This window comes from Variovorax xiamenensis (genome assembly GCF_050916385.1).
Taxonomy (GTDB): domain Bacteria; phylum Pseudomonadota; class Gammaproteobacteria; order Burkholderiales; family Burkholderiaceae_C; genus Variovorax.
In genome coordinates, this window is record NZ_CP139038.1 from 6,081,593 (window position 1) to 6,135,350 (window position 53,758).

At 67.2% G+C, this 53,758-nt stretch carries 58 protein-coding genes and 1 pseudogene (2 of these 59 cut by a window edge); 23 read left to right on the forward strand and 36 right to left on the reverse strand.

Features of this window, described 5'->3' with window-relative positions; all coding sequences use genetic code 11:
• From SFB74_RS27880 to SFB74_RS27895, 4 genes are all read left to right on the forward strand, one after another.
• Positions 1–103 carry the final stretch of an SRPBCC family protein gene (locus tag SFB74_RS27880; protein WP_432727661.1) on the forward strand. 425 nt of this gene lie to the left of the window's left edge, so 103 of the gene's 528 nt are visible here — the last part of the coding sequence; its start codon lies off the left edge, out of view; its stop codon occupies positions 101–103.
• Positions 104–137: 34 nt separating this feature from the next.
• On the forward strand, positions 138–557 hold the full coding sequence (locus SFB74_RS27885) for a VOC family protein (protein ID WP_432727662.1): 420 nt from the start codon (positions 138–140) through the stop codon (positions 555–557).
• A gap of 36 nt (positions 558–593) precedes the next feature.
• Complete coding sequence (locus tag SFB74_RS27890) at positions 594–2,060, forward strand: DHA2 family efflux MFS transporter permease subunit (RefSeq protein ID WP_432727663.1); 1,467 nt, start codon at positions 594–596, stop codon at positions 2,058–2,060.
• Between the two features lie 70 nt (positions 2,061–2,130).
• Positions 2,131–2,490 (forward strand): DUF1428 domain-containing protein, encoded by a 360-nt coding sequence (locus SFB74_RS27895; RefSeq protein WP_432727664.1) that lies wholly within the window; start codon positions 2,131–2,133, stop codon positions 2,488–2,490.
• Positions 2,491–2,589: 99 nt separating this feature from the next.
• On the opposite strand, the gene SFB74_RS27900 is transcribed toward SFB74_RS27895, so the two are convergent.
• The 4 genes from SFB74_RS27900 to SFB74_RS27915 form a co-directional block, all read right to left on the reverse strand.
• Positions 2,590–3,348, reverse strand: a complete 759-nt coding sequence (locus SFB74_RS27900) for a sulfite exporter TauE/SafE family protein (protein ID WP_432727666.1) — start codon at positions 3,346–3,348, stop codon at positions 2,590–2,592.
• A 99-nt stretch (positions 3,349–3,447) separates the two neighbouring features.
• A complete protein-coding gene (locus SFB74_RS27905) occupies positions 3,448–4,053 on the reverse strand; it encodes a nuclear transport factor 2 family protein (RefSeq protein WP_432727668.1) in 606 nt (201 codons plus the stop codon).
• A gap of 31 nt (positions 4,054–4,084) precedes the next feature.
• Entirely contained in the window at positions 4,085–4,924 is an 840-nt protein-coding gene (locus SFB74_RS27910; protein ID WP_432727669.1) for an intradiol ring-cleavage dioxygenase, read from the reverse strand.
• Between the two features lie 142 nt (positions 4,925–5,066).
• Positions 5,067–6,683, reverse strand: coding sequence for an ArnT family glycosyltransferase (locus SFB74_RS27915; protein WP_432727671.1), 1,617 nt, complete (start codon positions 6,681–6,683; stop codon positions 5,067–5,069).
• Positions 6,684–6,855: 172 nt separating this feature from the next.
• Here SFB74_RS27915 and SFB74_RS27920 point away from each other — a divergent pair, with 172 nt between their 5' ends.
• A complete protein-coding gene (locus tag SFB74_RS27920) occupies positions 6,856–7,785 on the forward strand; it encodes a LysR family transcriptional regulator (RefSeq protein ID WP_432727672.1) in 930 nt (309 codons plus the stop codon).
• A gap of 135 nt (positions 7,786–7,920) precedes the next feature.
• Positions 7,921–8,394 (forward strand): DoxX family protein, encoded by a 474-nt coding sequence (locus tag SFB74_RS27925; protein WP_432727674.1) that lies wholly within the window; start codon positions 7,921–7,923, stop codon positions 8,392–8,394.
• Positions 8,395–8,410: 16 nt separating this feature from the next.
• Here SFB74_RS27925 and SFB74_RS27930 read toward each other — a convergent pair whose 3' ends face one another.
• Positions 8,411–9,130 (reverse strand): Crp/Fnr family transcriptional regulator, encoded by a 720-nt coding sequence (locus SFB74_RS27930; protein ID WP_432727675.1) that lies wholly within the window; start codon positions 9,128–9,130, stop codon positions 8,411–8,413.
• 66 nt (positions 9,131–9,196) lie between these two features.
• Here SFB74_RS27930 and SFB74_RS27935 point away from each other — a divergent pair, with 66 nt between their 5' ends.
• From SFB74_RS27935 to SFB74_RS27945, 3 genes are all read left to right on the forward strand, one after another.
• Entirely contained in the window at positions 9,197–10,879 is a 1,683-nt protein-coding gene (locus SFB74_RS27935; protein WP_432727677.1) for an adenylate/guanylate cyclase domain-containing protein, read from the forward strand.
• Positions 10,880–10,989: 110 nt separating this feature from the next.
• A complete protein-coding gene (locus SFB74_RS27940; protein ID WP_432727679.1) occupies positions 10,990–11,379 on the forward strand; it encodes a helicase SNF2 in 390 nt (129 codons plus the stop codon).
• 226 nt (positions 11,380–11,605) lie between these two features.
• Complete coding sequence (locus SFB74_RS27945; RefSeq protein WP_432727681.1) at positions 11,606–11,998, forward strand: alpha/beta hydrolase; 393 nt, start codon at positions 11,606–11,608, stop codon at positions 11,996–11,998.
• A 9-nt stretch (positions 11,999–12,007) separates the two neighbouring features.
• On the opposite strand, the gene SFB74_RS27950 is transcribed toward SFB74_RS27945, so the two are convergent.
• The 7 genes from SFB74_RS27950 to SFB74_RS27980 form a co-directional block, all read right to left on the reverse strand.
• Complete coding sequence (locus SFB74_RS27950; protein WP_432727682.1) at positions 12,008–13,072, reverse strand: maleylacetate reductase; 1,065 nt, start codon at positions 13,070–13,072, stop codon at positions 12,008–12,010.
• A gap of 22 nt (positions 13,073–13,094) precedes the next feature.
• Complete coding sequence (locus SFB74_RS27955; protein WP_432727684.1) at positions 13,095–14,453, reverse strand: MFS transporter; 1,359 nt, start codon at positions 14,451–14,453, stop codon at positions 13,095–13,097.
• A gap of 96 nt (positions 14,454–14,549) precedes the next feature.
• On the reverse strand, positions 14,550–14,963 hold the full coding sequence (locus tag SFB74_RS27960) for a DoxX family protein (RefSeq protein ID WP_432727685.1): 414 nt from the start codon (positions 14,961–14,963) through the stop codon (positions 14,550–14,552).
• Entirely contained in the window at positions 14,960–16,357 is a 1,398-nt protein-coding gene (locus SFB74_RS27965) for an MFS transporter (RefSeq protein WP_432727686.1), read from the reverse strand. The genes SFB74_RS27960 and SFB74_RS27965 overlap by 4 nt, the downstream gene beginning before the upstream one ends.
• Positions 16,354–17,568, reverse strand: a complete 1,215-nt coding sequence (locus tag SFB74_RS27970; RefSeq protein WP_432727687.1) for a 3-hydroxybenzoate 6-monooxygenase — start codon at positions 17,566–17,568, stop codon at positions 16,354–16,356. The genes SFB74_RS27965 and SFB74_RS27970 overlap by 4 nt, the downstream gene beginning before the upstream one ends.
• Before the next feature lies 1 nt (position 17,569).
• The gene (locus SFB74_RS27975; RefSeq protein WP_432727688.1) at positions 17,570–18,541 is read right to left on the reverse strand and encodes an amidohydrolase family protein; all 972 of its coding nucleotides are present in this window, start codon (positions 18,539–18,541) and stop codon (positions 17,570–17,572) included.
• 7 nt (positions 18,542–18,548) lie between these two features.
• Positions 18,549–19,544, reverse strand: coding sequence for a Bug family tripartite tricarboxylate transporter substrate binding protein (locus tag SFB74_RS27980; RefSeq protein ID WP_432727689.1), 996 nt, complete (start codon positions 19,542–19,544; stop codon positions 18,549–18,551).
• A 74-nt stretch (positions 19,545–19,618) separates the two neighbouring features.
• Between SFB74_RS27980 and SFB74_RS27985 the strand changes: the two genes are divergently transcribed.
• Complete coding sequence (locus SFB74_RS27985) at positions 19,619–20,068, forward strand: MarR family winged helix-turn-helix transcriptional regulator (protein ID WP_432727691.1); 450 nt, start codon at positions 19,619–19,621, stop codon at positions 20,066–20,068.
• 33 nt (positions 20,069–20,101) lie between these two features.
• Here the strand turns inward: SFB74_RS27985 and rtcA are convergent, their stop codons facing one another.
• The 9 genes from rtcA to SFB74_RS28030 form a co-directional block, all read right to left on the reverse strand.
• Positions 20,102–21,160, reverse strand: coding sequence for an RNA 3'-terminal phosphate cyclase (rtcA, locus tag SFB74_RS27990; protein ID WP_432732008.1), 1,059 nt, complete (start codon positions 21,158–21,160; stop codon positions 20,102–20,104).
• Positions 21,161–21,198: 38 nt separating this feature from the next.
• Entirely contained in the window at positions 21,199–23,274 is a 2,076-nt protein-coding gene (locus tag SFB74_RS27995) for a TerD family protein (RefSeq protein ID WP_432727692.1), read from the reverse strand.
• Positions 23,275–23,392: 118 nt separating this feature from the next.
• On the reverse strand, positions 23,393–24,268 hold the full coding sequence (locus SFB74_RS28000) for a nucleotidyltransferase domain-containing protein (protein WP_432727693.1): 876 nt from the start codon (positions 24,266–24,268) through the stop codon (positions 23,393–23,395).
• A gap of 30 nt (positions 24,269–24,298) precedes the next feature.
• Positions 24,299–25,273 carry a ribonuclease Z gene (locus SFB74_RS28005; protein WP_432727694.1) on the reverse strand — a complete coding sequence of 325 codons (975 nt, stop codon included), beginning with the start codon at positions 25,271–25,273 and terminating at the stop codon, positions 24,299–24,301.
• A complete protein-coding gene (locus SFB74_RS28010; RefSeq protein WP_432727695.1) occupies positions 25,270–25,911 on the reverse strand; it encodes a zinc-ribbon domain-containing protein in 642 nt (213 codons plus the stop codon). Before SFB74_RS28010 ends, SFB74_RS28005 begins: the two co-directional genes overlap by 4 nt.
• Before the next feature lie 61 nt (positions 25,912–25,972).
• Positions 25,973–26,236 carry a hypothetical protein gene (locus SFB74_RS28015; protein ID WP_432727696.1) on the reverse strand — a complete coding sequence of 88 codons (264 nt, stop codon included), beginning with the start codon at positions 26,234–26,236 and terminating at the stop codon, positions 25,973–25,975.
• Positions 26,237–26,267: 31 nt separating this feature from the next.
• A complete protein-coding gene (locus SFB74_RS28020; protein WP_432732009.1) occupies positions 26,268–27,503 on the reverse strand; it encodes an RtcB family protein in 1,236 nt (411 codons plus the stop codon).
• A gap of 24 nt (positions 27,504–27,527) precedes the next feature.
• Positions 27,528–28,055, reverse strand: coding sequence for a hypothetical protein (locus SFB74_RS28025; protein ID WP_432727698.1), 528 nt, complete (start codon positions 28,053–28,055; stop codon positions 27,528–27,530).
• A 742-nt stretch (positions 28,056–28,797) separates the two neighbouring features.
• Positions 28,798–30,351 carry a vWA domain-containing protein gene (locus tag SFB74_RS28030; protein ID WP_432727699.1) on the reverse strand — a complete coding sequence of 518 codons (1,554 nt, stop codon included), beginning with the start codon at positions 30,349–30,351 and terminating at the stop codon, positions 28,798–28,800.
• A 215-nt stretch (positions 30,352–30,566) separates the two neighbouring features.
• On the opposite strand from SFB74_RS28030, the gene rtcR reads away from it, so the two are divergent.
• The 7 genes and pseudogenes from rtcR to SFB74_RS28065 all read left to right on the forward strand — a co-directional run bounded on the left by rtcR (position 30,567) and on the right by SFB74_RS28065 (position 35,795).
• Positions 30,567–32,174, forward strand: coding sequence for an RNA repair transcriptional activator RtcR (gene rtcR / locus SFB74_RS28035; protein WP_432727700.1), 1,608 nt, complete (start codon positions 30,567–30,569; stop codon positions 32,172–32,174).
• Between the two features lie 16 nt (positions 32,175–32,190).
• Positions 32,191–32,607, forward strand: a pseudogene (locus tag SFB74_RS28040) (2'-5' RNA ligase family protein); the annotation flags it as partial.
• Between the two features lie 114 nt (positions 32,608–32,721).
• The gene (locus SFB74_RS28045) at positions 32,722–33,051 is read left to right on the forward strand and encodes a low molecular weight protein tyrosine phosphatase family protein (protein ID WP_177213745.1); all 330 of its coding nucleotides are present in this window, start codon (positions 32,722–32,724) and stop codon (positions 33,049–33,051) included.
• Positions 33,052–33,055: 4 nt separating this feature from the next.
• Entirely contained in the window at positions 33,056–33,634 is a 579-nt protein-coding gene (locus SFB74_RS28050) for an exonuclease (protein WP_432727701.1), read from the forward strand.
• 38 nt (positions 33,635–33,672) lie between these two features.
• Complete coding sequence (locus SFB74_RS28055) at positions 33,673–34,491, forward strand: alpha/beta hydrolase (protein WP_432727702.1); 819 nt, start codon at positions 33,673–33,675, stop codon at positions 34,489–34,491.
• A gap of 5 nt (positions 34,492–34,496) precedes the next feature.
• Positions 34,497–35,447 (forward strand): ornithine cyclodeaminase family protein, encoded by a 951-nt coding sequence (locus SFB74_RS28060; RefSeq protein WP_432727703.1) that lies wholly within the window; start codon positions 34,497–34,499, stop codon positions 35,445–35,447.
• A gap of 117 nt (positions 35,448–35,564) precedes the next feature.
• Complete coding sequence (locus SFB74_RS28065; RefSeq protein WP_432727704.1) at positions 35,565–35,795, forward strand: hypothetical protein; 231 nt, start codon at positions 35,565–35,567, stop codon at positions 35,793–35,795.
• Between the two features lie 46 nt (positions 35,796–35,841).
• On the opposite strand, the gene SFB74_RS28070 is transcribed toward SFB74_RS28065, so the two are convergent.
• Together SFB74_RS28070 and SFB74_RS28075 are read right to left on the reverse strand one after the other, a co-directional pair.
• Entirely contained in the window at positions 35,842–36,204 is a 363-nt protein-coding gene (locus SFB74_RS28070) for a hypothetical protein (RefSeq protein ID WP_432727705.1), read from the reverse strand.
• 97 nt (positions 36,205–36,301) lie between these two features.
• Entirely contained in the window at positions 36,302–36,922 is a 621-nt protein-coding gene (locus tag SFB74_RS28075; protein ID WP_432727706.1) for a TetR/AcrR family transcriptional regulator, read from the reverse strand.
• Positions 36,923–37,028: 106 nt separating this feature from the next.
• Here SFB74_RS28075 and SFB74_RS28080 point away from each other — a divergent pair, with 106 nt between their 5' ends.
• On the forward strand, positions 37,029–37,541 hold the full coding sequence (locus SFB74_RS28080) for a DinB family protein (protein WP_432727708.1): 513 nt from the start codon (positions 37,029–37,031) through the stop codon (positions 37,539–37,541).
• A gap of 24 nt (positions 37,542–37,565) precedes the next feature.
• Here SFB74_RS28080 and SFB74_RS28085 read toward each other — a convergent pair whose 3' ends face one another.
• Positions 37,566–37,988, reverse strand: coding sequence for a hypothetical protein (locus tag SFB74_RS28085; RefSeq protein ID WP_432727710.1), 423 nt, complete (start codon positions 37,986–37,988; stop codon positions 37,566–37,568).
• A 289-nt stretch (positions 37,989–38,277) separates the two neighbouring features.
• Here SFB74_RS28085 and SFB74_RS28090 point away from each other — a divergent pair, with 289 nt between their 5' ends.
• The 3 genes from SFB74_RS28090 (at position 38,278) to SFB74_RS28100 (ending at position 39,925) form a co-directional block, all read left to right on the forward strand.
• The gene (locus tag SFB74_RS28090) at positions 38,278–38,736 is read left to right on the forward strand and encodes a hypothetical protein (RefSeq protein WP_432727712.1); all 459 of its coding nucleotides are present in this window, start codon (positions 38,278–38,280) and stop codon (positions 38,734–38,736) included.
• A gap of 127 nt (positions 38,737–38,863) precedes the next feature.
• Entirely contained in the window at positions 38,864–39,442 is a 579-nt protein-coding gene (locus SFB74_RS28095; protein ID WP_432727713.1) for a DJ-1/PfpI family protein, read from the forward strand.
• A 72-nt stretch (positions 39,443–39,514) separates the two neighbouring features.
• Positions 39,515–39,925: a ribbon-helix-helix domain-containing protein gene (locus tag SFB74_RS28100; RefSeq protein WP_432727714.1), complete on the forward strand. Its 411-nt coding sequence runs from the start codon at positions 39,515–39,517 to the stop codon at positions 39,923–39,925.
• A 19-nt stretch (positions 39,926–39,944) separates the two neighbouring features.
• Here the strand turns inward: SFB74_RS28100 and SFB74_RS28105 are convergent, their stop codons facing one another.
• From SFB74_RS28105 to SFB74_RS28120, 4 genes are all read right to left on the reverse strand, one after another.
• Entirely contained in the window at positions 39,945–40,949 is a 1,005-nt protein-coding gene (locus SFB74_RS28105; RefSeq protein ID WP_432727715.1) for a Bug family tripartite tricarboxylate transporter substrate binding protein, read from the reverse strand.
• Positions 40,950–41,074: 125 nt separating this feature from the next.
• Positions 41,075–42,280 carry a 3-oxoadipyl-CoA thiolase gene (gene pcaF / locus SFB74_RS28110; protein ID WP_093304343.1) on the reverse strand — a complete coding sequence of 402 codons (1,206 nt, stop codon included), beginning with the start codon at positions 42,278–42,280 and terminating at the stop codon, positions 41,075–41,077.
• 29 nt (positions 42,281–42,309) lie between these two features.
• Positions 42,310–42,963 (reverse strand): 3-oxoacid CoA-transferase subunit B, encoded by a 654-nt coding sequence (locus tag SFB74_RS28115; RefSeq protein WP_432727716.1) that lies wholly within the window; start codon positions 42,961–42,963, stop codon positions 42,310–42,312.
• Positions 42,960–43,661 carry a 3-oxoacid CoA-transferase subunit A gene (locus SFB74_RS28120; protein ID WP_432727717.1) on the reverse strand — a complete coding sequence of 234 codons (702 nt, stop codon included), beginning with the start codon at positions 43,659–43,661 and terminating at the stop codon, positions 42,960–42,962. Before SFB74_RS28120 ends, SFB74_RS28115 begins: the two co-directional genes overlap by 4 nt.
• 139 nt (positions 43,662–43,800) lie before the next feature.
• On the opposite strand from SFB74_RS28120, the gene SFB74_RS28125 reads away from it, so the two are divergent.
• The gene (locus SFB74_RS28125) at positions 43,801–44,586 is read left to right on the forward strand and encodes an IclR family transcriptional regulator domain-containing protein (protein ID WP_432727718.1); all 786 of its coding nucleotides are present in this window, start codon (positions 43,801–43,803) and stop codon (positions 44,584–44,586) included.
• Between the two features lie 96 nt (positions 44,587–44,682).
• On the forward strand, positions 44,683–46,149 hold the full coding sequence (locus SFB74_RS28130) for an esterase-like activity of phytase family protein (RefSeq protein WP_432727719.1): 1,467 nt from the start codon (positions 44,683–44,685) through the stop codon (positions 46,147–46,149).
• 34 nt (positions 46,150–46,183) lie between these two features.
• Here SFB74_RS28130 and SFB74_RS28135 read toward each other — a convergent pair whose 3' ends face one another.
• From SFB74_RS28135 to SFB74_RS28170, 8 genes are all read right to left on the reverse strand, one after another.
• Entirely contained in the window at positions 46,184–47,197 is a 1,014-nt protein-coding gene (locus SFB74_RS28135) for a Bug family tripartite tricarboxylate transporter substrate binding protein (RefSeq protein ID WP_432727720.1), read from the reverse strand.
• A gap of 103 nt (positions 47,198–47,300) precedes the next feature.
• Complete coding sequence (locus SFB74_RS28140; RefSeq protein ID WP_432727721.1) at positions 47,301–48,341, reverse strand: branched-chain amino acid ABC transporter permease; 1,041 nt, start codon at positions 48,339–48,341, stop codon at positions 47,301–47,303.
• A gap of 5 nt (positions 48,342–48,346) precedes the next feature.
• Positions 48,347–49,210 (reverse strand): branched-chain amino acid ABC transporter permease, encoded by an 864-nt coding sequence (locus SFB74_RS28145; RefSeq protein ID WP_432727722.1) that lies wholly within the window; start codon positions 49,208–49,210, stop codon positions 48,347–48,349.
• Positions 49,203–49,922 carry an ABC transporter ATP-binding protein gene (locus tag SFB74_RS28150; RefSeq protein WP_432727723.1) on the reverse strand — a complete coding sequence of 240 codons (720 nt, stop codon included), beginning with the start codon at positions 49,920–49,922 and terminating at the stop codon, positions 49,203–49,205. Before SFB74_RS28150 ends, SFB74_RS28145 begins: the two co-directional genes overlap by 8 nt.
• Positions 49,919–50,638 carry an ABC transporter ATP-binding protein gene (locus tag SFB74_RS28155; RefSeq protein ID WP_432727724.1) on the reverse strand — a complete coding sequence of 240 codons (720 nt, stop codon included), beginning with the start codon at positions 50,636–50,638 and terminating at the stop codon, positions 49,919–49,921. Before SFB74_RS28155 ends, SFB74_RS28150 begins: the two co-directional genes overlap by 4 nt.
• A 13-nt stretch (positions 50,639–50,651) precedes the next feature.
• Positions 50,652–51,905: an ABC transporter substrate-binding protein gene (locus SFB74_RS28160; RefSeq protein WP_432727725.1), complete on the reverse strand. Its 1,254-nt coding sequence runs from the start codon at positions 51,903–51,905 to the stop codon at positions 50,652–50,654.
• Between the two features lie 48 nt (positions 51,906–51,953).
• Positions 51,954–53,417, reverse strand: a complete 1,464-nt coding sequence (locus tag SFB74_RS28165) for an aldehyde dehydrogenase family protein (RefSeq protein WP_432732010.1) — start codon at positions 53,415–53,417, stop codon at positions 51,954–51,956.
• A 94-nt stretch (positions 53,418–53,511) separates the two neighbouring features.
• On the reverse strand, positions 53,512–53,758 hold the 3' portion of the coding sequence (locus SFB74_RS28170) for a hydroxyquinol 1,2-dioxygenase (protein WP_432727726.1). It continues 761 nt past the right edge of the window; only the last 247 of its 1,008 coding nucleotides appear in the window; the start codon falls outside the window, past its right edge; its stop codon occupies positions 53,512–53,514.

The window sequence follows — 53,758 nt, forward strand, 5'->3', positions numbered from 1 at the left end:
CTACGTCGCCAAGCTCATGGGCATCTTCTTCAACATGGACCAGATGATCGGCAAGGACTTCGAAACGGGCCTGGCCAATCTCAAGGCGGCTACCGAAAAGTAGTCATCGAACACAACCACTCATCCAAGGAATACACATGTCTCAGATCCACGCCTATCTCACCTTCGACGGCAACGCGGCCGAGGCCATGCGCTTCTACGAGAAGACGCTCGGCGGCAAGATGCAGATGATGATGACCGTCGGCGAAGCGCCCGACACCGAGCAGTTCCCGCCCGAGGCGAAGAAGCGCATCATGCATGCCTCGCTCGCCTACGGCGGCGGCACGCTGATGGCCTCCGACTCCATGCCCGGCCAGCCGTACGAAGGCATGAAGGGCTTCGGCGTCGCCCTGACGATCGAGACCGTGGCCGAAGCCCGCCGCGTGTTCGATGCCTTCGCCGAAGGCGGCCATATCGGAATGCCCTTCGAGAAGACCTTCTGGGTCGAAGGCTTCGGCATGGTGACCGACCGCTTCGGCACTCCGTGGCTCATCAACGGCGGCAAGCCGCTGGTCTGAGCCGTCCCTTTCCGTTCCAAAGGAATTTCGCTTCCCATGACCAACCAACTCGACAGCCGCAAGCGCTGGCTCGCATTGATGGTGCTGTGCCTCGGCGTCCTGATGATCGTGCTCGACACCACCATCGTGAACGTGGCGCTGCCCTCGATCCGTACCGACCTGGGCTTCACCGAGACCTCGCTGGTCTGGGTGGTGAATGCCTACATGCTGACCTTCGGCGGCTTCCTGCTGCTCGGAGGCCGGCTCGGCGACCTGTACGGCCACCGCCGCGTGTTCCTCGCGGGCCTGGTGCTGTTCACGCTGGCATCGCTGGCCTGCGGGGTCTCGACCTCGCAGGGCCTGCTGGTGGCGGCGCGCGCGGTGCAGGGCCTGGGCGGCGCGGTGGTCTCCGCCGTGTCGCTCTCGCTCATCATGAATCTCTTCACCGAACCGGCCGACCGCGCCAAGGCGATGGGCGTGTACGGCTTCGTGTGCGCCGGCGGCGGCAGCATCGGCGTGCTGCTGGGCGGCCTGCTCACGAGCACGCTGAGCTGGCACTGGATCTTCCTGGTGAACCTGCCTATCGGCATCGCGGTGTACGCGCTGTGCGTGGCGCTGCTGCCCAGCGCGCGCGGCCATGCGCACGGCGAGAAGCTCGACGTGGCCGGCGCCATCACCGTCACGCTGTCACTGATGCTCGCGGTGTACGGCGTGGTCAACGGCAACGAGGCCGGCTGGGGCTCCACGCAGACGCTCGGCCTGCTGGGCGCGGCGGTGGTGCTTCTGGCAATCTTCATCGCCATCGAGTCGCGCGTGCAGCATCCGCTGATGCCGCTGGGCCTCTTCAAGCTGCGCAGTGTGTCGGTGGCCAACGTGGTCGGCGTGCTGTGGGCCGCGGCCATGTTCGCGTGGTTCTTCATCTCGGCGCTCTACATGCAACTGGTGCTGAACTACACGCCGATGCAGATCGGCCTGGCCTTCCTGCCGGCCAACATCATCATGGCCGTGTTCTCGTTGGGCCTCTCCGCGAAGATCGTGATGCGCTTCGGTATCCGCAAGCCGCTGGCGGCCGGGCTCTGGCTCGCGGCCATCGGGCTGGCGCTGTTCGCGCGCGCGCCAGTCAACGGCAACTTCGTGGTCGACGTGCTGCCCGGCATGATGCTGCTGGGCCTGGGCGCGGGCATGGCCTTCAACCCGGTGCTGCTCGCCGCGATGAGCGAGGTGAGCCCGTCCGACTCGGGCTTGGCCTCGGGCGTGGTCAACACCTCTTTCATGATGGGCGGAGCGCTGGGCTTGGCCGTGCTGGCCAGCGCGGCTGCCGCGCGCTCCGCGTCGATGGAAGCGGCCGGCGCGCAGATGCCGCTGGCGCTCACCGGCGGCTACAACCTCGCGTTTCTCGTCGGTGCCGTGTTCGCGGCGGCGGCGGGTCTGCTGGGTGCCCTGCTGCTTCGCTCCACCATGCCGGGGCAGATGCACAACAACGAAGAAACAGCGGCACCCCAAGGGACGGCGGCATCGCAATGAGCGGCACCACGCCATGCAACCGCCGGTCTTCTTTCTTCAACGGTTCCACAAACTATTCAGGAGAACAACCATGGCTCGCTATGTAGACGGCTTCATCGTCGCCATTCCCACCGCCAACGTCGAGGCCTACCGCAAGCTGGCGCGCAAGGCCGGCAAGGTCTGGATGGAATACGGCGCGATCGAATACGTGGAGTGCATCGCCGACGACGTGAAGCCCGGCAAGCTCACGTCCTTTCCCCAGAGCGTGAAGCTGAAGTCCGACGAGACCGTGGCCTTCTCGTGGATCGTCTACAAGTCGCGCAAGCACCGCGACACGGTCAACGCGAAGGTGATGGCCGACCCGCGCATCGCGGCGATGGACCCGAAGACCATGCCCTTCGATGCGAAGCGGATGATCTTCGGCGGCTTCAAATCCATCGTCGAGTTCTGACCCCTTTCGGGAACACCGCGGAACCGGCTTTGCCGGGCCGCAGGTGTTGCCCCTGCAAGGGGGTTGGCGAAGCGACACGAAGTGCGCGAAGCCTGGGGGCTAGCCAATGAACCCGTCGTAGACGAGCTTGAGGCCCGTGAGGAACATCCCGAGATAGACGAAGCGATAGAACCACGTCGCATCGATGCGCCTCGCGATGCGGATGCCGACCCACACGCCCAGCGGCGCGATCGGCATCAGCACCAGCGAGGTGGCCAGCGTGCGAAAGTCGAGCAGGCCGAGCCACGCGTAGGGAATCCACTTGCTGAGATTCACCACGAAGAAGAAGTACGCCATGGTGGCCGTGAAGATCACCGGCGACAGCCGCAGCGGGATGACGTAGGCATTGATGGGCGGCCCGCCCGCATGCGCGATGAAGCTGGTGAAGCCCGACACCGTCGTCAGCACCGCGCCGACGCCGCGCGAGGGCAGCGGATCATTTGGCTTGGGCGGGAACAGCAGGCGCTGCGCCAGGAAGAGCAGCGTGAACACGCCGACGATGCCCGCCACCGTGTGCGCCGAGAGCATGCGAAACAGCAGCGTGCCGATCACCGTGCCCAACAGCCCGAACGGAATCAGGAACTTCAGCAGCGAGCGGTCGAAGTCGCGCCGGAACGCCGCGAGGCCCAGCAGGTCCATCAGCAGCAACAGCGGCATCAGGATGGCCGCAGCCTGCGGCACGGTGACGGCCAGCGCCATCATCGGCACCGCGAGCGAACCGAAGCCCGCGCCGAAGCCGCTCTTGCTGATGCCGAGCAGGAGCACGGCGGGAATGGCGACCGCGTAGAAATACGGGTCGGTGATCAGGGGAAAAGCCATGGGAAGGAAGAGCGCAGAAAAAAGCCTGCCGTGGGGCAGGCTCGGCGAGCGTAGCAGGATGGGGCGTTCCCTGCTGGCGCGCTTCCCGTGGCCGCGTCGTCAGCGCTCGAGCGCGCCGCCGGCGAGCCAGCGGGCACCGCGCCGGTAGAGCTCCTCCACTGCGGGCCCCTTGAGCATCGGCATGTCGAGCTTCACCGTGTAGCCGATGCGCTGCTGGATGTAGGTCAGGTGGCGATAGCCTTCGGGCAGGCCGGCCAGCACGTCCTCGTCCAGCTTCACCGTGGCGGCCGGGTCCACCGGGTCGATGCGGTCCTTTTCGTAGATCGGCTGGCGGTGCAGCAGCTTCCATTCGCCCTCGTGCTTTTCCACGAAGTCGTAGAAGCGGCCGATGCACACCACGTCGCACAGTACGCCCTCGACCATGCCGCGCTGCGAAATGGTCATCTTGGTCTGCGCGACGGCGCGCTCGCCGGCCACCTCGATGGCCGAGCCGCCGAGGAAGTGCAGGATGCTCACGCCCTTGGCCCAGCCTTCCTTCGTGACACGGATGAACTCGGTGTACGGCCCCTGGAACCAGGTGGCCATCATCACGCCCTCGGGATGCCACACGGTGGCGAAGCGCTCCCAGTCGCCGGCATCGCGCCACACGGCCCAGCGCTCGATCATCCGGCGGATCAGCAGTTCCTGCTGCAGGGTTTCGTTCATTTGCGTTGTTTCCTTGGTTGGTCTTGCTGGATCAGGCGGGCTGCGTCAGCGGGTTCAGCACGAAATCGAAATCGAGGCGCCAGCGGCCGTTGTCCTGCTTCTTCCACGGCGCGACCAGCGACTGGCGCACCGCGAACACCGCGTCCGAATCCAGGTACTCGTCGCCCTCGCGGAACACATGCGTGATGAGCCGCTCGTAGCCCGGCGCCTCGATCTTGAAATGCAGGTGCGCGGGCCGCCACGGATGGCGCTTCGTCGCGCGCAGCAGGTCGCCCACGGGCCCGTCGACCGGGATCGGGTACGCCACCGCCACCACGCTTCGGAAGTGCAGCGAGCCGTCGGGCCCGGTGCGTAACGTGCCGCGATTCTCCGCGTGGTCGAGCCCGGCGTGCTGCACGTCGTAGTGGCCACCGGCGTCGGCCTGCCACACGTCGACGACGGCATTGGCCACAGGCTCGCCGTCGAGTCCGCGCACCGTCGCATGCACGTCGCAGGGCTCGCCCTCGGCGCCGTTGGCCACGTCGTCGCCGTGCTCGTACTCTGGCGCGCCGTCGAAGTAGAAGGGACCGAAGACGGTGGCCTCGGTGCAGCCGGCAGGCTTGTCGTTGTTCATCGCGATGGTGAGCATCGACAGCCCCAGCACGTCCGACAGCAGGATGAACTCCTGCCGCTTGTCGTCGCACTTCTGGCCGGTGGCCGTGAGGTACTGGATGCCCTGGAACCACTCGTCCTCGGTGAGCTTCACCTCGCGCGCGAAGGCATGCAGGTGCTGCACCAGGCTGGTCAGGATCTCGCGCAGCCGCGGGTCGGGCGTGTCGGCGAAGCGCGCGAGCACGGCCTGCGTGATGTTGTCCTGGTTGAGGTTGCGCATCGTGGCTGTCTCCATGTTGTCGTGTCGAACTTCGACTTCGGGAGACTGTAGGCCGGGCGCCGCGCCGGTTGAAGCACCCGGGGCGCAAATGATTTTTCCGCGCAGCGGAATGGTCGCGCGGTAGCAGTCCGGTGGTCGAGGCTCAGGGCGCAGCCGCCGGAAGGCAGCCCCGCGCCCCGTCCTGCGCCTCGCTAGCGGGCAGGATGCCCCAGCGCACGCGCACCGTGCGCGCATCGTCCTCGCCCGCCCAGGGCAGGCGCAGGCTCCCGGTGCAGCTTGCCGTGGCCAGCAACGGCTCCAGCAGCGCGCCCTCGGAGCGGAACTCCGGCGTGTCGAGGATCAGCACCATGCCGCCAGCGCGTGCCAGCGCATCGGGCGGCAGCCATGGCGAGGTGCGCGGATCGCCGTCGATCAGCAGTTCGACCGCCGGGTCCATGTGCAGCACCACCGCGCCGGTGAACCAGGTGTCGCCCACCATCAGCCGCAGCGGACGGTCGCCGGCGCGCTCGCGCCACACGGCTTCGACGGCCTCGGCGATCTGGCGCGAGGGCAGGTTGGCGCGCGTGATGTAGCCATGGCGCGCGCTCCACACGCCGTCGACCCAGGCCTGGCCGAAGGAGCCGGCCACGTGGAGAACGGCGGCTACCACGAGCACGCCCGTCCAGCGGCGGCGCGTCCAGCGCTCGGCCTCGAGGCCCGGCACCACCATCACCGCCCACACGGCGACCGGCAGGAAGAAAGTGCTGAGCCACGAAGCCACCAGGCGCATGTGGAACACGAGCGACATCGCCAGCACCAGGCACAACGGCCCGAAGGTCGCCCAGGCGAGGAAGCGCCGGTCGAAGCCGTTGCGCGTCTCCTGCCCTGCGGCGCCGCGCTCGCGCGCGAACCAGGCCCACGCGACGAACAGCAGCATCGGCGACAGGCGCGCGACCTGCACCAGCAGGATACGAAGCGGCCTCGGGTGCACATGCCTGAGCAGCGGGCCGGACGGATGCACCGAGTGCCGCGCGTAGCCGATGGTCTGGTCGGCGTGCTGCATCAGCCACGCGAGATGCGGCACCATGAGCAGCAGCGCCACGGCGCAGGCGCGCAGCAGGTCGCGGCGCACGCGTGCGTTTCGCAACGATCCCTCGCGGACGATGAAGCCTGCGCCCACCGCGAACTGCACCAGCGCGCTGTACTTGGTGAGCATCGACAGCGCGGCGAACACGCCGAGCCAGAGCCAGTCGCGGCTGCCCTTCCCGGCCTCTTCTTCCACTGCCGCCGCGGGCGTGCGCAGCACCCGCCACAGCATCCACCAGTAGCCCGCCATCGGCAGCAGCTGCACCGTGTTGTGGTTGAAGATGGTGGCGCGCTGCACGTGGTAGGTCACGAGCGAGCCGAGCAGCACCGCCAGCGCCGCCCGCACCGGAGACATCATGCCCAGCGACCAGCGCCACATGATGTAGAGCGCGCCCACGCCGCAGCCCACGCCGGCGGCATAGGTCAGCCAGGGTTGGCGGCCAGCCAGGAACACCGGCAGGCCCATCAGCCAGCTAGGCAGCGGCGGGTGCTTGTAATAGCCCCATTGCATGCTGCCGCCCCAGAAGAGCTCCTCGACGTTGTCCCAGGGCGGCGTCTCGTAGAACGTCGCCATGGGCACGGTCCAGAGTGCCACCAGCGCCAGCAAGGCGATGACGACCACGCCGTTCAGGGAAAGATGCCGCGCGAGCGCGGGCGCCGGACGGGTGCCGGGAGGGATCAGCCAGGAATTCATTGCCGCCCTTTGTAAAGCTGCAGGCCTAACGGCACCTGACCAACCCTGGCTGCCCGCCACATAGAATCGCCAGCCTGCCAGCCCGCAGGCGTCCGGCACTCCGGTTCAGCCCCGGAATCGATCCGAAAAAGACCACGCACGCTGGCAGGCAAGCCCTGGAGACACACCCCCAATGGATCGCTGGACCGAAATCGCCCTGCTCGTGCAGATCGCCGATGCCGGCAGCCTGAGCCGCGCGGCGGAGGCGCTGGGCCTCTCGAACGCGGCCGCGAGCCGGCACCTGAGCGCCCTCGAAGCCCGCCTGGGCGCCCGGCTGGTCGAGCGCAACACGCGCCGGCTCTACCTCACCGACACCGGCCGCGAGTTCTGCGGCCGCGCCCGCACCATCCTGGCCGACCTGTCGGACGCCGAATCGGCAGTGAACGCCACCGCGCTCAACCCGACGGGCACGCTGCGCGTCACGGCCTCGCTTTCGTTCTCGATCCACCACATCGCGCCGCTGCTGCGCGAGTACACCCAGCGCTACCCGGGCGTGACGGTGCACGTGGAGGCGGCCAACCGCTACTTCGACCTGATCGACAACAACATCGACGTGGCGATACGCACGCGCGAGTTCGAGCCCGACTCGAACGTCACCATCCGCCGGCTCGGCGAGACGCGGCGCATCCTGGCGGCCTCGCCGCGCTACTTCGCGCAGCACGGCTTTCCGAAGACGCTGGACGACCTGAAGCAGCACAAGCTGCTGATCTACACCCACGCCAACAACCCGAACGAAATGCGCTTTCGCCGCGGGGAGGAGACGCACACGGTGTCGGTGACGGGCCTGCTGGAATCGAACGACGGCCAGGTGCTGCGCGCCGCCGCGCTCGACGGCATGGGCATCCTGGTGCAGCCGACCTACATCGTCTACGACGACATCGTGGCCGGCCGGCTGGTGCCCACGCTGGACGACTGGGACCTGCCGCACCTGACCATCAACCTGGCCTACCCGAGCCGCAAGCACCTGTCGGCCAAGGTGCGCAGCTTCATCGACTTCATGGCGGCGCACTTCCGCAAGATGGAATACGAGCGCAAGTGGACGGCGCACTTCGGCCCCCACTGATCCGGCCCCGGGGGCTTTTCGCCAAAACATGTGCGTAAACGCACATTCCGCATTTCCGCAGCCCCGCAAACTGGAACCGCAACCGTCGCATTCCGCGGCGGACCCACCGTTTTTCCAGCAAAGCAAGGATCTGCCATGAACACCCAGGCCGCAGCCGCCAACACCCAGCGCGCGCCGATCGCGTCTCCGCTGTCCGCCCTCTCCCCCTCCACGCTGGACGATTCCGGCAAGCTGCTGATCCGCGTGACGGTCGGCTTGCTGGTGCTGCTGCACGGCATCTTCAAGCTGTCGGCCGGCGTGGGCTTCATCGCCGGCATGCTGGCCAAGTCGGGACTGCCGGGCGGCATCGCCTACCTGGTCTACGTCGGCGAGATCGTCGCGCCGCTGCTGATGATCGCGGGCATCTACACTCGCGCCGCCGCGGGCGTGGTCGTCATCAACATGCTGGTTGCCTTCGGCCTCGTGCACATGGCCGACTTCTTCGCGCTGACCAAGCAGGGCGGCTGGGCGCTGGAACTGCAGGGCCTGTACCTGTTCGGCGCGCTGACCGTGGTGCTTCTGGGCGCCGGCCGCTTCTCCATCGCCGGCACCAAGGGCCGCTGGAACTGACTGGACGGCTCGCGGCTCAGCCGGCGTCGCCCCGCACCTGGGAGACCATCGCCTCCAGGCGGGCCACGTCGGCAACGAGAAGAGCCTTGTCGTCCTTGCGCAGCACGCCGCTGCGCGCCAGCACATTGAGTTCGCGGGTCACCTGCTCGCGGTTGGTGCTGATCTGGCTGGCCAGCGCCGCGTGCTTGGGCGCCGGGTCGAGCCGGGCCCGGTTGCCCTCCACGCCGGCGGCGCGGGCCAGGCGCAGCAGCTCGGCATGCAGCCGGTTCTGCACGCCGAGAGTGCTCAGGTCGATCACGCGCTCGGAAAGCTGCCGCACCAGCGAAGCCAGCCGCAGCATCACCCGGCCGGCCACCAGGGGCTCGTCGCGCAGCAGGGCCATGAAGGACGCCCGGTCGAGGCTGGCGACCACGCTGGGCTCCAGCGTGACGACGTCAGCGGAGCGCGGGCCGCCGTCGATGGCGGAGATGTCCCCGAAGTGCTCGCCGGCTTCGGAATCGCGGAAGGTCACCTGCCGGCCGTTGGCTGAATAGGTCGTCACCCGCACCCGGCCCGAGACCAGCAGGAACACTTCGCCCTGCTGTTCGGCGCGCAGCAGCAGGGGCTTGCCGGCCTCCACGCTGTGCCACAGGCATTGCTGGGCCAGCAGGTCCAGCCGCTGGTCTGAAAGGCCTTCGAGCAGCGCGATCTGGCGCAGCGCGAGGCTGGAGCGGGGGGTAGGTTCGGGTCTGGCCATGCCGGGGTTGGTGGTCAACGGGTACGGGCGCGCGGATTATGCTCGGGTGCCGCTTCGAACCCGTTCATGGACAGACGTTCCCTCCGCGCAACCCCTGCCGACCCCGCAGCCACCTTTTCGCTGGGACCGCCCACGAGGCGGAACCTGCGCTGGGCGAGCGGGCTGGTGCTGATGGCCTACGTCACGCTGCACCTGCTGAACCACTCTCTGGGCATCTATTCCTTCGCCGCCGCCGAGACTGTGCTGCGGGGCGTGCAGGCGTTCTGGCACAGCCTGGCGGGCACCGCGCTGCTGTACGGCGCGGCCGGCGTGCACCTGATGCTGGCGGTGGCCGCCCTCTGGGAACGGCGCACCCTGCGCATGCCCCCGCTCGAAGGCCTGCGCGTGGCGCTGGGCTTCGCGCTGCCGCTGCTGCTGGCCACGCACCTCACGGCCATGCGCGGCGCCTACCTGGCCTACGGCATCGAGGGCTCGTACGTTCGCGTGGTCTGGGGGCTGTGGGACTGGCAGGGTGCCGCCGCGCAGCTCCTGATGATGCTGGCGGCCTGGACCCACGGCTGCCTCGGCCTGCACTTCGCGCTGCGGGCCAAGCCGGCCTGGCGGCGCTTCTCGCACCTGCTGCTGGCCGTCGCGGTGGTGCTGCCGCTGGCCGCGGCGATGGGCTTTCTCTCGATGGGCCGCGAGTTCCAGTGGACCGGCGTGCCGCCCACCGCCCTGCCCACGGCCGAACAGGGCAAGTCGCTGGGCGCGGCCGAAAACGCGATCAAGTGGTCGTACGGCCTGGCACTGGCCGCGCTGCTGGCGGCGCGCTGGGGCCGCAACGGCCTTGCGCGCTGGTCGCGCCAGCCCCGGGTCACGCTGCGCTACCCGGGCCGCTCGGTGCAGGTTCCGCACGGCTGGAGCGTGCTGGAAGCCAGCCGCTCCCACGGCATCGACCATGTCTCGATCTGCGGCGGGCGGGCGCGCTGCTCCACCTGCCGCGTGCGCGTGGCCGGCCCGGCCGCGCACATCGGCGAACCCGGGCGCGACGAGCGGCGCACGCTCGACAGGGTGCGCGCGCCAGCCGACGTGCGGCTGGCCTGCCAGCTGCGCCCGCACGGCGACATCGAAGTCACGCCGCTGTTCGCGCCGCTGCCCAACGAGGGGCGGCCCGCGCCAGTGGGCAGCTTCGGGCGCGAGCGCGACGTGGCCATCCTGTTCGTCGACCTGCGGCGCTGGTCGGGCCTGTCGGAGCGGCAATGGCCCTTCGACCTGGCCTATGTGCTCGACCGCTATTTCGCCACCGTGGGCGCGGCCGTGCGCGAAAGCGGCGGCGTGCCCAACCAGTTCATCGGCGACAGCGTGATGGCGATCTTCGGACTCGACTGCGACCTGCCCACGGCCTGCCGGCAGGCGCTGCGCGCCACCGAGCTGATCGGCCAGCGCATGGACGCATGGAGCGAAGGCTTCGAGGCGCAGTTCGGCCAGCGGCTCGAATTCGGCATGGGCCTGCATGCGGGCCGCGCGGCGGTGGGCGAAGTGGGCTACCTGGAGACGACCACCTTCACCGCCATCGGCGAAGTGGTCAACACCGCGAGCCGGCTGCAGGACCATTCGAAGACCGCCGCATCGCGCCTCGTGGTGTCGCTGTTCGCGGCCGAGCAGGCGGGCGTTGCGCACACCATGGGCGAGGCCGAGACGCTCGTCGTGCGCGGCCGCTCCGAACCTCTCGCGGTGCTCTACGCGCCGCGCGCCGCCGCCTCCCTGTAGTTGCCGAAAGCGGTGCGCAAACGCACATCGCGAACCGCGATGCGGTTTCACACTGCATCCCGTGGCAACGACGAATGTCCGCCGCCCACACCAGTAAAGGGACTCGCATCATGAACACGAAGCAACGCATCGCCGCTCTCTCCGCCATCGCATTCGCCATGCTGGGCGCCGCGGGCGCGGTACACGCCGAAACCTATGAAGGCGTGCATCCGATCACCTCCGCCGCCAGCCGCGCCGACGTCCGGGCCGAAGCCGTGGCAGCCGCACGCACCGACAACCCCTACGCCGACGGCGCCGAAGCCGGCCCCGCCGCTGTGGTCGCCTCGTCGACCAGCCGCGCCGCGGTTCGCGCCGAAGCCGTTGCCGCAGCGCACGCCGACAACCCCTATGCCGAAGGCGCTTCGTCGGGCGTGGCCCCGATGGTGGCCAGCACGGTCGACCGTGCCACGGTGCGTGCAGCAGCGCGCGCAGCTGCACGTGGCGACGCGCTGCCGCTGTAATCGGCGCGAAGGATCAGCCTCGCTTCGGCGAGCGTGCGCACCGAAGCCGGCCCTTGCGAAAGCAGGGGCCGGCTTTTTCATTGGGTGTGTGCACAGACAACGACCTGCCTTGTTGCCCGAACCGGTGCGCAAACGCACAGCGCCCATCGCGTTGCGGTTCGACACTGCATGCCGTGGCAACGACGAATGACCGCCGCCCACGCAGTGAACCAAAGGGACTCCCGCAATGAACACCAAGCAACGCATCGCCGCTTCCGCCTTCGCCGCAGCCTTCGCCGCAGCCCTCGCCATGCTGGGCGCCGCCGCAGCGCACGCCGAAGCCTATGACGGCGTGCATGCCATCACATCGTCGGCCAGCCGCGCCGACGTGAACGCCGAAGCCGTGGCCGCCACGCGCGAAGGCAACACCTATTCGGACACCGCCGCGGAAGGCGCCGTGCCCTTCAAGTCCACGCTGGCCCGTTCCGCCGTGCGCGAGCAGGCCGTGGCCGCTGCGAACAACCCGCTGCAGAGCCTGGACCGCCGCGCCTTCTATCGCGACGAAGTGCCTGCCGCCTACAAGAAGCCCAGCGTCTCGTTCACGCAGCAGGCTGGCCTGCCGAGCACGGCACGCCCCTGACGCGCGAGCTCAGGGCCGCACGCCTTCCCAGGCGTTCTGCAGCAATGCGCGGATCGCCGCGCGCTCGAGCGGGCGCGGGTTGGGATACTGGTTCTTGAGCGCATGCTCGCAGGCCAGGTCCAGGTCGGCCTCCTTCATGCCGATGTCGCGCAAGGCGACCGGCGCACCGTTGTCGCGCGCCAGGTCGTACACCGCCTGCGCGGCGCTGCCGCTTCCCTCCAGTGCCTTCACGATGCGCGCCATGGCCTGCGGCGCCGCCGCGGCGTTGTAGGCCAGCGCATGCGGCAGCACGATGGTGTGGGTCTCGGCGTGCGGCAGGTTGAAGCTGCCACCCAGCGTGTGGCACAGCTTGTGGTGCAGCGCCATGCCGACATTGCCCAGCACCGTGCCGCACAGCCAGGCGCCGTAGAGCGCGTCGCCGCGCGCATCCGGGTCCTTGGGTGTGGCGCGGATGGCCGGCAGCGCGCGGCCGAGAGCGGCGATGCCTTCCTGCGCCATCAGGTCCATGATCGGGTTCGAGTCGACCGCGTAGAGCCCTTCGGCCGCGTGCGCGATGGCGTTGATGCCGCTGGTCACGCTCATGCCCACGGGCAGGCCCAGCGAGAGTTCGGGGTCGTAGATCACCGTGCGCGGAAGCACCTTCAAGTCCTTGCCCGTCTTCTTCATCCCGGCCTCGGTGATGCCGTAGATCGGCGTCATCTCGGAGCCCGCGTAGGTCGTCGGAATGGCGAGTATCGGCAGGCCCGAATCGAGCGCGATGGCCTTGCCCAGCCCCGTGGTGGAGCCGCCGCCGATGGCCACGGCGCAGTCGGCGCCCAGCCGCGTGGCCACTTCCCTCGCCTCGCGCGCGGTCTCGATCGGCACGTGCATCACGGCACGGTCGAACACGCCGGCCGCGTGCGCGCCCAGCATGTCGGCCACGCGCTCGGCCTGCGGGCGCTGCTCGGGCGTGGAGAGCACCAGGGCCCGGCGCGCGCCGAGCGCATCGATCTCGCGCGCCAGGTGCTGAAGCGAACCGGCGCCGAAAACCACCCGCTGGGGCGCGCTGTTGTAGACGAACGATGGTGTGGTCATGGCTTTCCTGTCTCTCGAATGTTCATGAAGCGTCTGTGTGGCTGATACGGCCCTTGATGAAAACGCCGGTCATCGCCAGCACCGCGGGCACGATCAGCACCGTCAGCACCTGCTCGAAGTTCCAGCCAAGGCCCAGCAACGCCGCCCCGAGCCAGGCGCCCAGCACCGCGCCGAAGCGCCCGATGCCGAGCATCCACGATACGCCCGTCGCACGCACATGGGTCGGGTAGTAGCGCGCCGCCAACGAGGGCATGGCCGACTGCGCGCCGTTGATGCACATGCCCGCGAACAGCACCAGCAGCACGAGCGCCAGCCCGCTGCCCATGCTGTGGCCCACCGCCACGGCGAGCACCCCGGCCAGCAGGTAGCAGATGCCGATCACCTTGTGCGGGTTGCCGCGGTCCATGGCCCAGCCGACGCCCACGGCGCTCAGCACGCCGCCGAACTGGAACAGCGCTCCCACCACGGCCGACTGCGTCATCGATGCGCCGCTCTCGCGCATCAGCGTCGGCAGCCAGCTCGTGAGCAGGTAGATGATGATGAGCCCCATGAAATTGGTGCCCCACAGCAGCAGCGTGCCCGGGCCCAGGCCGCCGGCGAACATGCGTGCCAGCACCGGGCCGCGCGGCCCCTTGCCTCGGGCCTCCTGGCCCGGAATGGTGAACTGCTCGACGCCCGCCAGCGATTCGCGAGCAACCGGCTGCAGCACCTTGCGGATGCGCTCGACGGGCTGCCCCCGAACCACCATGAAGCGCGCCGACTCCGGCAGCCAGAACAGCAGCACGGGCAGCAGCAGCACCGGCACGATGCCGCCGATCAGCAGCAGGCTGTGCCATCCCCAGTGCGGGATGATCGCGGCCGAGAGAAAACCGCCGCCCGCCATGCCCAGGTTGAAGCCGCAGAACATCGTCGTCACCAGCAACGACTTGACCTTCCCGGGCGTGTACTCCGACAGCAGCGTGGTCGCGTTCGGCATGCCCGCCCCCAGCCCGATCCCGGTCAGGAAGCGCAGCACCACGAGCTGGTCGATGCCGGTCGCGAAGGCCGACCACAGCGAGAAACCTCCGAACACCGCCACCGACATGCACAGCACCGCCTTGCGCCCGAAGCGGTCGGCCAGCGGCCCCGAGCCCAGCGCACCGAAGATCATTCCGGCCAGCGCGGCGCTCATCACCGGGCCCAGCGAGGCACTGGGCACGCCCCAGTCGCGTACAAGCGCCGGTGCGATGAAGCCCATGGCGGCGGTGTCGAGGCCGTCGAGCAGCACGATCAGGAAGCACATCGCCACGATGCCCCACTGGTAGGGCGACAGCGGGCGGTTGTTGATGAGCCACTGCACGTCGACGGTGCGGCGCGTGGCGATTGAACCTGTGTCGGTCATGGGTTTCTTTTGTCTCCATCGCTGGTTTGCGATGGGCGCGAGTGTCCCGCCGGCCCAGGACCGGTTCAACGACAGGAACGGAAAGGAGTTTTCCGCTCAGCCTGCGGGGCCTGCCTTGCGCCCGGCCGCAGAGGCATGGGCGATCAGCACGAGGAAACCGCCGGCCATGGCCACGTTCTTCAGGAAGTTGTTGAGCTGCCCGTTGAACTGCGCCGCATCGGCCGCCCAGAAGGCGTGCGCGACGAAGCCCGTGGCCAGCGTGAACAGGGCCAGCGCGCCGGCCACCCATTGCAGGCGCCAGCCGGCGATCAGCAAAAGGCCGCCGCCGACTTCGAGCGCGATGGTCAGCGGCAGCACCACGTCGAGCAGCGGAATGCCGAGCTTGGCGAAATAGCCGAGCGTTGCGCCGTATGTCAGGAGCTTGCGCACGCCCGCCACCAGGAAGATCACCGCCATCAGCACCCGCCCGATCAGGACCAGGCCGCGCCCGCTATCGTTCGTTCTCGTCATTTGCTTTCTCCGGAAGATGTTGCAGGACGCGCGGTGGCGCCCCTGAATTGGAGCCGCCCCATGCACAGCACCATGGCGCAGGACAGCAGCGCCGGCACGGCCGCCGCAATGAAGAGCGCGCTGTTCGTCCAGTGCAGTCCGATGAGCCAGCCCGCCAGCACCGGCCCCACGATGGAGCCCGCGCGGCCGATGCCCAGGCTCCAGCCCATGCCGGTGGCGCGCACCGTCGTCGGGTAGACGCCCGATGCCAGCGCGATGAGCGCGGGCTGCGCGCCGACCACGCAGAAGCCGCTGACGGCGACCACCGCGAGCATCAGCAGCAAGGGCAGCGCTGGCTGGCCTATGACCGCGATGGCCACCGCCGCCACCGCGAAGACCGGCACCAGCACGCGGTAGAAGCCCACCCGATCGATCAGCGGCCCCATCGCCACCGTGCCGACCACGCCGCCTACCTGCAGCAGCGTGCCCACCAGAACGGCCGTGCCCGCGCTGTAGCCCGCTCCGGCCGCAATGGTGGGCAGCCAGTTCGCTAGGAAGAACAGGTTAAGCAGGTTCATGAAGTTGATGCCCCACAGCAGCAGCGTGGCCGGCGCGCGCCCCGCGCGGAACAGCTCGACCACCGGAGCGCCGTCCTGCTTCGCCTCGTGCACCACGTAGCGCGTGCCGGGGCCGGAGGGCGCACCGGGCGCGATGCGGCCCAGCCATTGCTGCACGCGCTCGGTTCCGCGCTCGCGCAGCACCAGGAACTGCATCGACTCGGGCATGTAGCGCCACATGAGCGCGGCGATCAGCAGGGGCACCACGCCGCCGAAGACGAACACCGACGGCCAGCCGCCCCAGGGAATGAGCACGGCCGAGATCAGCCCACCCAGCACCGCACCGCCGGTGAAGCCGCACGACACCCACATCATGAGCGTGACGCGTCTGCGCTGCGGGCTGTACTCGCTGGCCAGCGCGCTCGCGTTGGCCATGATGCCGCCCAGCCCGATGCCGGTGATGAAGCGCATGGCGAGCAGTTGCTCGAGCGTGTGCGCGAAGGCGGTGGCCAGCATGCACAGCGCGAAAAACACCGTGGCACCCAGCAGCACGGGGCGCCGGCCGATGCGGTCGGCGCAGACACTCAGCACCAGCGAGCCCACCAGCATGCCGAGCAGGCCGGCGCCGAACACCGGGCCCAGCGCGGCCTTCTCGATGCCCCAGGCCTGCACGATGGCGGGCGCGACGAAGCCCATGGCCTGCACGTCGAAGCCGTCCATGACGACCGCGCAGCCGACCAGCAGCAGGATCCACTTCTGGAAGGAGCTGACGGGATGGCTGTCGATGAGCGCCGGGATGTCGACCGTGGCGGCGGCGGTCCCGCCGCTTGCCTCGAGGGAATTCGGCAGAAGCTTCACGCGGCGGCTCCATCGTCGAGGCAACTCGAGGCAGTCCACCCGTACAGCCATTCGAGCGCGTCGTAGAAGCGCTCCTGCGGGCGGCCCTTCCACATGCTGTTTCGCACCAGCCGCTCGACGCCCTTGGCATGGTAGATGCGGCCCATCTCGCGCGCCGAAAGCACCACCCGCGCGGTGCGCGCCACGCGGGAGCGCTCGTACAGCGCGAGCGCGCGCGGCCAGTCGCCCTCCTCGCGTCGCAGCGCGAGGCCCAGCGTCACCGCGTCCTCGCAGGCCATGCAGGCGCCCTGCGCCAGGTACTGCACCATCGGGTGCGCCGCGTCGCCCAGCAGCGTGGCGCGTCCGAAGGTCCATTGCTCGATGGGGTCGCGGTCGGCGGTGGAGTAGCGCTTCCAGGCCTTGGGAATGCGCAGCAGTTGCTGCACCTGCTCGCAGGTCGGGCGGAAATAGCGCTGCACCTCGGCCGGGTCGCCGTCCATCGAACCCCACTCCTCGGGCTGGTCGCTGTGGAAGGTGACGGCGATGTTGAACTTGTCGCCGCCCTTCAGCGGGTAGTGCACCAGGTGGCAGTTGGGGCCGACCCAGATGCAGGGTGCGGTGAAGCGCAGCGCCTCGGGGAAGTCGGCCGTATCGACCACCGCGCGGAACACCACGTGCCCCGACACGCGGATGCCGTCGCCCACGTACTGCTGGCGCACCGCCGAGCGCACGCCGTCGCAGCCGATCACGGCCTCGCCCTCGTGGCGGTTGCCTTGCGCGTCGATGAGCGTCACGCCGCCCTCATCCTGCTCGATGTGCACGACCTTGGTCGAGGTGAGGAACTCGATGCCTTCGGTGGTCGCCTTCACGCCTTCGAGCAGCGCGCCGTGGATGTCGGCGCGATGGATCACAGCGTAAGGATTGCCGAAGCGCTCGCGAAAACGCTCCGACAGCGAGATGCCTGCCACGCGCTTCGCGTCGATGGCATCGAACATCACCATCTCCTCTGTATAGACCGCCTTGGCGCGCAGGTTCGCCCCCACGCCCAGCGCGTCGCAGGCCGCGAAGGCGTTGGGGCTGAGCTGGATGCCGGCGCCGATCTCGCCGATGTGGGCCGCCTGCTCGATCACCTTCACGCGATAGCCCTCGCGCACCAGCGCCAGCGCCGCGGCGAGCCCGCCGATGCCGCCGCCGGACACGAGCACGGGGCGGTTGTCTCTTTGCGCGCTCATGTCACTTCAACCCGAAAAGCTTGACCGCGTTCTCGCGGCCGATCTTGCGGCGGTCGTTCTCGCTGATCTCGCACTTGTCGAACCAGCGCGCCGCGTCCTCGTGCTTCTCGAACGGGTAGTCGACCGAATACATGATGCGGTCCGAACCCACTTCGAGCATGGTCGACAGCAGCGTGGGCGTGCGGAAGTTGCCGCTGGTCGTGATGTGCACGTTCCTGCGCAGGTAGTCGCCGATCTCCTTGTCGCAGGGCATGCCGCGGCGGCCCTTGCGCAGGATGTGGTCCACGCGCCAGATGTTGAACGGAATGCCTTCGCCGAAGTGGCCGAGGATCATCTGCAGATCGGGGTGGCGGTCGAACAGGCCGCTCGACAGCAGGCGCAGGGCATGGATGCCAGTCTCCACCGCAAAGGCCCAGGTTGGGCCTGTGAGCCAGTGCGCGCCTTCGTAGATGGGCTCGCGGCCCAGGAGCGGGTCGCGCGGGTGCATGTAGAAGGGCTTCTTCAACGCAGCCGCGGTCGACCAAAAATCGGCGAAGCGCGGATCGTCGTAGTAGACGACGGTGTTCTCGTCGCCAACCTGCGAGAAGCCGTTGACGAGGAAGCCGTGGAAGCCGAGCTGCTTCACGCAACGCTCCAGTTCGCGCGCGGCCGCCTCGGGGTCTTGCATCGGCAACGCGGCGAATCCACCGAAGCGTGTGGGATGGCGCTTGATTTGCTCGGCCAGCACGTCGTTCGCGCGGCGCGCGACCTCGACGGCGCGCTTCGCGTCGGGAATGCCCTGCACCGCGGGCGAGTTGAGCGAAAGGATCGACAGCTCGGTGCCCCACTCGTCCATCTGTTCGATGCGCTGCTGCTCGAAGTCGAGCAGGTTGTTCTTCAGGCCCTGCCACATCTCGGGGCGGGCGTACACCTGCGAATCGGCAATCGTCAGGTCGATCGCGAAATGCTCTTCGAGCGCAATCTTGTTCTTCATTGGGAAATCACTCCGGTTTGATGTTGAGCTTGTCCAGCACGGACTGCCAGGTCTTGCGGTCCTCGGCGATGTAGTTCGCCAGCTGTTCTGGGGTGCCGGGGCGCGGGTAGGTGCCGAGCTCGCGCGACTTGGCCACCACGTCGGGCAGCAGCAGTGCCTCGTTCATGTCCTTGTTGAGCGTCGCGAGCACCTGCGGGTCGACGCCTTTCTTCGCGATGACGGCAAACCAGCCATGCGCCACCGCGCCAGGCACCGTCTTGCTTGCGAGCGGGAACTGCTCCAGCCCCGCTTCGACGCGATCGCCCATGCTCGCCAGCACGCGCATGCGGCCGCCCTGCACGTTGCCGGCGACCACGTTGTAGGTCTCGACCATCATCTGCGTCTGGCCGCCCAGCGTGGCTTGCATGGCCTGCGCGCCGCCGGGGTAGTGCACCTCGAGGAACTGCGCGCCCGATTGAAGGCCCAGCAGCGCCGAGGCGAGATGCGGCGCCGTGCCGCGTCCGTTGTCGGCCACCTCGATGCCCTGTGGCCTGGCGCGCGCGGCGGCGATGAAGTCGGCCAGCGTCTTGTACGGTGAGCTGGCGGGCACCGCGAGCATGAAGGGCGCGGCGGCCGCGAGCGTGACGGGCACGAAGTCGCGATTGAAGTCGTAGCTCACGCCCCTGATGGTGCTGGGCGCCACCGAGATCGCCGAGCCCTGCACGAAACCGAAGGTGTAGCCGTCGGTCGGCGCCGCGAGGATCGCGTTCATGCCGATCACGCCGCTGCCGCCGGGCTTGTTGTCGACGATCACGCCCTGCCCCCACTTCTCGCCGAGCCTGGCGCCGACATGGCGGATCAGCACATCCGGCGCGGACCCCGCCGGAAACGGCACCACGAAGCGCACGGCCTGTGCCGGCCACCTGGCCGCCGCGCCCTGCGCATGAGCCAGCGGCATCGCCGCCAGCAGGGAAAGCGAAACGGCCCACGCAACGGCACCGCGGCGGGAAGACTTCAGGCTCATGCTCATCTCCGTATTTGCTTGATTATTCAAGTAATTGCGGCGGACTATATACTTGATTCTTCAAGCATGTCTAGATGAAAACCCTTCCCCAAGACCACGACCTCGAGAAGGCCATCCCCTTCCTCCTCGCACGCGCCGGCGCACGCATGGGCAACGCCTTCGCGAAGGCGCTGAAGCCCTACGGACTGAGCCTGAGTGAATGGCGCGTGTGCGCCTCTCTGCAGCACACGCCGCGGCAGACCTTGTCGGAACTGGCCACGCACGCGTCGACCGACCTGTCGGCGCTGTCGCGCATCGTCGACAGGCTGGCTTCGCATGAACTGGTGGCGCGAGAGAAATGCGACACCGACAAGCGCGCGGTGCGCATCGCGCTCACCGAGCGCGGGCTCGCGCTGACGCTGGAGCTGATTCCGCTCGCGCAGCACTACGAGGCCGTTGCGACCTCGGACTTCAGCGCCGCGGAAGTGAAGACGCTGCGCGCGATGCTGCTGCGCCTGTACGCGAACGCGACGCCGCTGGCCTGAGCGGGCAGCGTCGCGTTTCCTGCCTCACGAGCCTCAGGCTGGCTCGACCTGCACCGTGCAGGCCTGGCGGCTTTCGGCGATCGCGAAGCGCACCGGCAGGAAGCGCTCGATCACCGCGCAGTTGGTGCGCGTGTGCTCGGTCACTTCGCTGCAGGTGAAAGCAGCAGCCTTCCTGCTCTGCCACGTGGCGAGCGCCAGCAGCAGTGCCAGCTGGTCCGCCAGATGCGGGCCGACGGCCGCTTCGCTCTTCTGGAACGAACGCAGTTCCTTCACCAGCCCGTGCGCCACCTGCTCGGCGCTCAGCGTCTTTTCGCCGACGGCGGTGAACACCTCGGTCACGTGCTCATACGCCAGCGTGGCCAGCAGCGCATTGCCCGGACCTTCGTTCTGGCGCGCGGAGCCGAAGCGCAGCTGTTCGCCCGACCAGCCCATCGCGCCGCCCAGCGTGTCGAGCTCGCGCGTCGGCACGTGGCGCGGAATACCCGGCGCCAGGCATTCCGCATAGCTCGACAGATGCGCGCCTCGAGTCATCAGGTCGAAAGGCTGCAGCGCGCCCGCCGCGGGCACGATGGTCGCCTCGACCTCGCCGCCGCCGGCCGGATAGAAGCCGCAGCGGCGCAGCGTCAGTTGCAGGTCGGCCCCCAGTCGGCGCACCAGCGGCACGAACGCTCGCTCCAGGAAATGGAATGGCGGCGCCATCGGGTTGTGCGTGCCGCCGCTCAGATGCACGCGGCTCTGCGCGCCGGCCAGCAGCAGCGGAGGCAGCACGGTCTGAAGCACCAGCATGCAGCTGCCCGCGCCGGAGATCGCGAAGCGGTACTCGCCCGCGCGCACCGGCCCGGGCGCGAAACGAAGCGACTGCGAGCCGAGCTCGGCGCCATCGACCTCCGCGCCGCTGATTGCAGCGGCCGCGTTCACGCACGCGAGGTGCTGGCGCATCAGGCCCGGCTTGGCGCGGCCCGCGCGAATCTTCTCGATGGCCATGGGCTCGCCCGTGACCATCGACAGCGCGAGGCTGGTGCGCAGGATCTGGCCGCCGCCCTCGCCCTGGGAGCCGTCGAGTTCGATCGCCTTGGGTTCCATCTCGTTCATCGTCATCTTGTTCTTCTCTTTTTCATCCCTCGCGCCCGCTAAATGAAATCGGCGCGAATCCTGTCCGTGTCGAAAGGCGTGATTCCCTGGTGCACGCCGAACACCGTCTCGGCCTCCTCGGCCTTGTCGACCAACGTGCCTCGCGCACGCGCGTGCAACATGAAGAGCGTGTGCAGGTCCGGCTTGGCCAGCTCCGCCAGCGAACGCAGCATCAGCGACACGCCCGCAAGATTGCTCTGCACGTTGTTCCACAGCGGGTACTGCTTCAGAGCGATGTCCGCCCAGATCACCTCGCGCGCCTGCAGGTCGAAGATCGCTGGCAGGCAGATCGTGGTGTTGGCCGCCACGTCCACCCGATCGACGACTGTCGCAGGCTCGAAGATCTCGCCCGACCCCGCCGCCTGTCGCGCCATCCACCCGGCAAAGCACTCGGGCAGGTCGCAGAAGGCCTGCGAGGTGTAGCTGTTGATCGAACTGACCACGTAGCGCACGCCCTTCTCGCGCAGTCGCGCCACGTCGAGGTCAATGAACTCGGCCGCACCCTTCGGTGCATCGACAACGTCGCCGCTGTGGACACCGCCGTAGCTCTTCAGGTTGTAGTACGCCAGCACGTCGATGTACTTGTACTGCGCGCTAAAAAGCGCGGCCGACAGGTCGACGTCGGTGCGGGTGCGACCGTTCTTCCACCAGAGGAAGAGGCGCACGATGTTCGCGTCGGGCATCGGCAGGCGGCTTCCGCGCACCAGTGTGCGCAGCGCCTTGGATGCCGACCGCTGCGAAAACGGCACAAGATAGCTGCGCAGTGCCGCATCGACATGGCAACGGCCCAGTGGAGGCAATTCCGAAAAACGCGCCAGCAATGCTGCATCGCACAGGGCCGCCGCCGCCTCGGCAATACCTTCCTGCAGCGGCGGGCGCATATCCTTGATAGCGAAAACCTTGGCCGTTTCTCCCTTCGGGAAGAAGCTGCGCAATGCGTGACCGCCACGGCGTCGGAAATGCACCATCGTCTGCAGAAGTACCGCCGTCGACGCCTTGCCAGCCACTTCGCCGAAGCGCGCCAACACCTCGCGTGGCTGCGGCGCAATACGCAACACATGGTCGAGACGGCGCGCGAACTCGCCAGGTCGCGTGGGCAACAGCGCGAGCGCCTCGTCGATGGCCCCCGTTTCCAGCTGTCGTTCGACGTGATGGTTGAAGCCCTTCGGCCGCCTTCCGCTACGCACGCCGTCGAACGCGGCTGCCGCCGCAGGAAATCGCTTCGCATGTTCGCCTGGATGCAACACCTCACCGAGGCGCTTGAACATCTCGGGACGCCGCGCCACATCTTCGGCCACGCTACCGCTCCGATCCATCATCTCAAGCAGCCATCGGCGCAGCGGGCGCTTCATGCGCGGGAACTTCGCCGGTTCAGCCAGCGATACATCACCGTCGCCCAGTGCTGCGGCCAGCCGCAGCACGTCGGTCGCGGTCTGCAGATGCGACTCAAGGAATAGCTGCGCCCCCGGGTCCTCCACCTGCAGCAACGCGGCACCGAGCACTGCCAGGTTTTCCTTCGACACGAAACGCTCAGGCATCCACGCATGTACCTTGCCACGGTAGAAGCGTACAAACCAAACGAGGTCTTCCTTATCCTGCGTCGACAGCGAGCTGCGCGCGCCGGCCAGTTGCGTGAAGACCCTCTCGAAGTCCTCCTGCGTACCCAAGTCGATTTCGCGCAGTGCAGCGCGGCGTTCCGCCTCGGCCAGTGCGGCCCGGGGCTCAACTGCTTCGCCGGGCCGCAGGCTGCCAAAGCTCGCATAGTGGCGAATCGCGTTGAGAAAGAGCGTAGTTGCACTCGCGCCTACCACCTGGTCCGGGAAATTGGGGTACAGCGGCTTCCACTCGCGGTGCGCGCCCTTCAGCGCACGCACGTCGCGCAGCAGCGTCCGGTAGAACTCCACGAAAGGCTCGGCATCCCAAGTACACAGGCAGGCATCGAGTGCAGGCGATAGCGTGCACCCCAGCACCTCGAGTTCCTTGTATAGAGTCGCCAGATACGCGGGAGGCAGCGAGCTGTGTGCAGGCTGGGTCAGCACACGCCAGCGACGGCGCAGATAGAGCCGGGTGTTCATCGTTCGAAACCTCGGCGGGCCCACGCGAAAACGCGGCGGCCTAGAAAAGGAGCGGAAAGCACAGACCCTAGTTTCCAGATGTGAGAGAAGGAAGGACCCACATAGCCGCTCGCAAACATCATACGACCTCCGTGTTCGCACAGGCAACGCCTGCCGCATTGTTGTCCCCGCTGCCGTCGAAGCGAAGCACTGTCTCGTACAAGAATGCATCCAGCTCGGCACTGCCGGACTGCGGCAGCGGCGTCACCGGCTCCGCGGCGTTGGCCGCCAGCTCCGACTCGATGAACGCATGGATGCCGTTCCAGCGCGGGCTGGTCGCGGCTTCACCGGCGCGCATCTTCACCTCGAGCAGCGCGTTGATCTCGTCGATCAGCGCGGCGTCGCGCACCGGGTCGAGCGTGCGCTGCGCGAGGTCGGCGAAGCGCATCGGCGGCACGCCGGGCTGCGAACGGATCCAGCGCGCGGCCAGCAGCGGGCGCAGCACGTAGAGGTACTTCTTGTAGCGCACTTCGTCGGCCTGCAGGTGCTCGCGGAAGTTCTTCTTCGCCATCGAGCTGTAGTGATGCCAGCCGCGCGCGTTGGAGAACACCGCTTCCGACAGCTCCCGAAAGCGCGGCATCGCGGTCGCGTCGTCGCGGTACACGACCGGCGAACGCAGCCATTCGAGCAGCGTGGGGTTCGACTCGCGCATCAGGCCCAGGGCCTTGCGCAGGTCCCATCCGTTGATATCGAGGTCGCCGCTGATCGGCACCTCGATCACGTCGCGGCGCGGTGTCACCGCGAGGTACCACGGCAGGCGGTTGACGTAGATGAAGCGCACGTCGTAGTCGCTGTCGGGAGAGGCGAAGCCCCAGCCACGGCTGCCGGATTCGCAGGCGAAGAGCACGGTCACGTCGTGCTTCGCTTCGATGTCGCGCAGGGCCTCCATGATCTGCGCGCGCATGGCGGGCTCGATCGGATGGGCGGAGCGCAGGAATTCTTCTTCGGTACTCATCTCTCTTCTTTCTTCTCTTCTTCTTTGTTCTCATCGGGCCGGGGTGACGGTCACCTTGCCGGCACTGTCGAGCTCGTAGACATCCAGGTCGTTGGCCAGGAACGCATGGCCGCTGTAATGCGCCTGCGTTTCGGCCATCAGAGCCGCCATGCCTTCCTCGTTCTGGTGGCGCGCGCTGAAGTGCGTGAGGATCAGATTCGGCACTTCGACGGACTGGGCGAACTCGGCCAGCAGGCGCGCGGAGCTGTGCATCGGTCCGGGGCCGACCTTGTCGAGTGCCTCCTGCGTGAACGTGGCTTCATGCACCAGCAGCTGCACGCCTTCGGAGGCATCACGCAGGAGTGCGGGCTCGGCGTTGTCGCCGCCGACAAGCGCACTGGCCGTGTCGACTTGCGTCTCCGTAAAGTCGGCACTGCGCAACACCTCGCCGTTGAAAGGCACATCCTCCCCGCTTTGCAGCGCACGCCATGCGGGACCGGGCGGAAGGCCGACGGCACGCAACGCGTCCGCTTTCAGCCGCACGCGCCGCGTCTCGACATGCACGCGGTATGCGTAGCTGGGCACGCGATGCAGCAACGCGTGGCGCTCGATGCGCACGCCGGGCACTTCGTACACCAGCTGCTGCGCTTCGAGATCCACATGCTCGACTTCGTAAGGCAGATGCAGATCGGTCAACGCGCGCGTGGCCTCGAACCACTGCCACACCGGCAGCGGTGCGATCAGCTTCATCGGCTTCGTGCGCTTGCCCATTCCCGCACTCGCAAGCAGCCCGGGCAATCCGTAGCAATGGTCGCCGTGCACATGCGTGATGCAGACGGCGGCCAGGTCGTTCAGCGACAGCGGGGTCTGCAGCACACGGTGCTGCGTGCCCTCGCCGCAGTCGACCAGAAGCCAGTCGGCACCGAGCACCGTCTGCACGGCGAGGCCGGAGACGTTGCGGTGGCGCGTGGGGGTACCGGAGGAGGTCCCCAGGAAAGTCAGTTTCATCATCATCTTGTCGATCACTCCCTGCGCATCAACGCGCTCCTGGCGGCGTCCGCGGCGACCCGCTCCCATCCGAAGTATCGGCGCCCGCCTTCCGGACGAGCCGCCATGAACGCGTGGAGTCGTGCAACATTCGCTTCGCCACCCCAGCGCCCCATTGCCTGTATCGCCGCGACACGCAAGCTCCACCATTTGCTTTGCAGAGCTGCTTCGACTTCTGCCTTCGCGTGCGCGTTCGGCTTGGCCTCGCCCAGCGCACGCAGACGATCGGAATTTTCGAGCAGGAGGTTGGCGCCAGGAGCTGCGTTTCTGAGGCGCTCACGCCGAACACGCCGGCATGCGAGGCACCGCACGGCACGGCTATCGATATGTCCGTGCATCTTCTCGTACCACCATTTCTGCTGTTTGGCCGTCCACACCTCTTCGGCACCGCAATCGCGGCAGGTGAACGGGCGTGCCGAATAGAAGGCGGGCAGTGGGCTGTAAGTGTTGTTGTACAACCCCAGGACAAGCCGATCTGCCGGCTCCCAGTCGAGCGGATGCGCCCACTCGATCTGCGGTTGACGCACGTCCGGCACGTGCAAACGTGCAGCCAGCGTGGCGGCACGTTCGAGGCGATGCGCCTTGATCTCGGCGCGGCGTTGCTTGTTGCTTTTCATTCTTTTCGAACCTCCGCAATACATTGCTACGAAGGCAGGCCCGTTTCTCCGAACCTCTCCTCTATAGCTCTTCCACTGTCACGACACCTTCGCCCGCAGCTAGTTGAACGATCCGGCCAAACACCTGCCGCGCGAAGTCGCTGTTCGCATGCAGGCAGATGACAAGGCCATCGGCTTCAATGCCCACCGAAGCCTCCGGCCACTTCGTCGGCACGGACACTGCCGACGAATAGAAAGCCCCACCAGTGCCATCCATTTCCAGATGGCAGCCGTGGGCGGCCTTCCTCAGGATGGCCTCCGCGGCGGTTCGTGACGGCGTTGCCATCCTGACGCGGTATTCGACTCCCACAGTGTCCTCAACCCTTCACGCAAACAACCTGCTTGAGCGTGTAGACCACCTCCACCAGATCCTTCTGCGCATCCATCACCGCGTCGATGTCCTTGTAGGCCATCGGAATTTCATCGATGACGTCGGCATCCTTTCGGCACTCGACGCCTTCGGTCGCGGCGATCTGGTCGGCCACCGTGTAGAGCTTCTTCGCCTTGGTACGGCTCATCTTGCGACCGGCGCCGTGGCTGCAGCTCATGAAGCTCTCGGGGTTGCCCTTTCCGCGCACGATGTAGCTCTTGGCGCCCATGCTTCCGGGGATGATCCCCAGCTCGCCGGCCTTCGCGCTCACCGCGCCCTTGCGGGTCACGAGCACGTCTTCGCCGAAGTGCGTTTCGCGGCTCACGTAGTTGTGGTGGCAGTTCACCGCTTCCACGTGCGCCTCGAAGGGCTTGGTGATGACCTTGCGCGCGGCCGCGACCACGCGCTGCATCATCACTTCGCGGTTCGCTCGCGCGAACTTCTGGGCCCAGCCCACCGCGCGCACGTAGTCGCCGAAGTACTTGGCGCCCTCTTCGAAGTACGCCAGGTCCTGGTCGGGCAGGTTGCGCTGGTGCCGCTCGGCGTCCTTCTTCGCGAGTTCGATGAAGTGCGTGCCGATGGCGTTACCCACACCGCGCGAACCCGAGTGCAGCATGAACCACACGGAACCCGCCTCGTCCAGGCACACCTCGATGAAGTGGTTGCCCGTACCCAGCGTTCCCAGGTGCTTGTGGTTGTTGGTGTTCTTCAGGCGCGGGTAGTCTTCGCAGATCGCGTCGAACTCGTCCACCAGTCCGGCCCAGGCCACATCGGTCTCGTTGGGAGGCGTCTCCCACGAGCCCTTGTCGCGGCCTATGCGCTTGGGGTTCGAGCCGTGCGGCACGGCCTTCTCGATCGCGGAGCGCAGCGGGCCCAGGTTGTCGGGCAGATCGTTGGCGTGCAGCGTGGTCTTGCACGCCATCATTCCGCAGCCGATGTCCACGCCCACCGCGGCCGGGATGATGGCCTTGAAGGTCGGGATCACCGATCCCACAGTCGCGCCGATACCGTAGTGCACGTCGGGCATGGCCGCGATGTGCTTGAAGACGATGGGCAGGCGCGCGGCGTTCTCGAGTTGCTTCTGCGCCTCGTCTTCCACGGGCACGCCGCGGGTCCACATCTTCACGGGAACGCCGTTGGCGACTTCGTGCAGGTTGTAGTTCATTTGATTTTCTTCTTTCATCATCGTCTCGTTCGTCAAATTCGTTCAGGCCATCGATCGCTTGTGCAGCGCGATGGAAAGGCTCTCATAGTCCCGCAGCGGGAAATCGTGCTCGACCCACATTTCGCGGTATCGCTTCGGCCCCACTTCCACATGGATGCGCTGCAGCACCGCATGGATGTTGCGCACCAACTCGGCTCGCCGGATCTCGCCTTGCGCGACCACCTCGTGGTCGTCCACCGCGACGATGCCCCAGCTTGCCCAATCGCGGTACTGGCGCAGCTCGTACTGCAAAGTATCCCCGGTGCCGGTGACCACGAGGATCGCTTCGCCGGGCTCGTCCATGAACACCGCCTCCGCATGCGCCGAGCCTTTCTGCAAGGCCAGGCCCATGCGCGCGAGATCGCTCAGCGAGTCGTGCAGATAGGACACTGCGAACTCCAGCCGCTGCCGCTCGGTGCGAAAGCTCATTTCGGCCCAGCCTGCGTCGTGCAGCTCGTAGGCGATCAGATCCTTTGCCTGCAACTCTTCTTCGATCATTTTTCTTTCCCCCTTCGCTTCATTGGTGGACACGGCGGGATTCGAACCCGCATCAATACGGCGACCGTGGTGTTTGAATCCAGCGGCCCAGTCGACGATTGGAAACGCGCGCCAGTGACAGACCCGTCATCGGAGCCAGCACCTGCATCCTCAACCTTGCTCGTCGACCGACTTGCCCGCCGTACCTGGTCTTACCCAGGCTGCCGGCAATATCAACATTTTTGGCAGTGGCGCTCCCTTCTGTGCCTGCGTGCCCGAAAACCAAAAAAGAGATGACCAGGAGCGACGGGTTGTGAACTGAGCTATCTGCCTAGACAGACCGGGACTCGGACCCGGGACCTTCATGGCCAAGACCATGACGCTCTTACCTGTAGACCCGCCTGCATTCACCTCAAAACAAAAAAAGCAGCGACAAGAATCGACGAAACGGCGTGCTCTAACCACTGAGCTACGGTCTTTCGACCGACGGGATTCGAACCCGCGACCACGAGATTAGGAGTCTGTAGTTCCGTCAGCATTCGCTGCAAAAAATAGTGCGACAAGGATGGCAAGACGTAGACCACGCCGGAGAACCGGCGCCGGGATTCGAACCCTGGTCACACCAGATGTAGTCCTGCCTGCATTCGCACTTCAACTCTCTGCCCCCGTCCGGCGACAAACGATCGATGTGAGGGAAACATGGTTGGATGTACTCACATCTGCATTCGCCGGACGACGACATCAATCAATTTCTCGGGTGGTGCCGCGAGCCGAGCTCGCGGCACCACCCTGTCTTTCAGATCGAGGTTTCCTCGATCACACCCACCCAGTGGTCGGCGCCCAGGCCACCCGCGGCATACACCGCCAGCAGCTTGAACACTTCGTCGCTGAAGCCTCCGATGTTCAGCACATCGTCGCGCTCCTGCGCCTGGGTGGTCGCATAGGGCTGGATGTCGATACACACCATCCGCGCCTTGGGGTTGCGCTTCTTGAACGCCGCCCATTCCTGCATGGTCGCGGTACCGCGGCCACGTGCGGGGTCGGCCCACGATTCGTTGTCCGACACCAGCACCACCAGATCGGCCTGCGCCTTCTCGCGGTTCAGCAACGCCAGCGGCGCGCTGCACGAAGTACCGCCGCCACCGACTGCCGCCAGCTTGGCCGCGTTGGTCATCACCGAATCACGTGGATTCAGTTGCAGCGAAACCACCTTCGTCTCGAAGGGCAGCACTCGCGCATCCGCATTGCGACGCAACACGGCGGCAGCCACCAGCGCAGCCACGTCGATGCAGCGCACCGCGGTGGTCGCCGAGCCGCGGTGGCCAGTCACGGGCGAGCTCATCGAGCCCGACACGTCGGGGCACACCACCACACGGCCCTCGAACACCGGCACATTGGCCAGGGCGAGTTCCATCGCGTCCTGCAGCGCCTCCTTCACCACATGCGGCACCTCGGCGCCGGTCGCGGTATAGGCCGCCATCAACTGGTACGGCAATACACGGGCCTTGGTCACCGCCTGCGGATCACGCAGCTTGGCGGCCACTGCTTCGGCAAGGCCGGGCAGCGCGAACACACCGTGGCGGGCGAAGGTGTTCAGGTTCTGACGCACCATCTGCCACGAACCGCGCTCGGCGATCCGAGCCCATGCCTGCGTATCCAGTTCCAGCGCGGTCAGCATCTGGAACGGCACGTCGGGCAGTTCCAGTGCACGGTCGCGCTTGAAGCGTTCGAAAGCCTGCGTCACCGGAGGCAGCGCCTCCAGCGCATACGGACGATCGATCAGCCATGCGAACCACGCAGCACGCCAGGCTTCGGCGGGCTTCGGGTGAACCATCTTCACCACGTCGGCCAGCGACGGCGTGTTGCCCACGGCGGCATTCAGCAGTTGCGCTTCAGTCGCTTCGAGCAGCCATTGCTGCACGAGCTTCTTCGGACGCGTACCCAGCGACTTGCGGCCAACCGCGCCGGAACGCAGCATCTGCACGAAGTTGCGCAGCATCTTGCCGTTATCGACCACACGGCCGAACACCTTGGCGAGCACCGACACGTCGCGCACGGCCAGCGTGGCGGCCAGCAGTGCCGGCATGTCCTTCATGTGGCCTGCGCGGCGGGCATACACGGCCGTCTTGGCGACGAATGCCGGGTCGACCTCACGGGCCAGGGCCAGCACGGCGTCGAGTTGGTCCTCCGCCTGTGCGTAGAACGTGTTGTTCAGGCAACCGGTGGCTGCCAGTTGCGCCAGGCGATGCTTCGGCGACAGCGCATAGGCGGCGCCACCGGCTTCGTTGCGCGCATCTGCGGCAGGTTGCAGGGCACCGCGCAGCGTTTGGAAGAGTTGAAGGTTGGCCATGTGACTTCTCCTTGTTCGGTTCTTTTTGTTCAGTCGTTTTCTTGAGTTGCGATCCTTATTGCAACGGGTGTGCCAGTTCTCCGCCTGATGAGCGGTAGCTCTCTCAAACCATTGATTTGATTGGATTTTTAGAAATTCAAGCGTTCCGATCGTTGTCTCCGAGCCTTCAAATCACATATGTTTCTTATAATTTTGGATAGCCATTTATCCAGCAGATGAAAAAATCGATCGTCGTCATCGGCTTCCTCGGCACCCAGCTCGACGCCGGCCAGGGCGCGGGCCGCTGGAACAAGTGGCGCCCCACCGTCTCGCTCGCGCAGCATGAGGACATGGTCGTCTCGCGCATGGAGTTGCTCTACACGCTGCGGCACAAGGCGCTGGCGGAGGTGGTGAAGGCCGACATCGCCACCGTGTCGCCCGAGACCACGGTCAACCTCGTTCCGCTCGACCTCGCGGACCCGTGGGACTTCGGCGAGGTCTACACACGCCTGTACGACTGGGCGCGCGGCTACAGCTTCGACACCGAGCGCGAGCAGTACTGGACGCACATCACCACCGGCACGCACGTCGCGCAGATCTGCATGTTCCTGCTGTCCGAATCGCGCGTGGTGCCCGGCGTGCTGGCGCAGACGTCGCCGCCGAAGAAGCAGCGCGAAGGCGAAGCCGGCAAGTGCACGCTGATCGATCTCGACCTGTCGCGCTACGACGTGATCGCGCGGCGCTTCGATGCGGAGCAGCGCGACGCGGTCGCGTTCCTGAAGAGCGGCATCGCCACGCGCAACGCGCGCTTCAATGCGCTGATCGACGAGATCGAGCGCGTGGCCGTGCGCTCGCGCGCTCCGATCCTGCTGGTGGGCCCGACGGGCGCGGGCAAGTCGTTCCTGGCGCGGCGCATGTTCGAGCTGAAGCAGTCGCGCCACCAGACGACGGGGCCGTTCGTCGAAGTGAACTGTGCAACTCTACGCGGCGACGGGGCGGCATCGACGCTCTTCGGCCACAAGAAAGGCTCCTTCACTGGCGCGGCGGCCGACCGTGCCGGCCTGCTGCGCACCGCGCACCAAGGCGCCCTTTTCCTCGACGAGATCGGCGAGCTCGGCCTCGACGAACAGGCGATGCTGCTGAAGGCGATCGAGGAAAAGCGCTTCTTCCCCGTCGGCGCCGACAAGGAAGTGGAGAGCGACTTCCAGCTGATCGCCGGCACGAACCGCGACCTGCGCAGCGACGTGGCCGAGGGCCGGTTCCGCGAAGACCTGTTCGCACGCATCAACCTCTGGACCTACGACCTGCCCGGCCTCGCCCAACGGCCGGAAGACATCGAACCGAACGTCGATCACCTGCTGGCCATCCACGCCGCCGAGAACAACCGGGTGGTGCGCTTCAACGCAGAGGCGCGTGCCGCCTACCTGCGCTTCGCGCAAAGCGGCGAGGCGATCTGGAGCGGCAACTTCCGCGACCTGTCGGCCAGCGTGACGCGACTGGCCACGCTCGCGGACGGCGGGCGCATTCTGGTGGCGCTGGTGGAAGCCGAGATCGCACGGCTGCGCTGGCTGTGGAAACACGCGGGCACCGCACCCGCAGCCAACGACGGCATCGACCTGGACGGCCTGCTCAGCGAAGAACGCAGCGCCGCCCTCGACCTGTTCGATCGCCTGCAGCTCGAAGCGGTGGTGCGCGTCTGCAGGCAATCGCGAAGCCTGTCGGACGCCGGCCGCCAGCTCTTCCAGGCTTCGCGCGCCCAACGCAGCGTGGTGAACGACGCGGACCGGCTTCGCAAGTACCTCGCCAAGCACGGCCTCGAATGGGGCCGGATCGCGGACGCCTGAGCTATCCTCCGCCGCGATGGCCATTTCCGCATTCGCCGTGAAAGTCCCCGCAGCCGAGCATCTGGTCGGAGATTTGCGCCATCGCTACGACGCGACGGCGGCGCAGGGAGTGCCGGCTCACATCACGGTGCTCGTTCCCTTCATGGACCCGGCGCTGATCGGCGCCGAAGTGCTGCAACGCGCGCAACAGGCACTGAGCCGGACGCCGGCGTTCGACTTCACCCTGCGCGAGGTCGGACGCTTTCCCGAAACCGCCTACCTTGCGCCGGAGCCGGCCGCGCCCTTCATCGAGATGACCCTGGCGCTGGCGGAAGCGTTTCCCGAATTTCCGCCGTATGGCGGTGAGCACGACAGCGTCGTTCCGCATCTCTCGGTGGCGCACGGCAGTGCGGCCGACGCCGATGCGGCTGCCATCGAGCTCCAGTCGCGCCTGATCGCATCGGGCGCAGTGCGCGCGGCATGCACGGAAGTCACGCTGATGGAGAACTCATCGGGCAACTGGCGTGACATGCATGTCTTCCAGCTGCCCCAAGCCCCCGAACGACCCATGCGCAACGTCCTCTTCATCTGCAGTCGCAACCAATGGCGCAGCCCGACGGCGGAGCAGCTCTGGCGCCGGCATCCGCTGGTCTCGGCGCGCTCGGCCGGAACCAGCCCGAATGCACGGCACAGGGTCTCCATTGACGACATCGAATGGGCCGACGTGATCCTCGTGATGGAAGAGAAGCACAAGTCGAGGCTGATGGCCGAGTTCTCGCGGATGCTGGCGCACAAGCCTGTCCACGTGCTCGACATTCCCGACGAATACAAATACATGGACCCCGAACTGATAGAAGAACTCCAACGCTCGGTCGGGTCCATCCTCGAAATCGATTGAACCCATGTCAGAAATCTACATAAGCACCGACGTCGAATCCGACGGTCCCATCCCGGGCCCGAATTCGATGCTCAGCTTCGGCTCGGCCGCCTACACGGCCGACAAGCAACTCGTCTCCACCTTCAGCGCCAACCTGCACACGCTGCCTGGCGCGGAGGCCGACCCCAAGACCGCCGCATGGTGGAAGACCCAGCCCGAGGCCTGGGCCGCCTGCCGCACCGACCTGCAGGACCCGGCCCACGCCATGAAGAACTACGTGAGCTGGCTCAAGGGCCTGGATGCGCGGCCGGTGTTCGTCGCGTATCCGGCGGGCTTCGACTTTCTCTTCGTCTACTGGTACCTGATGCGCTTCGCGGGCGAGAGCCCGTTCAGCCACTCGGCGCTCGACGTGAAGTCGTTCGCGATGGCGATGCTCAAGCTCGACTACCGCGACAGCACCAAGCGCGCCATGCCGCGCCGCTGGTTCGACGCCGGGCTGCCGCACGCGCACGTGGCGCTCGACGATGCCATCGAGCAGGGCGCGCTGTTCTGCAACATGCTCGCGGAAAACCGCGCTGCGCCCGCCGGCGGGAAGCCCGCGTGAAGGGCGGCGCGGTGCGTCGTTGGTTCGGAAGACTGGCGATGTGCGCCTTGCCGCTCATGCTGGGCGGCTGCGTGCAGTCGATGTTCTATTACCCCGACAACGTGCGCTACGAAACGCCCGAGGCGCTGGGCATGCGCTACGAGAGCGTGCAGTTCGCCAGCGCCGACGGCACGCGCCTGAGCGGCTGGTTCCTGCCCGCGGAGAACCGCCAGAACCCGAAGGAAGCCAAGGGCACGGTGGTGCACTTCCACGGCAACGCGCAGAACATGAGCACGCACTGGCGCTTCGTGGCCTGGCTGCCCAAGCGGGACTACAACGTGTTCGTGTTCGACTACCGCGGCTACGGCCAGTCGGAAGGCAAGCCGGAGCCCAAGGGCGTGTTCGAGGACTCCAACGCCGCGCTGGACTACGTGCGCTCGCGCAAGGATGTCGACCCCGAGCGGCTCTTCGTCTTCGGGCAGAGCCTGGGCGGCACCAATGCCATCGCCGTGGTGGGCTCGGGCAACCGCGCGGGCGTGAAGGCCGCGGCCATCGAGTCGACCTTCTATTCCTATTCGTCGATCGCCAACGAGAAGCTCAACGGCGCCGGCCTGCTGGTGAGCGACGAATACGCCGCGTCGAAATACGTGGCGGCCATCTCGCCCATTCCGCTGCTGCTGATCCACGGCACGGCCGACCAGGTGATTCCGCCCTCGCACTCCAAGCGGCTGTTGGCCGATGCGCGCGAGCCCAAGCGGCTGATCGAGGCACCGGGCGCCGCGCATCTCGAGCCGATGACCGCTCTGCGCTACGGCGCGGCCTACCGCAAGGCGCTGACCGAGTTCTTCGAGTCGGCGCTGCATCCACTGCAGCAATGACGGCCATGAAGCATTTCGACGAAGCCGCCACCCGCGCGCCTCTGGGCTTCGAGCGGCTGGTGCCCGCGCTGCGCTCGGCCTTCGCGGCCGGCGCCCAGGTGCCGCCGCGCCACGTGCACGCGATCGAAACCGCAGCAGGCGACAGCAGCACCAAGGGCACCGTGCTCATCATGCCGGCGTGGAGCGACGCGGGCTTCCTCGGCATCAAGACCATCAACATCTTTCCCGCCAATAGCGAACGCGGCCTGCCCGGCCTGCACGCGACCTACGTGCTGTACGACGCGCGCACCGGCGTGCCGCTGGCGATGATGGACGGCAACGAGATCACCGCGCGCCGCACGGCTGCCGCCTCGGCGCTGGGTGCGTCGTTCCTCGCTCGCAAGGAAGCGCGCCGGCTGCTGGTGCTGGGCACCGGCCGCATCGCGCGCATGCTGCCGGCCGCGCATGCGAGCGTGCGGTCCATCGACGAACTCTGGGTGTGGAACCACCGGCCGGAAGGCGCGGAAGCTCTGGCCGCGCAGTGGCGCGCCGAAGGCTGGAATGCACGGGCGGCCACGGACCTGGAAACCGCTGTGCGCCAAGCCGACATCGTGAGCTGCGCCACGCTGGCCACCTCGCCGCTGGTGCGGGGCGAATGGCTGTCGCCGGGCTCGCACCTGGACCTGATCGGCAGCTTCACGCCCGCGATGCGCGAGGCCGACGTGCGGTGCTTCGAGGGTGCGCTGACTTGCGTCGACACCGAGGAGGCGCTGCAGAAATCCGGCGACCTGCTCGACGCGATGGCCGCCGGCACGCTGCGCGCGGAGGAAGTGGGTGCCACGCTGGCCAATCTGTGCCGCGGGGAACATCCGGGCCGCCCGGACGACACGCGGCGCACCGTGTTCAAGGCCGTCGGCAGCGCCCTCGAAGACCTGACCGCCGCCACGCTCGTGTGGCAATCGGGCGACGCCATCTAATACTTATGGCTTGGTTTTCGCTGTGTTTTCCTACATCTGGATACGTCATGTAGCCAATAGCGCACACGGCACATCGCAGGTACCGTGCTCCTGACGCCATCGACCGGGGGGCACGACATGCTGAGCACCGAACACAAAGCCAACATCCTGCGCAAGGCCGGGTACGCCGTACCGGCCAGGCCGGGCAATGCCGACAGCACCTACCAGACGGCCCAGTGCTGGGCAAAGGCGATCGACACGCTCTACGTGACGTACGCCGCCAGCCGCGCAGCCAAGAGCCTGCGCGACGCCGAGGAAGCGCGGATGCTGGCCCTGCTGCAGATGCGCTCGGCCAAGGCCTGGGCCTGAGCGGCTCCGGGCGGGAACCAGTTCCTGCCCGTTTTCTCCAGCCCGATCAGGGCTTCTTCTGCTTTTCCGGCGCGTCGTTGCTGCCGCCGCGCGACAGCTGGCCCGCCTTCATCGCCTCGCGGTTCGCCGCACGGCGCTTGGCCGCCGCGGCGCGGCGCTCTTCCCTCGACATCTTCGGCGCGGTCGTCGCGCGAACCTCGCCTTCCTGCATCTGCGGTCCGCGGGCTGCCGCGGCGCCGTCCATGCGGCGTTCCTTGCGCGCCTCGGCACGCTCCGCCCTGGTGGTGGGCGCCGTGGGCCGCGCCTTGCCCTGCGCCGGATCGGCTTCGCCGGAAGATTGAGCGGACGCCACCTGCACGACCATCATCTGAGCCAGGGCCAGGCAAACCGGCACGAGCATTTTTTTCATTGCGATGACCTTTCAGCACCCGCGAAGGCGGGGCCGGGGCATTGTGGTCAGGGTCCGGGGGCGGTGTCCACACCGGCAACCCGCATCCCGGCCCGCCTCAACCCGTGCGCTGGCGGTCGCTCAGGTAGGCGAGAACCAGCCTGACGAGCTCGGTCCTCATGGCGGGAGCCTCGAGGTCGCCGCGCCGGGCCGCCGAGTGCACCGCGCCTTCGACAGCGGACGAGAGCATGCGGGCCGCGACCTCGGCATCGGCATCGGCATCGGCATCGGCGCTTTCGCCCGGTCCCTGGCTCGCGGCGACGAGAGCCCGGTAGCGACGCTGGTACTCCGCCTCGAACTCGGGGTAGCTCGACCGCGCAGCGAGCGGGACCTCGTCGACCAGCACATGGTGCAGCGCCTGGTCGACCGAGTGGGCGGCGATGACACCGTCGACGAAGCGCTCCACGCGACGCGAAAGCGGAGCCGTCGCATCGCCCTCCTCGTCGGAGCCGGCCAGCGCGGCGAGCACCTCGTCGAGGTGGCGCTGCCGGATCGCCTCGGCAATGGCCAGCTTGTCCGGGAAGTACTGGTAGAGCGAGCCGACGCTGACGCCGGCGACCGCCGCGATCTCGTTGGTGGTGAACCGCGCCCATCCGCGTCGCGCCAGAACGCGAGTTGCGGCCTCGACGATCGCGTCCACCGTGACGCGCGAACGCTGCTGCCGGGGCGCTTTGCGCATGGTCCTGCGCTGTGGGGGAATGCGAGTACCCAAGTTCGAGGCTCCACTCAAGAATAGGACGACACGCAAGGCGTGCGTTCGTTCAACCGCTCGAGGGGAGATTGTGATGACTACGCAGACGCTTCTGGACTCGTTGTTCCGCTACAAGGCCTGGGCCGACGAGAGCCTGCTGTCGGGCCTGGCCGAGCTTACGGCCACGGGCCCGGCCGACGAATACCGAACGGCGGCGCGCGTGTTCAACCACGCCTGCATCGTCGATCGCATCTTCGTCGCGAACGTGCAGCGCCTGGCGCACGGCCACACCGCGACCGGTGCGCCAGAGCCACCACCCTTGGAGGCGCTGGCCGAGGCTGTGCGGGAAACCGACCGCTGGTACATCGACTACATCGCGCGCCTGGGCCCGCAGGAGCTGGCGGAGAACATCGAGTTCACGTTCACCGACGGAGCGCCGGGCCGGATGTCGCGCGAGGAGATGCTGGCCCACGTGGCGACCCACGCGGGCTATCACCGCGGAGAAGTCGGCCGGATCCTGACCCGGCTCACGGGCTCGTCGCCACCCGACACCTTCACCGGCTTCCTGCATCAGGCCGAGCCGGCGCGCCGCGCGCGCAACGCGTAGCGGCGGCGTCTTCCGGCGAAGCGCTTACTTGCCCTGTGCCGACTGCAGCACGGGGTTCTGCATGGTCGAGATGACCTTGCTGTTGACGCGCGAGCCGCTGGTCACGTTCTGGTCGGGCGCCGCGGCGGTGGCCATGGCTTCCTGGTAGACCTGTGCCGGGTCGCGGCTGGAGGTGAACGGGTCCGCGCCACGCGAGCCGCGCGTCACGTTCTGGTTGGGCGCATGGGCCGTTTCGACGGCCTGCTTGTACATGGCTTCGGCATCGGCCGTGGACGTGAACGGATCGGCGCCGCGCGAACCGCGCGTGACGTTCTGGTCCTTGGCGTGAGCGGCGGCAATGGCTTCGGCTTCGACGGCTTCGCGGGTGCGTTGCTGCGCCTGGGCGGGCACGGAAGCGATGGCGAGCAGGGCGAGCGCGGCGGCGAGGGCGATGTTGGAGGTCTTCATGGTTCGGTCTTTTCTGAGAGTTGTCTGTCGGTCCGGATGAGGCTTGCCCGGAGATACGGGAAAACCCTGAACGAGGCTATTCAGCGCAAAAGGCAGATCCGTGACGCCCCCGTGGCGAGCAGTAGCTCTTGCGCGCGCCCAGCAACCTCTGCGAACTTCTGTTAACTACGCCGGCTCCGCCCATGCCGCGAAAGCACTTCGGGCTTGCATGCAGGTCGCCGGTTCTGAGACAGTCGCCCCGGTCCGGACCGACTCCACATCCGAAGAACACGAAGGGAAAACCGCAACCATGGGAATGTTCGACTTCCTGAAGAAGAAACCCGCCATGCCGGCAACGCTCGAGGAAGGCATGGCCTCGCAGGCCGAGGACTTCGTCGGCGCCTTCTCGCAACCCGGCGCGCCCATCGACGGCTCGCGGCTGGACTACACCGCGTCTTCGCTGCCGCTGGTCGACCGTGTGCTCGACGACTTCTTCAAGCAGCAGGCGCCGTTGCCGGACGACCTTCACTTCCTCGCATCGGCCTACGTCTTCGAAGTCGCGCGCCGCGAGTTCGGCGGACGCTACCTGCGCGGCGACGAGGACAACCCCTTCGTGCTCGTCATCGGCCAGGGCGACGCGCAAGTCGGCGTCTGCGTGATGGGCAAGGTGCGAGGACGCGCCACCAACGGTCCCGAGGACGGCCTGGGCTTCTTCTACGCCGGCATCGCGCCCGCGGTGGCACGCGGCGTGAGCGCGACGATCATCTGAGGAAGCCGGCGCGGCCGCATCACAGCCGGCTGCTACCCGCTGCGCCCTCCCCCTTCGAATAATGCGGCGACGGCTCGCGCCCCGGCGGCGGGCCGAATTCCAACCTCATCCGAAGGAGACAAGAGACATGGCGCGCAAGATCCTGATGCTCTGCGGCGACTACGCTGAAGACTACGAAACCATGGTGCCCTTCCAGACACTGCTGGCCGTGGGCCACACGGTCCACGCCGTGGCACCCGACAAGAAGGCCGGCGACTGGGTGCACACCGCCATCCACGATTTCGAGGGCGCCCAGACCTACAGCGAGAAACCGGGCCACCGCTTCACGCTGAACGCCAATTTCGCCGACGTTCGCCCCGAGGCCTACGACGCGCTCGTCATTCCCGGTGGCCGCGCGCCCGAATACCTGCGCATGAACACCCGCGTGGTCGAGATCGCGCGGCACTTCCTGGCCGCCGACAAGCCGCTCGCAGCGGTGTGCCACGGCGCGCAGTTGCTCGCGGCCACGGGCCTGCTGAAGGGCCGCAAGGTGTCGGCCTACCCCGCTTGCCAGGTCGAGGTGGAACTGGCGGGCGCCGAGTACATGGGCATTCCGGTCGACCAGGCCGTGACCGATCGCAACCTGGTCACCGCGCCTGCGTGGCCGGCGCATCCGGCGTGGCTCTCGCAGTTCCTCGCGGTGCTGGGCACGCGCATCGAGCATTGAACTCGCGGCGGGCGGCACGGCGCTACAGTGCACGCGTCGCCCATCCTACTTTCCCCAAAGGAGACAACCACCATGTGCGAAGTCTTCATCAGTGCCGATCCGCAGAGCTACGACGCGCGCACGCGCTCGGTGCGGCTGCACGGCGTCGTCACCAGCATCCGGCTCGAGAACCTGTTCTGGCAGGTGCTGGAAGAAATCGCGCGGCGCGACGGCATGGTCGTGGTGCAGCTCATCGAGCGGCTCTACGACGAGCTGGTGGCCGCGCGCGGCGAAGTCGGCAACTTCGCGTCGTTCCTGCGGGTGAGCGCGCTGCGCTACGAGGCGCTGCTGGCACAGGGGCGGATTCCGGCCGACAACTCCGTGGCGATCCGCTCGCTCGATGCAAAGGCGGTGCTGCACGAACTGCCGCAGGGTTGGGGTGGACCGCTTCCCGAACAACGGACCACCGCCAAGGTACACACGCTGCGCGCGGCAGCGCGATGACGCGCTTGCGCCTGTCGCGTCAGTCCAGCGAAACGTTCGCCTTGCGGATCACGTCGGTGAACCGCTTGGTCTCGCTCGCCACGAACTCGTCGAACTGCGGGCGGGTGGTCGGGAAGGGCTCGTAGCCGAAGCTCTTGAACTTCTCCAGCACGTCGGGCTCGGCCAAGCCCTTCTCGATGTCGCGCTTGATCTTCTCGGTGACCGACGCGGGCAGGCCCTTGGGGACGGCAATGGCGTTCCAGCCGATGACCTCGAAGCCCTTCGGTCCGCCCGACTCGCCGACCGTCGGCACGTCGGGGAATGCAGCCACGCGCTGAGGCGCGGCCGCCGCCAGGAAGCGCAGCTTGTTCGCGCGCTGCAGCGGGCCGGCGGTGGCGCTGCTGCCCAGCGCAAAGGCCAGCTCGCCCGTGGCCACCGAGGTGTAGAGCTGCGTGGTTTCCTTGTACACGATGTGCTCCATCTGCGTGCCGGTGGCCGACTCGAAGAGCTCCGAACCCAGGTGCACCGGGTTGCCGACCGACCACGAGCCGTAGTCCAGCTTGCCCGGGTTGGCCTTGGCGTCGGCGATCAGGTCGCCGATGGTCTTGTACTTGCTGTTGGTCGCGACGGTGAAGAAGAAGTAGGTCTTGAACAGCGGCAGCAGCGCGTCGAAGTCCTTGCCCGTGTCGTAGGGCAGCTTCTTGAAGAGCGCCGGGTACGCGGCAAGGTGCACGTTGTCGAGCACGATGATGTCGTGGCCGTCCTTCGCGCCGCGCTTGAAGGCGTCGATGGCGATGAAGCCGTTGCCGCCCGGGCGGTTCTCGACCACCACGGGCTGGCCCCAGGCGCGCGAGAGCTTGTCGGCCACCAGGCGGGCCACGCCGTCGGGGCCGCCGCCCACGGGGAACGGCGTGATGATGCGCACGGGCTTGGTGGGAAAGGCTTGCTGCGCCGGTGCCGTTGCGGGCAGCAGGGCTGCGGCTGCCAGTGCGAGCGCGGCAATGCCGGCGCCGCGGCGCGTTGTCTTCTTCGACGTGTGGTTCATCCTCTGATCCTTCTCTTTCATCCTCTTTGGTTAAAAAAATGCCATCGGGCCGCTGTTGCCGCGGCTGCCGATGGCTTGTCTTCTTGCTTCTCTGGTTGTTTTTTCGTTTTGCCGCGGTCCGGTCGTCAGACGCGTTCGAGGATCACCGCGATGCCCTGACCCACGCCGATGCACATCGTGCAAAGCGCGTAGCGGCCGCCACTCTTGTGCAGCTGGTTCACCGCCGTGGTGGCCAGACGTGCGCCGCTGGCGCCCAGCGGGTGGCCCAGCGCGATGGCGCCGCCGTTGATGTTGACGCGGGCATCGTCGTCCTTCAGGCCCAGCAGGCGCAGCACGGCGAGGCCCTGCGCGGCGAAGGCTTCGTTGAGTTCGATGACGTCGATCTGGTCGAGCTTCAGGCCGGTGAGCGCCAGCACCTTCTGGGTGGCGGGCGCGGGGCCGATGCCCATCACGCGCGGCGCGACGCCGGCGGTGGCCATGCCGACCACGCGGGCGCGCGGCGTGAGGCCGTGCTTCGCGGCGCTGGCTTCGTCGGCCAGCAGCAGCGCGCAGGCGCCGTCGTTCACGCCGCTGGCATTGCCCGCGGTAACGGTGCCGTCGGGGCGCACCACGCCCTTGAGCTTGGCGAGCGACTCGAGGCTGGTCTCGCGCGGATGCTCGTCCTTGTTGACGATGATCGCGTCGCCCTTCTTCTGCGGCACGGTCACGGGCACGATCTCGGCGTCGAAGAAGCCGGACTTCTGCGAGGCCACGGCGCGCAGCTGCGAGTTCAGCGCCATCAGGTCCTGCGCCTCGCGCTCGATCTTGTAGTCGGTGGCCACGTTCTCGGCCGTCTCCGGCATGGAGTCGACGCCGTACTGCGCCTTCATGAGCTTGTTGACGAAGCGCCAGCCGATGGTGGTGTCGTACACCGCGTTGTTGCGGCTGAAGGCGCTCTCGGCCTTGGGCATGACGAAGGGCGCGCGGCTCATGCTCTCGACGCCGCCGGCGATCATCAGGCCGGCCTCACCGGCGCGGATGGCGCGCGCGGCGGTACCCACTGCATCGAGGCCCGAGCCGCACAGGCGGTTGATGGTGGCGCCGCCGAGTTCGATCGGCAGGCCGGCCAGCAGCGCCGACATGCGCGCGACGTTGCGGTTGTCCTCGCCGGCCTGGTTGGCGCAGCCGTAGAGCACGTCGCTCACCGCCTGCCAGTCGACGTTCTTGTTGCGTTCCATCAGCGCCTTGAGCGGCACGGCGCCGAGGTCGTCGGTGCGCACGCTGCTGAGCGAGCCGCCGTAGCGGCCGAAGGGGGTGCGAACGGCGTCGCAGATGAAGGCTTGGTTGGTCATGTCTGTCTCTCTTGGATTGCTTGAAGGGATCAGGCTGCGATCGGGAGTCCGACGAGCTTCTCGAGTTCTTCGCGGCTCAGGCCGTCGACCAGGTCGACGAGCTTCAGGCCCTGCGGCGTGCATTCGAGCGTGGCGAGGTCGGAGTACACGCGCTTGACGCAGCCGATGCCGGTCAGCGGATAGGTGCATTCCTTCACCAGCTTGCTCAAGCCCTGCTTGGTGAGCAGGTCCATCATGACCCAGGTCTGCTTGGCGCCGATGGCGAGGTCCATCGCGCCGCCGACAGCGGGAATGGCGTCCTTCTCGCCGGTGTGCCAGTTGGCGAGGTCGCCGGTGGCCGACACCTGGAACGCGCCGAGCACGCAGATGTCGAGGTGGCCGCCGCGCATCATCGCGAAGCTGTCGGAGTGGTGGAAGAAGGAGCCACCTGGCAGCAGCGTGACGGGCTGCTTGCCTGCGTTGATGAGGTCGTAGTCTTCCTCGCCGGCCTCGGGCGCCGGGCCCATGCCCAGGATGCCGTTCTCGCTCTGCAGGATGACCTCGCGGCCCTTGGGCAGGTGGTTGGCCACCAGCGTGGGCTGGCCGATGCCGAGGTTGACGACGGCGCCATCGAAGATGTCCTGCGCCACGCGGGCGGCGAGCTGGTCCTTGGTGCGGCGTGTGTACGTGGTGCTCATGGTCATGCTGCCTTCTTGAAGCCGCCGGCCTGCGTGGCCACGCGTTCGATGCGCACCACCTGGTGCACGAAGATGCCCGGGGTGACGATGGTCTCGGGGTCGAGGGTGCCGAGCTCTGCGATGTCGTGCACGGTGGCGACGGTCTTCTTCGCGGCCATGGCCATCACCGGGCCGAAGTTGCGAGCCGCCTTGCGATAGACCAGGTTGCCCCAGCGGTCGCCGCGCTCCGCCTTGATGAGCGCCACGTCGCCGTGGATGGGGTATTCGAGCACGTACTGCACGCCGTCGATCTCGCGGGTCTCGCGGTTGCCCGCGAGCTGCGTGCCGTAGCCCGTGGGGCAGAAGAAGGCGCCGATGCCGGCACCCGCGGCGCGGATGCGCTCGGCGAGGTTGCCCTGGGGCACGAGTTCGAGCTCGATCTTGCCGCTGCGATAGAGCCCGTCGAACACCTGGCTGTCGGCCTGGCGCGGGAAGCTGCAGATGATCTTGCGCACGCGGCCTGCCTTGAGCAGCGCCGCGAGGCCGGTCTCGCCGTTGCCCGCGTTGTTGTTGACGACGGTGAGGTCCTTGGCGCCCTGCTCGACGAGGCCCTCGATGAGTTCGTTGGGAATGCCGGCGGTGCCGAAGCCGCCGATGAGAACCGTGGCGCCGTCGGGGATGCCTGCCAGGGCATCGGCGACCGAGCGCGCGATCTTGTTGATCATGAAGCCTGTCTCCGGGAGTGAGGAAAGAGAGCGAAGAAACGAACCGATCCTGAACACGCCGACCGATTTTGCGAACCGTCGATTTGTTCGTCTAAAGAACATTTGTTCGTATAATGAATTCTAGAGAGGATCGAGCACCATGGCAACCCACCCCGTACAACCCGAAACACCCGCGCCCGGCGACAGCTACGTGCAGTCCTTCGCGCGGGGCCTGCAGGTGATCCGCTCGTTCAGTGCAAACGCGCCGCACCAGACGCTCAGCGAGGTGGCCGCCGGCAGCGGGCTGACGCGCGCGGGCGCGCGGCGCATCCTGCTCACGCTGCAGACACTGGGTTATGTGGTGACCGACGGCAAGCTCTTCACGCTCACGCCGCGCATCCTCGACCTCGGGTTCGCGTACCTCTCGTCGATGCCGATCTGGAACCGCGCCGAGCCGGTGATGGAAGCGCTGGTGCAGCAGGTGCAGGAGTCGTGCTCGGCCGCCGTGCTCGATGCAACGGACATCGTCTACGTGCTGCGCGTGCCGACGAAGAAGATCATGCACATCAACCTGGGCGTGGGCTCGCGCCTGCCGGCCTACTGCACTTCGCTGGGCCGGCTGCTGCTGGCGGACCTCGACGACGACGAAGTGCGCGCGCGGCTCGAAGCATCGAGCATCGAGGCGCTGACCAAGCACACGCTGACCGACATCGATGCATTGATGGCCAAGGTCGCGCAGGCACGCAAGCAGCAGTGGTGCCTCGTCAACCAGGAACTCGAGGAAGGCCTGATCTCGGTGGCCGCGCCCATCGTGAACCGGCAGGGGCGCATGGTGGCCGCGCTCAACATCAGCGGACAGGCAAACCGCACCAGCGCGAAGGCGATGCAGGAGACCATGCTTCCCGCGCTGCGCGAAGCGGCGGACCGGATCTCGCGAATGCTCTGATCGATCCTCCGGCCTCGCAACCGAATGGGCATTCATGGACAGGTCACATCGGTTTTCTAGATTGCGCCCCTCACTACAACACCGGAGGGTCCAATCATGTCCAGTCGCTTCATCTCGTCCACATTGCCGCGCCATCTCGCGATCGCGGCCGTTGCATCTGCCGTCCTCGCCGCTTGCGGCGGCGGTGGCAACGGAAACGGCATCGTCTTTCCACCCGTGGCGGGCACGCCGGCTCCCGCGCCTGCCCCGGCGCCCGCGCCCGCTCCTGCACCGCAGCAGGATCCCTCCGCGGGACTGCCGCACAAGCTGACCGGCTGGGCCTCGCTGCCCGCCTCGTTCCGCCAGCCCGGGCCGACCACGGGCCAGTTCATCACCGCAGCGCTCGGCGTGACGCCGCCCTTCGTCGACGGCCAGCCGCTCCCGGGCTTCTCGGCGCTGCTGAAGAACGACGACGGCACCTGGACCGCCATGCCCGACAACGGCTACGGCAGCAAGAGTAACTCCGGCGATTTCGTGGTCGGCTTCTACAACGTCAGCATCGACTTCCGCACCGTGTCCAACGGCACGACCGTGCCCGGCACCGTGAAGGTGAACAGCCACGTGGCGTTCAACGACTCCAAGGGCTTCCTGAAGGACGGCAAGGGCGTGGACCTGAAGATCACCGCCGACTTCGCCAACTACCAGACCGTCTCGGGCAACAACCTCGTGGACAGCGGCAAGCCCGTGGATTCGCGCATCGTCAGCGGCCGGCTGCTGACGGGCTTCGATCTCGACGTGGAATCGATCGCTCGCGCGAAGGACGGCACCTACTTCGTGGGCGAGGAGTTCGGCCCCTACATCCTTCACTTCGACAAGGACGGCACGCTGATGAGCGACCCGGTGCCGCACCCCTTCCTGCGCAGCCCGTCGAATCCGTTGGTGATGAACGAAGGCGCCACCGCCACCTCGCTTTCGAGCCGCGGCTTCGAGAGCCTCGCCTTCAACGGCGACAAGACCCGCCTCTATGCCGTGCCCGAGGCAGCGCCTTCGCTGGCGTCGCTGCGGCCGGTGGCCGACGACGAGCGCTACCTGAACTTCTTCGAGTTCGACCCCGCCTCGATGCTCTACACCGGCAAGAACCCGGTCTACAGGAAAGACGGTCCCGCCAAGGACAACCAGATCGTCATCGGCGACATGACCAACATCGGCGGCAACAAGTTCGTGCTGATCGAGCGCGACAGCCTCTATGGCTCGAAGGCGGTGGTCAAGCGCCTGTACATGGTCGACCTCGACGTGAAGGACGCCGACGGCGTGCTGAAGAAGACGCTGCTGGTCGACCTGCTGAACATCTCCGACCCGACCGACATCGGCGGCCCGCTGGCCAACGTCGCGAACGGAAAGTTCAGCATGCCCTTCGACTCCGTCGAGAGCGTCGAGGTGGTGGACGACTACACGCTCGCCGTCGCGATCGACACCAACTTCCCGACGGAAGACGGCCGCGTGCCCGGCAAGGCAGACGACACCGAGATCATCACGATCCGCTTCGAGCAGGCGCTGTTCAAGCGCGCCACGCCGAAGACCTGACGAGCCCGCCGCCGGGTGCGGGGCCCGGAGGGCATCAGCCCTCCGAGTGGATGCCCTTCATGATGATCACGCCGCCCAGGCGCGTGGTGTCGGCGCGCATGCGCTTGGCCAGCGTGTCGGGCGAGCCGGGCTGGGCCTGCCAGCCGGTCTTCAGCAGCGCCTGGCTCACGTCGGGCGAGCTGATCACTTCGACCAGCGCGGCGTTGAGCTTGGCGACGGCCGCGGGCTTCATGCTCGCGGGCGCTGCCAGCGCGGTCCAGATTTCGAGGTCGGCGCCGCGCACGTCCGCGTCGCGGATGGTGGGCAGCTCGCTGGCCAGCGGGCTGCGCTCGGGCGAGGTCACGCCGATGGCCTTGATCTTTCCCGACTTGATGTGCGGCATCGCGAGGCCCGGCGGCAGCAGCGCCAATTGGATCTCGTTGGCCAGCAGGCCCGCGATGACCTGCGGATTGCCGGTGTAGGGCTTGTGCTGCGCGGTGATGGCCGCGCGGCTCTTGATGAGTTCCATGCCCAGGTGGCCCACCGTGCCCACGCCCGGCGTGCCGTACTTGCCGCCGCTGCCGAGGTTACGCACCCACAGCAGTTGCTCGGCCGAAGTCTTGCCCGTGGCGCTGCCGGACACCGCCAGCACCAGCGGCGCGGTGCCGATGAGGCCGACCGGCGCGAAGTCTTTTTCGGGGTCGAAAGGAAGCGCGGGGTTCAGCAGCTTCGCGATGGTCAGGTTGCCGTTGATCAGCGCGCCGACGGTGTGATCGTCGGTGGCCTTCGCCACTTGATCAGCAACGGTGTTGCCGCTGGCGCCGGGCTTGTTCTCGACGATCACTGGCTGGCGCAGGATCTTCGACAGCGGCTCCGCAATGGCACGGGCCGCGAGGTCGGGCGATGCACCGGCGGGAAAGCCGACGAGGATGTGAACGGGCTTGGTCGGCCAGGAAGCGTCGCCGTTGCCGCCGCTGTTGCGTTGCTGGGCCCACGAAGTCTTCGCAAGCAGCGAAGCGGCAATGGCTGCCGCGCCGCCTTCGAGCAGGCGGCGTTTGGTGATCGTCAAGGTGACTCCAGGAGAGTGAAGAGAACTGGGGAAAGTGCTTACATTGTGTTTACAAGACGTTACAGTATGACGATGCTTTCCGCAAGTCCGAAGTGGCTTCCAGTCAGGGTCTATCGCGTAGGAAAGTACTACCGGAAGGCGGTGTGCGCAGCAACTTGCGCTGCGTGGGAAACAGCGACCAGCCCCAGCGCTGCTGCGCATGGCCCCACAGCCCCTGCTTGAAGAACAGCGTGACGAGGATCGCGAGCAGGCCCAGCCCCAGCAGATACCAGGTGCCGTAGTCGCTCAGGAACTTGTTGAGCGCCCAGAAGATGAGCGCACCCACCAGCGGCCCTTCGATGCGACCGATGCCGCCGATGACCACCATGAAGATGGCGAAGGCCGTCCAGTTGACGCTGAAGGCCGCATCGGGACTGATGCGCAGGTTGCCCACGAAATAAAGCGCACCCGCGAGCCCCGCGCCGAAGGCCGCGACCACGTACACCGCGAGCTTCATGCGCGCGACCGGAATGCCCTGCGACTCGGCCGCCACTTCGTTGTCGCGTATCGCCAGCAGCGCGAGGCCGCGCTTGCTGCGCAGGAACAGGTACACCAGCGCGACCGCGGCGACCACGCAGGCCAGCGCCATCCAGTAGGTGGTGCTCTCGCGCGTCGACTTGTCAATGCCGCGCAGCGCGGTGAGCGTGGTGCCCGAGCCGCCGCCCACCGCCGACACGTTGGCGAAGCTGAGCCTGAAGACTTCCGCGATGACCCAGGTGCCGATGGCGAAGTAGCCGCCCGAGAGCCTGAACGCGACGAACGACACCGGTATCGCGACCAGCCCCGCTGCCAGCGCCCCCAGCGGTATCGCAATGAACGGATTGACGCCCGCGAAGTTGCCGAGCATCAGCATCACGTAGCCACCGAAGCCGAAGAAGGCCTGCTGCCCGATGCTCACCATGCCGCCGTAGCCGGCGAGCAGGTTCCACATCATCGCGAAGATGAAGTAGCAGGCGATCTCGACGAACTCGCGCATCCAGCTCGACTCGCCCCAGAACGGAAGGCTCGCGGCTACGAGCACGATGGCAACGCCGGCAACGAGTGCCGCGCGGCTCGCGGCTGTCGCGCGTTCGACCGCGACGATGGAAGGAGGCATGTTCGTCATCGGCCTTATCCGCGTGTCTTTGGAAAGAGTCCCTGCGGCCGCAACACCAGCACCACCAGGAACACGATGTGCCCGAACCAGATGCCCCAGCCCGGGTCTAGCCTGAAGCCGATCTGCTGCGTGATGCCGAGGATCATCGCCCCGGCCAGCGTGCCCCAGAAGGAGCCCATGCCGCCGATGATCACGGCCTCGAAGGCGAAGAGCAGCAGCAGCGGCCCGTCCGAAGGAGACACCGTCGTTCGCATGCCCTGCAGCGCGCCCGCGACGGCGATGAGCACGAAGGCGATGGCCGTGGCGAGCGCGTAGACCTTCTTCGCGTTCAGCCCCATGAGTTCGGCGATCTCGCGGTCGTCCGACACCGCGCGAAACGACCGCCCCAGCGCCGTGCGCGCAAAGAGCCACTGCAGAGCGCCCGTCGCGATCAGCGCCACGGCCAGCACGACGAGCGGCAGCACGCCCACCGACATCGCATCGCCCAGCGCGATGCCCTGCGTGCTGAGCCCGCCGGTCTCGATGGCGCGCGGATCGGCCGAGAACAGCTCCAGCAGCAGGTTCTGGATCACGATCGAAAGTCCGAAAGTGACGACCAGCGAAGGCAGCGGATCTTTCCCGAGCGTGCCGTTGAGCACATAGCGCTGCAGCACGTAGCCGAAGCCGAAGGCCACCGGCAGCACGGCGAGCGCAACGAGCCACGGCACCTCGCCACCTGTCAGCGACACGCCCGCGATGACCGCGAACGCGCCGAGGATGATGAAGTCGCCCTGCGCCGTGTTGGTGAGCCGCATCACGCCGAACATCAGCGACTGGCCCAAAGCGAAGAGCGTGTAGAGCCCGCCGAGCAGCACGCCCTGGACAATGGTCTCAAGCATGGGCCGCCTCCGCGATGCCGAAGTAGGCCTGCGAGATCTGCTCGCGCGTGAGGTCGGCGGAATGACCTTCGAGCGACACGCGGCCTTCCTGGAAGCAGTAGATGCGCCGCGAAACCTGCCGCGCCATCGTCACGTCCTGCTCGACGATAACCACCGTCATGCCCTCCGCGGTGATCGCCGGCATGGCGGCATAGATCTCGCGGATGACGATGGGCGCAAGGCCGAGCGAGAGTTCGTCGCAAAGCAGCACCTCGGGGTTGCTCATGAGCGCACGGCCGAGCGCGACCATCTGCTGCTGCCCGCCGGAGAGCGAAGTGCCCGGCTGGTTGCGCTTCTCGGCGAGGATCGGAAAGAGCGCATACAGCCGCTGCAGATTCCATGGCCCCTTGCGCGCCGGCGTGGCACCCATGAGCAAGTTCTCCTCCACGCTGAGGCTGGCAAACAGCCTGCGGCCCTCGGGAACCATGGCCAGCCCGCGGCGCACGATGTCACCGGGCGGCAGGCCGCCGATGGGCTCGCCCTTGAAGCGGATCGCATCGAGCGGCGCACGCACCAGCCCCGTGAGGCTCTTGAGAAAGGTCGACTTGCCCGCGCCGTTGGCGCCGATGATGGCCACCAGCTCGCCCCGCTCGAGCGAGAAGTCGATGCCGAAGAGAGCCTGCGCGTCGCCGTAGAAGGCTTTCAGCACGCGGGTGTCGAGCAGCGCGTTCATGCTTCCATCCCCATGTACACGCGCCGTACCTCGGGGTCGCTCATCACCGCGCGCGGCAGGCCTTCCGCGAGCTTCTGCCCGAAGTTGATGACGAAGAGCCGGTCCGCCAGCGAGAGCAGCGCATGCACGACGTGCTCGATCCAGATCATCGTCACGCCGCGCGCCTTGATGCGCTTGAGCTCGCCGACGAGCACCGCGGCCTCGGGCTCCGTGAGCCCGCCCGCGATCTCGTCGAGCAGCAGCAACTGCGGCCGTGTGGAAAGGGCGCGCGCCAGCTCCAGCCGCTTGCGGTCCAGCAGGGTCAGCCCGCCCGCCGGCTTATTGGCATGCGCCATCAGGCCCGTCTGCTCCAGCACCTCGTGCGCGGTGCGCCATGCCTCGCGCTCGGTCTGCTGCCCGCCGAAACAGGCGGCGGTCACGAGGTTCTCGAACACGCTCATGTTGCCGAAGGGCTGCGGCACCTGGTAGCTGCGGCCGATGCCGGCGTGGCAGCGCTGGTGCGGCTTCAGCCGCGTCACGTCGCGACCGGCGTACTCCACGCGCCCGGCGTCGACGCGCACGTCGCCCGAGATCAGGTTGAACAGCGTGGTCTTTCCCGCGCCGTTCGGCCCGAGGATGCCCAGCGTCTCGCCCTCGGTCACCGCGAGCGTGATGTCGTCGGTGACCTTGAGCGCGCCGTAGGACTTGCTCACTGCATGCAATGCCAACAGGGTCATGGCGTTCCCGGACTCAGAGCAGCCGCAGCTTGCCGCCGGTGGGAATGTTCGTGGCCGCCTCGTTGTTCACGATGGTCAGCTCCACCTTGTACTTCTGGCCCTTGCCCCACTGGCCGAGCACCAGCGGCGTCTTGCTGACGTTCTTGAAGGGCCCCTGGCCGCCCCACTTCACCGGGCCGACCACCGAGTTGATCGAGGTCGCAGCCACCGCGTCGCGCACGTCCGATGCCTTGAGCGACTTCGCCCGCCCGAGCGCATTCGCCGCCACCTCGAACAGCGCATGCGCGAAACCGATCGGCTGCGTCCACTGCTTCTTCGTGCCGGCCTCGTAGGCCTCGGCCAGCGCCTTGGCGCTCTGCTGCGTGAGGCTCGAGGTGAAGGGATGCGAAGGGCTCCACCACACCTCGGTCGAGAGACCATCGCCCAGGTCGCCCAGCGCCTCGATGGCACCGGGGAACAGCAGCGCCTTGCCCAGCGTGATGACCTTGGGCCTGAAGCCCTGCTGCCGCGCCTGCGTGAGGAAGGCCTTCGCATCGGGAGGAATCACCACGCCGGTGACGATCTCGACGCCCTCCTTCTTGAAGGCCGCGATCTGCGCGCTGAAGTCCTGCGTGCCGTTCTGGAAGCGGCCGGGGTCGGTGAGCGTGAAGCCCATCTGCGCGAGCGGCTTCGGAAAGCCCAGCTCCTTGTCGCCCCAGGCGTTGCCATCGCCGTCGTTCGGGAACAGGCCGCCCACCTTCTTGTTGGTGGCCAGCGTCTTCCAGCCATTGGTGAAGTTGGCGATGACGTCTTCCAGACCCCAGAACATGTGGTACGTCCAGTTGAAGCCCTTGGCCGGATCGCCCTTGCGGCCGAAGAACCACGGCTGCCACGGCACCACGCTGGAGATGCAGGGCACCTCGTTGAGCTCGCAGGCGTCGCTCACCGGGTTCGCGGTCTCGGGCGTGCCCGCGGTGAGCACCAGCGCCACCTTGTCCTTCAGGATCAGGTCGTTCGCCACCTCGCCTGCGCGGTTGGGATTCGACTGGCTGTCCTTCAGCACGATCTGCACCGCGTACTTCTTTCCGCCGACCGTGATGCCGTCCTTGAAGGCGACCTTCATCTGGTCGATGACCCATTTGTCGGCCTCGCCGAAGGGTGCGAGCGGCCCGGTCTGCGGCGACACGTAGCCGATCTTCAGCGTGTCGGCCGCGAACACCAGCGGTGCCGCGCCCGATGCCACCAGCGCGGCCGCGGCCTGCGTGAACTGTCTGCGATTGATTGCCATGGTTGTCTCCTTCTCTTGTACGTATGTGCCTGCCGCCACCGGCCGAAGTCAGCGCGCGAAGTGCGGCGGTATCTGCGCGTCGACGTTCACCCACACACTTTTCACCTGCGTGTATTCGCGCATCGCGTCGAACCCCATCTCGCGGCCGTAGCCGCTCTGGCCGACGCCGCCGAAGGGCGAGCCGGGGTTCACGCGCTTGTAGCTATTGATCCACACCATGCCGGCGTGCAGGTCGCGCGCGACCCTGTGGGCGCGCTGCAGGTCGCGGGTCCACAGGCCGCTGCCGAGGCCGTAGTCGGTGCCGTTGGCGATCTGCATCGCTTCTTCGTCGGACTTGAAGGTGAGCACGGTGACGAAGGGGCCGAACACCTCTTCCTGCGCGACGCGATCCTTGTACGACCTGGCGCGCATCACCGTGGGCTCGACATAGCAGCCCCTGGCCAGGTCGCCGCCGGGCGACCTGCCGCCAGCGAGCAGTTCGCCGCCCTCGCCCTGCGCCACATCGACGTAGCCCAGCACGCGCTCGCGGTGTTGTGCGCTGGTGAGGGGGCCCATCTCCGTTGCCTCGTCGAGCGGGTTGCCAAGGCGGATCGACTTCGCGAGCGGAATGAATTGGTCGAGGAATTCGTCGGCGATCTTCTCGTGCAGCATCAGCCGCGAGCCCGCGATGCAGGCCTGCCCCTGGTTGTGGAAGATGGCCCACGCGCTGCCGTTGACGGCGGCCTGCAGGTTCGCGTCTTCGAACACGATGTTCGGCCCCTTGCCGCCGAGCTCCAGTTGCACCTTCTTCAGGTTGCCCGCGCTGGCCTGCACGATACGCCGGCCCGTGGCGGTGCTGCCGGTGAAGGCGATCTTCGCGATCTCCGGATGCTCCGCGATGTACTGCCCCGCCACGCTGCCCAGTCCCGGCAGCATGTTGACCACGCCGGGCGGCAGGCCGGCCTCGGCCATCAGCTCGGCGATGCGAAGCGAACTCAGCGGCGTGATCTCGGCCGGCTTCATCACGATGCAGTTGCCGGCCGCGAGCGCGGGCGCCATCTTCCAGCTGGTGAACATCAGCGGGAAGTTCCACGGCACCACCTGGCCGACGATGCCGACGGGCTCGCGCAGCGTGTAGTTGAGAAAGCCCTCTTCCACCGGAATGGTCTCGCCCTGGAACTTGTCGGCCATGCCGCCGAAGTAGCGGAAGCACGCGGCGGTGCGCGGCACGTCGAGGCGGCGCGAGTCGCGGATCGGGTGGCCCGTGTCCAGCGACTCGAGGCGCGCGAGCTCCTCGGCGTTGGCTTCGATGAGATCGGCGAGCTTCAGCAGGATGCGGCCTCGGTCGGCCGCGGCCATGCGGCTCCACTTGGGAAAGGCGCGCTTCGCAGCGGCCACGGCCTTGTCGACATCGGCCTTGCCCGCGAGCGCCACGTCGACGATGGGCGTGTTGTCGTGCGGGTTCAGCGTGGCGAGGGTCTCGCCGGATTCGGCGTCGACGAAGCGGCCGTCGATGAAAAGCTGGTGTCGGATGGCGGAAGCAGGCATGAGTTTCCTCTCCCTCCCCGATTCGGGGAGAGTTGGATGAAGGGCGTCTGTGGGGGAAAGAAGGGCCGTCGGAGGCCGGTCAGAACTGCACCGGAATCTCCGGCGACTCGCCCTTCTGGATCTCGTACACCAGGCTCGGCGAGCCGTTCTCCCACACCAGCAGCATCGAGCGCTTGGGGCTGAAGCCCTGGTGGCGGCAGTAGGCGGGCATGGCGGCCATGTCGCCGGCCTTCATGATCACGCGGGCCATGGGCCTGCCGGTGTTCTTGTCGCCGCAGTCCCAGTGGATCTCGTCGGTCATCTGGAAGAACCACTCGACGCGGTCG

What these genes read in the sequence shown, in the direction of transcription:
- SFB74_RS27920 (WP_432727672.1), top strand. Translation starts at nt 6,856, where the DNA reads ATGGATCGCTGGACCGAAATCGCCCTGCTCGTGCAGATCGCCGATGCC.
- SFB74_RS28020 (WP_432732009.1), bottom strand. Translation starts at nt 27,503, where the DNA reads ATGAAAGAAGAAAATCAAATGAACTACAACCTGCACGAAGTCGCCAAC.
- SFB74_RS28090 (WP_432727712.1), top strand. Translation starts at nt 38,278, where the DNA reads ATGGGAATGTTCGACTTCCTGAAGAAGAAACCCGCCATGCCGGCAACG.
- SFB74_RS27890 (WP_432727663.1), top strand. Translation starts at nt 594, where the DNA reads ATGACCAACCAACTCGACAGCCGCAAGCGCTGGCTCGCATTGATGGTG.
- SFB74_RS28120 (WP_432727717.1), bottom strand. Translation starts at nt 43,661, where the DNA reads ATGATCAACAAGATCGCGCGCTCGGTCGCCGATGCCCTGGCAGGCATC.
- SFB74_RS27885 (WP_432727662.1), top strand. Translation starts at nt 138, where the DNA reads ATGTCTCAGATCCACGCCTATCTCACCTTCGACGGCAACGCGGCCGAG.
- SFB74_RS27910 (WP_432727669.1), bottom strand. Translation starts at nt 4,924, where the DNA reads ATGCGCAACCTCAACCAGGACAACATCACGCAGGCCGTGCTCGCGCGC.
- rtcA (WP_432732008.1), bottom strand. Translation starts at nt 21,160, where the DNA reads ATGAACGAGATGGAACCCAAGGCGATCGAACTCGACGGCTCCCAGGGC.
- SFB74_RS28150 (WP_432727723.1), bottom strand. Translation starts at nt 49,922, where the DNA reads ATGAACGCGCTGCTCGACACCCGCGTGCTGAAAGCCTTCTACGGCGAC.
- SFB74_RS27925 (WP_432727674.1), top strand. Translation starts at nt 7,921, where the DNA reads ATGAACACCCAGGCCGCAGCCGCCAACACCCAGCGCGCGCCGATCGCG.
- SFB74_RS28075 (WP_432727706.1), bottom strand. Translation starts at nt 36,922, where the DNA reads ATGCGCAAAGCGCCCCGGCAGCAGCGTTCGCGCGTCACGGTGGACGCG.
- SFB74_RS28015 (WP_432727696.1), bottom strand. Translation starts at nt 26,236, where the DNA reads ATGGCAACGCCGTCACGAACCGCCGCGGAGGCCATCCTGAGGAAGGCC.
- SFB74_RS27970 (WP_432727687.1), bottom strand. Translation starts at nt 17,568, where the DNA reads ATGAGCGCGCAAAGAGACAACCGCCCCGTGCTCGTGTCCGGCGGCGGC.
- SFB74_RS28065 (WP_432727704.1), top strand. Translation starts at nt 35,565, where the DNA reads ATGCTGAGCACCGAACACAAAGCCAACATCCTGCGCAAGGCCGGGTAC.
- SFB74_RS27900 (WP_432727666.1), bottom strand. Translation starts at nt 3,348, where the DNA reads ATGGCTTTTCCCCTGATCACCGACCCGTATTTCTACGCGGTCGCCATT.
- SFB74_RS28145 (WP_432727722.1), bottom strand. Translation starts at nt 49,210, where the DNA reads ATGCTTGAGACCATTGTCCAGGGCGTGCTGCTCGGCGGGCTCTACACG.
- SFB74_RS28085 (WP_432727710.1), bottom strand. Translation starts at nt 37,988, where the DNA reads ATGAAGACCTCCAACATCGCCCTCGCCGCCGCGCTCGCCCTGCTCGCC.
- SFB74_RS28045 (WP_177213745.1), top strand. Translation starts at nt 32,722, where the DNA reads ATGCGCAACGTCCTCTTCATCTGCAGTCGCAACCAATGGCGCAGCCCG.
- SFB74_RS28050 (WP_432727701.1), top strand. Translation starts at nt 33,056, where the DNA reads ATGTCAGAAATCTACATAAGCACCGACGTCGAATCCGACGGTCCCATC.
- SFB74_RS28115 (WP_432727716.1), bottom strand. Translation starts at nt 42,963, where the DNA reads ATGACCATGAGCACCACGTACACACGCCGCACCAAGGACCAGCTCGCC.
- SFB74_RS28060 (WP_432727703.1), top strand. Translation starts at nt 34,497, where the DNA reads ATGAAGCATTTCGACGAAGCCGCCACCCGCGCGCCTCTGGGCTTCGAG.
- SFB74_RS27940 (WP_432727679.1), top strand. Translation starts at nt 10,990, where the DNA reads ATGAACACGAAGCAACGCATCGCCGCTCTCTCCGCCATCGCATTCGCC.
- SFB74_RS27905 (WP_432727668.1), bottom strand. Translation starts at nt 4,053, where the DNA reads ATGAACGAAACCCTGCAGCAGGAACTGCTGATCCGCCGGATGATCGAG.
- SFB74_RS28105 (WP_432727715.1), bottom strand. Translation starts at nt 40,949, where the DNA reads ATGAACCACACGTCGAAGAAGACAACGCGCCGCGGCGCCGGCATTGCC.
- SFB74_RS28000 (WP_432727693.1), bottom strand. Translation starts at nt 24,268, where the DNA reads ATGAGTACCGAAGAAGAATTCCTGCGCTCCGCCCATCCGATCGAGCCC.
- SFB74_RS28155 (WP_432727724.1), bottom strand. Translation starts at nt 50,638, where the DNA reads ATGACCCTGTTGGCATTGCATGCAGTGAGCAAGTCCTACGGCGCGCTC.
- SFB74_RS27930 (WP_432727675.1), bottom strand. Translation starts at nt 9,130, where the DNA reads ATGGCCAGACCCGAACCTACCCCCCGCTCCAGCCTCGCGCTGCGCCAG.
- SFB74_RS28055 (WP_432727702.1), top strand. Translation starts at nt 33,673, where the DNA reads ATGTGCGCCTTGCCGCTCATGCTGGGCGGCTGCGTGCAGTCGATGTTC.
- SFB74_RS28100 (WP_432727714.1), top strand. Translation starts at nt 39,515, where the DNA reads ATGTGCGAAGTCTTCATCAGTGCCGATCCGCAGAGCTACGACGCGCGC.
- SFB74_RS27985 (WP_432727691.1), top strand. Translation starts at nt 19,619, where the DNA reads ATGAAAACCCTTCCCCAAGACCACGACCTCGAGAAGGCCATCCCCTTC.
- SFB74_RS27955 (WP_432727684.1), bottom strand. Translation starts at nt 14,453, where the DNA reads ATGACCGACACAGGTTCAATCGCCACGCGCCGCACCGTCGACGTGCAG.
- pcaF (WP_093304343.1), bottom strand. Translation starts at nt 42,280, where the DNA reads ATGACCAACCAAGCCTTCATCTGCGACGCCGTTCGCACCCCCTTCGGC.
- SFB74_RS27950 (WP_432727682.1), bottom strand. Translation starts at nt 13,072, where the DNA reads ATGACCACACCATCGTTCGTCTACAACAGCGCGCCCCAGCGGGTGGTT.
- SFB74_RS28160 (WP_432727725.1), bottom strand. Translation starts at nt 51,905, where the DNA reads ATGGCAATCAATCGCAGACAGTTCACGCAGGCCGCGGCCGCGCTGGTG.
- SFB74_RS28125 (WP_432727718.1), top strand. Translation starts at nt 43,801, where the DNA reads ATGGCAACCCACCCCGTACAACCCGAAACACCCGCGCCCGGCGACAGC.
- SFB74_RS28080 (WP_432727708.1), top strand. Translation starts at nt 37,029, where the DNA reads ATGACTACGCAGACGCTTCTGGACTCGTTGTTCCGCTACAAGGCCTGG.
- SFB74_RS28030 (WP_432727699.1), bottom strand. Translation starts at nt 30,351, where the DNA reads ATGGCCAACCTTCAACTCTTCCAAACGCTGCGCGGTGCCCTGCAACCT.
- SFB74_RS28095 (WP_432727713.1), top strand. Translation starts at nt 38,864, where the DNA reads ATGGCGCGCAAGATCCTGATGCTCTGCGGCGACTACGCTGAAGACTAC.
- SFB74_RS28010 (WP_432727695.1), bottom strand. Translation starts at nt 25,911, where the DNA reads ATGAAAAGCAACAAGCAACGCCGCGCCGAGATCAAGGCGCATCGCCTC.
- SFB74_RS27895 (WP_432727664.1), top strand. Translation starts at nt 2,131, where the DNA reads ATGGCTCGCTATGTAGACGGCTTCATCGTCGCCATTCCCACCGCCAAC.
- SFB74_RS28130 (WP_432727719.1), top strand. Translation starts at nt 44,683, where the DNA reads ATGTCCAGTCGCTTCATCTCGTCCACATTGCCGCGCCATCTCGCGATC.
- SFB74_RS27960 (WP_432727685.1), bottom strand. Translation starts at nt 14,963, where the DNA reads ATGACGAGAACGAACGATAGCGGGCGCGGCCTGGTCCTGATCGGGCGG.
- SFB74_RS28140 (WP_432727721.1), bottom strand. Translation starts at nt 48,341, where the DNA reads ATGACGAACATGCCTCCTTCCATCGTCGCGGTCGAACGCGCGACAGCC.
- rtcR (WP_432727700.1), top strand. Translation starts at nt 30,567, where the DNA reads ATGAAAAAATCGATCGTCGTCATCGGCTTCCTCGGCACCCAGCTCGAC.
- SFB74_RS27975 (WP_432727688.1), bottom strand. Translation starts at nt 18,541, where the DNA reads ATGAAGAACAAGATTGCGCTCGAAGAGCATTTCGCGATCGACCTGACG.
- SFB74_RS27945 (WP_432727681.1), top strand. Translation starts at nt 11,606, where the DNA reads ATGAACACCAAGCAACGCATCGCCGCTTCCGCCTTCGCCGCAGCCTTC.
- SFB74_RS27980 (WP_432727689.1), bottom strand. Translation starts at nt 19,544, where the DNA reads ATGAGCCTGAAGTCTTCCCGCCGCGGTGCCGTTGCGTGGGCCGTTTCG.
- SFB74_RS28070 (WP_432727705.1), bottom strand. Translation starts at nt 36,204, where the DNA reads ATGAAAAAAATGCTCGTGCCGGTTTGCCTGGCCCTGGCTCAGATGATG.
- SFB74_RS27935 (WP_432727677.1), top strand. Translation starts at nt 9,197, where the DNA reads ATGGACAGACGTTCCCTCCGCGCAACCCCTGCCGACCCCGCAGCCACC.
- SFB74_RS27995 (WP_432727692.1), bottom strand. Translation starts at nt 23,274, where the DNA reads ATGAACACCCGGCTCTATCTGCGCCGTCGCTGGCGTGTGCTGACCCAG.
- SFB74_RS27915 (WP_432727671.1), bottom strand. Translation starts at nt 6,683, where the DNA reads ATGAATTCCTGGCTGATCCCTCCCGGCACCCGTCCGGCGCCCGCGCTC.